Source organism: Allomuricauda sp. R78024, assembly GCF_044596045.1.
Classification (GTDB): domain Bacteria; phylum Bacteroidota; class Bacteroidia; order Flavobacteriales; family Flavobacteriaceae; genus Flagellimonas.
Window position 1 is genome coordinate 346,028 of sequence record NZ_CP138995.1, and the last position, 57,671, is coordinate 403,698.

Here is a 57,671-nt window from a genome sequence, read left to right on the forward strand (position 1 = left end):
GCCAAAGTAACACTGGATTTGAACAACGTCTCCATTGGACAATTGATAGATGAAATAGAAAGTAAAACCGAGTTTGAGTTTGTCTATAAAATCAAAGACGTAAACATAGATCGAATTGTCTCGATCAAAGTGGATCGGGAGCGTATCACAAATGTGCTCAACCGGGTTTTTCAAAATACCGAGACCACATTCAACCTAAACGATCGCCGAATTTATTTGGTGAAACGAACCGAACCTGAACGTACTTCCCAACCCGAAGAATCCAACTTGGGGGCCAAAGTCCAGTTTTCGGTAAATGGGGTGGTTACGGATGAGGATGGACAACCACTACCGGGCGCCAGCATCATTGAGCAAAGAACAACCAATGGGGTGAGTTCAGATTTTGACGGAAACTACACCATTGAGGTCTCGTCAGGTAATGCCATACTCGAGGTTTCCTATCTAGGGTATTCCACACAAGAAATCGCCGTTAGTGGACAGACCACCATAAACATTCAGCTACTGCCAGATGCAGGGAAATTGGAAGAAGTGGTCATCATCGGCTACGGTTCTACCACCAAGGAAAAGTTTAACGGAGCCGTTTCCAAAGTCGACGGCGAAGCGCTGAACAACTTCTCCTCCGCAAACTTTGAGCAGGCACTTTCCGGGAACGTATCCGGAATTCAGGTGCTTGGGAATGGAAAGAATCCCGGTGAGAATTCAGTGATTCAGATTCGGGGGCTCAACACATTGACCGCGGGAACCAATCCCCTGATCGTGATTGATGGCAACCCCTTGTCCGAAGGATCTTCCTTTAGTTCCATCAACACCCAAGACATCGAATCCGTCAACATCCTTAAAGATGCAGCTTCTGCCGCTATTTATGGTTCTCGGGCATCCAATGGTGTTATTTTGATCACCACTAAAAAAGGAAGACAGGGAAGTTTGAAAGTTACTTATGACACCTATTATGGATTTCAAGATCGTATTGACAATTTTGAACTGGTGGATGCTTATGACGCGGCCTTTTTTGATTCGGATTCCAGAAACTTTGGATACGTTTCGGGAGGTCCCGGAAGGAGCGCTGCCGATGACAATGCCACCCGTGATGCCAACGGTGGAGGTAAACGTAGCAGGATTCCAGGATATCTTCAAGGATATTTGGATGGACAAGTTGGTTTGACCAATACCAACTGGACAGATGCCGTATTCCGTACAGCTTCACAGCAAAATCACTATATCAACCTCAGTGGTGGAACAGAAAAAACAAATTACTCTGTTTCTTTTGGGTATTTGAATCAAGAAAACATCATAATGGATTCTGATTACAAGCGCTACACTGCCAATATGCAGTTGAATTCCCAAATAAACAAACGAATTCGCTTTGGAATCACATCCAATATTTCACTGGTCAATTCCAATCCAACCGGAGAGGCGGGTTGGTCCAATTACGGTCTGGGTAACCGTGCTCAACCAGACCCAAGTTTCTCCATTATATTAATGCAACCTTATTACCCAATCCGAAATGCTGATAGTACTTTTGCCATAGCAAATCAGTTACAAGACAATAACGACAATTGGGACGGGCCAATCTCTGAGAATACTGTTGCACAAACGGAGCTTACCGATTTTTTTGAACGACGTTTAAGACTGTTTGGAAATGCTTATGTAGAAATAGAACCTTGGGACGGCATAAAGTTCAAAACCTCATTGGGCGGTGATTTCAACACCATTTTTACAGAATTTTTTGCTCCTTCAAACATTGGCAACTATAGAACCCCAGTGGCAAACAACCTTACACAGGCTTTCGAGAACAACGCTAGAAGGGAAAATTTCATCACGGAGAACCTTCTGACCTACAACAAAATCCTCGACAAACATACCTTTGACGCTTTACTGGGTTTCAGTTATCAAGAAGAAAGCTTCTTCAATACAAGATTGCAGGGCAATAACTTTGCAGATGACAACCTTCGGAACATAGCCGGGGCCACCAATCCTTCTGCCATCGTTGGCAGGAGCAAATGGGCGCTTGAATCCTATTTTACCCGTTTGCAATACGACTATGATGGCAGATATTCTCTTTCTGGTTCTTTTAGAAGGGATGGTTCATCACGTTTTGGAGCGAATACAAAATATGGAAATTTTGCATCTGTCTCGGGCGGATGGACGTTGAGCAACGAAACCTTCTTTCCTGAAGATCGACTTTTAAGTTTTGCCAAACTAAGGGCAAGCTGGGGCCAAACCGGTAATAATCAAATTGGGGATTTTGGTTCCATCGCATTGATTGACCCTGATAATTATGTGGTAGATGGACAATTGGTTCCAGGTTCATACACGCAAACCTCTCCCAATCCCGACCTTTCATGGGAAACCAATACCGCACTGAATATGGGTTTAGACCTTGGTATATTGGATAACAAAATATTGTTCACGGCAGAATACTACAAATCCAAGACCTCCGACCTCCTATTGGAAGTTCCAGTACCACAACAATCAGGATTTTCCCAATCTTTGCAGAATATTGGCGAATTGGAAAACAAGGGGTTCGAGTTTGAAATCCGAGGAAACGACTTTGAGATTGGCGAACTAAAATTGGGCTTTAATGCCAATATCACCAGTAGCAGAAATGAGGTTTTGGCCTTGGGAGAAGGTCAGGAACAGATTATCCAGAGCAACGGAGGAATGGGCTTCCTTACCAAAGTTGGTGGAAGTATTGCGGAGTTCTATGCCTATGACATTCAAGGCGTATTTAGAACCCAAGCCGAAATAGATGCAGCAACAGTGACACCGCTAGCGGGCACCGAAGTTGGCGATTATGTGGTAAGAGATGCCGATGGTGATGGACAAATTACCCCTGATGACAGGGTTACCCTTGGGGACTACAATCCAGATTTTACCTATGGTTTTGGTTTTACCCTCAACTATAAAGGATTTGATTTTAATGCCCAATTCACTGGGATAGAAGGTAGAAAAGTCTCGGACCGTATGGTTTACTTTGCGGAAAGTGGAGAAGGCTTTTTTGTGCCAACCCAGCATTATTTTGATAACTACTATTCTGATAGAAATCCCGATGGTTTTTTCAGAAGACCAGATTTTTCCAGCTTTTCCTCTGCCGGAAGGTTAACAAGGTCTTCCAGTCTTTCTGTATACGATGCCGATTATTTCCGTTTGAGAAGTCTGCAAATCGGATATAACTTCCAAGAAAGTGTCACCAACTATTTGGGCATCGATTTTCTAAGAATTTACCTAACGGGGAACAATATTTTCAATAGTACGGATTTCCGGGGATACAATCCTGACGCATTGGATACAAGAGACAGCAATAACCAACAGACCCTCACAAGAGGTTGGATTCAATCCGCTAGTCCGTTAACACGCTTTATGGCACTGGGATTAAACGTTAAATTTTAAACCGAAAACAAAATGAACTTTAATAAATATACATTTTTAATGGTGGTTGTCTTCCTTGGACTGTTTTCATGCGAGGAAGAATTGGATATTGTTCCAATTACCGAAAAGTCTGCCAATAACTTCTATTCCAATGAACAAGAATTGGAAAGCGCTATAGCGGGAGTTTATGCACAATTGCAAAACGGAGGTCTTTATGGCCTAGATTTAATTGGTGTCGGTGAAATATCTGGGGAAGATTCCTTTGAAGAAATTGCGGCAAATGATGGTGGTCGTTTTGGGCAATTGGATGACTTTTCGACCAACGCAGGTAACGATTTGGTAGGAGATATATGGCGCGAATCATACAAAGGTATTCAGAGGGCCAATACCATTTTGAATCGAGTTACCGACATAGAATATGAAGATGACTCCCGTAAAACCAATAGAATTGGTGAGATGAAATTCATTCGAGCACTGTTGTATTTCAATTTGGTAAGATTATATGGCGATGTGCCCTTGGTCACCACCGAAACCGAGAGTCCTTTTGATTTCTTTGGTCAAGGCCGTACCCCAATGGCTCAGGTGTATACCCAAATAGAAACAGATTTAAATGATGCCATTCAAGACCTTCCAGAGGCAAAGGAATCTGGCAAACCTGCTAGAGGTGCGGCCCAAGCGCTTCTGGGTGATGTGCAACTAACCCAGGGTAATTTCAGTGACGCTTTGACCAGTTTGGAGGCAGTGGTGAATTCTAGTGAATACACCTTGGCGGCTACAACCGCTGAGATTTTTGGTGTGGCCAACGAGGGTAATTCCGAGATTTTGTTTGAAGTGCAGTTTGCAAGCGGGTTTAACGTTGATGGCAGTTTTGAAGGCAGTCCTGCGGGCTCCCAATTCCGCCCTTCCGGGACAACGGCAAATGCAAAAGGCCACAATCTGCCCACACAGGATTTCATAGATTCCTATGATGCTGGGGATACCAGGCTCAATGATTATGTGGCCGTAGATCCTGGAGCCAACCCTTTTTACTTTTCCACTAAGTATGAGGTATCGACCACAGGTGCCGATGATGGGGGAAGTGATCATCTAATCATTCGATACACCGATGTCATCCTCAAATATGCCGAAGCGCTAAATGAAAACAATCAGACCGCTGAGGCCACAACACAACTAAATGTGATAAGGACAAGAGCAGGTTTGGCGGCAACCACGGCGACCACTCAAGGAGAAGTTCGGGATGCGATTCGCCAAGAACGTCGTTTTGAATTTTTCGGAGAAGGACATCGGTGGTTCGATCTAAAGCGATACGGCACAGCAGTATCCGTAATGAATGCTTTCTTTAGCAATACTGGGTCCAATGTGGCCATAGATGATAACAAATTGATTCTTCCAATACCACAAAGTCAATTGGACACCGATTCGTCCATCACCCAAAATCCAGGTTATTAACCAGGATCGCAGCATAAGAACAGTACTAGTTAGTTTGAGTTAGTTTAGTTTATTTCAATCGGGGGGATTACGTCCCCCCTTTTATTTCTTTTTAAAGAATCACCAACAAACCTTTAAAAAACATAACATGAAACGCTTTTTATTTTTTACGGCCCTTCTGCTATGGGGAAGCTGTAAAGGACAACAAACCACTGAGATAACCCCTAAGGATGCAACAGACATCAAGGCATCCACAATCCAGGATAAAATCGCTAATCTCAACGATTCAGCAAACAAAGAAATCATTGTAGTAGCGCATCGCGGAGATTGGCGGAATGCACCTGAAAATTCGTTGCAAGCCATCCAAAATTGTATCGATATGGGTGTAGATATGGTAGAAATTGACATAAGGGAAACTAAAGACGGCCATTTAGTACTCATGCATGACGAAACTATTGACCGTACCACTACCGGAAAAGGATTTGTCAAAGATTGGACATTGGATTCGTTAAGGGCATTGCACTTAAAAGATGGATTGGGAGTCGCTACTCAGCATAAAATACCAACGCTCGAAGAAGCCTTAAAGACAACAAAGGACAAGATTTTGGTCAACTTGGATAAAAGCTACACCATCTTTGATAAATGTATCCAAATCGTACAACTTACGGAAACCTTGGATCAGGTGATTATCAAAGGGACAAAGACAAGAACGAAGGTAGAAGAAGAATTCGGAACATATCTGGACAACGTCAATTTTATGCCTGTAATCCGCTTGAAGCAAGGTAGCAGTGAAATCGTTGATGATTACATAAATTATCGAAAACCGGTCGCGTTCGAATTTATAATCCCGAACGACACCATCGGTTTAAGTTCTTATTTCAACGAAATACGTGAAAAAGGAGCAAGTGTTTGGGTCAACTCGTTATGGCCTCGTCTGAGTGGAGGCCATGATGATGAAAAAGCCGCAATGGATATCAATACCTATCAATGGTATATCGATAACAATGTTGATATTATTCAAACGGATCGTCCGAAATTGTTACTGGATTTTTTACGAAGCAAGAACCTACATAATTAGGGACAAACATGATTTTAGAATCCGAATTAATTGTAAATCCAGACGGGAGTATTTTCCATCTCCATTTAACCCCTGGGCAAATAGCTGATACCATTATTCTTGTGGGTGACCCCAAAAGGGTTGATGTAATCGAATCTTTGTTTTCGGAGGTAGAGTTTAAAATAGGCAACCGGGAATATGTGAGTATGACCGGAAAATTCAATGGGAAAAGAATCACCGTAGTTTCCACCGGTGTTGGCATTGGCAATATCGATATTGTAATGAACGAACTGGACGCGCTGGTCAATATCGATTTTGATACAAGGGAAATAAAGGAAGAGAAGAGAAAACTGGAATTTATTAGGATTGGGACCTCGGGCAGTCTTCAAAAAGATATTCCTGTGAATTCTTATGTGATCTCAGAAAAATCAGTTGGGTTTGACAATCTTTTGTATTTCTATGAAAACGAAGCTGATGTTGTTAATGAGGAGTTTCGCAGATTACTTCGGATTTTGGTCGGAGGGCATTCCATATTCCTAAATCCTTACGTGGTGGACGCTTCCGAAAAGCTATTGAACCAATTGAAGAGTAAAGACACCTTTACCGGAATCACCATTACTTCACCTGGTTTTTATGTTCCACAGGGCCGGGAATTACGTCTTTTTAAAAAACTGGATAATATTAACAACAAGCTCTCCGATTTTGAATATCACGGCTATAGAATCACCAATTATGAAATGGAAAGTTCTGCATTATACGGTCTGGCCAAAATGTTGGGACACGAAGCCATTGCAATCTGTTTGATTATCGCAAATAGGCTCAATAAAGAAGCCAATGAAAACTATCGGGACAAGGTAAAAGAACTCATAACATATGTTTTAGATAAAATCACAGCACATGAATCATAAAATTTTGGCAATCGTTACGGCTATCTTGCTGACGTTTCAGCTTGGCTGTAAGCCCAAACCTGAAAATATCAATATTGACCAGCAAAAAACGGAATCGGCCGAACCACTACAAAAACTACCCAAATGGCAAGAAGGTTATTTGGATATTCATCATATCAACACAGGAAGTGGGAATTCCACCTTTTTTGTTCTACCTGATGGCACTACCATGCTTTTTGATGCAGGAAGCATGGACAAGGAGGGGTTTGAAAAAAAATATGCCCCATTAAAGGCTACTTCTCCAGTTCCAGATGACAGTAAATCAACGGCAGAATGGATATCGGCCTACATTAAAAAGGTTACTCCAAAAGAACATCAAGATACAATCGACTATGCCTTGGTGTCACATTTTCATTCCGATCACTATGGAAGCTTGGTGGGATTGGGAAAAAAAATCCCCTTCGGAAAAATCATAGATCGGAACTCGCCGTACCTCAATTTTCCATTTGACCTTACCACCTATCTAAAAAATGACAGTATTTTTCAGGAATATCTTTCTTTCCTGGCAACAATGAAAATGCCTGCCGAGGCTTTGGAAGTAGGCAGTAAATCCCAAATACATCTGTTGAATAATCAAAACGAATACCCTAATTTTTCCATCAGAAATATTAAATCCAATGGGACCATTTGGACAGGAGTTGGCAATGACACCATGGACTATTTTACAGCAGAGGACATGACCTCTTTTTATAAAGGCGGTTACAATGAAAATCCGCTCAGTCTGGCCCTAAAACTATCTTATGGAAGTTTCGATTATTTCACTGGAGGTGACAATACAGGCTTGCAAGGCTATGGGCTCCCCAAATGGTTTGATGTGGAAACACCGATAGCAAAAGTTGTAGAGCAAGTGGAAGTGACAACCCTCAACCATCATGGAAACCGTGATGCCACCAATGCGTTTTTTGTAAAGACACTAAATCCCAATGTAGTGATTCAACAACTTTGGTGTTCCGACCATCCAGGACAGGAAGTGTACCAACGCTTGATTCATCATGATGAAGAAACCATGGAAAGGGATATTTTCTCCACTAATATGCATCTAGAGACATTGGTGACATATGGCCCTTGGTTCAGGGATAATTACAAAAGCCTACAAGGGCATATTGTAGTGCGTGTCGCTCACAATGGAACAACCTTTATGGTTTACGTTTTGGATGAAGCAACCTTAAATATCAAGAAGTATTATGGCCCTTATCAAAGTAATTAAAATTGCATTTATCTTAATAGCTGTAATATGTAGCCAACATAATTTTGCACGGCACAACGACAAACCCAAATTGGTTGTTGGAATCATTATTGATCAGATGCGCGTGGAATATTTATATCGATTTCAGAACAACTACACCGAAAACGGTTTCAAAAGACTGATGCGGGAGGGATTTAATGTCAGGAATATGCACTACAACTATGTTCCAACGACAGCCCTTTTGTCGGCACAAAGAATGCAAAACCAGAAATCTGGAGCCTTGGGCACAGAAACCCTCAAGGGCTAACATTACATCCCAAAACCAATGAACTCTGGTTGCATGAGCATGGACCAAAGGGAGGAGATGAACTAAACCTTATTAAACCAGGACTTAACTATGGATGGCCAATAATATGCCATGGTATAGACTATGATGATACTCCAATCGGAGAGGGAATTACCCATAAAGAAGGAATGGAACAACCCAATTATTATTACGCACCATCTATAGCACCAAGTGGTATGGAGTTTTATTCTGGAGACACCTTTAAAAAATGGAAAGGCAACTTATTTATTGGTGCAATGGCACTCACGCATTTAAACCGATTGGTCCTTGAAAATGGTAAGGTAGTTCATGAAGAACGATTGTTAGAAGACTTTGGAAGAAGAATACGAGTGGTTAAACAGGGGCCAGATGGTCTAATCTATATTGGTGTTGACGGCGGTATGATTCTGAGGTTAAGACCCATTTGAGTTTTTGGAAAGGTAGTTTGAACTAACCAAAATTCTTTTTGTAAAAAGAAAAAGCCACCTACTTTCGTAGATGGCTTTCTTTCATTAAGCTCCCCCTCTTGGGCTCGAACCAAGGACCCTCTGATTAACAGTCAGATGCTCTAACCAACTGAGCTAAGGAGGAATATTTTACCCTAAGCGGGTGCAAATATAGGAGTTTCTTTAAAATGCAACAAGCAAAAAAAGTGGTTTTCTACTTAAAAAGCCATTTATACAAATCGTTGCCATTTGCAAACAGCAATAATCCTATTAAAAGAAAGAAGCCAACCATTTGTGCATACTCCAAAAATTTATCACTAGGCTTTCTTCCCGTTACCATTTCATATAGCAAAAATGTTACATGGCCACCGTCTAAAGCTGGTATTGGCAAGATGTTCATAAAAGCAAGAATAATAGATATCAATGCCGTTGTGGACCAAAAAGCCGCCCAATCCCAAGTATCTGGAAACATACTGCCGATAGCCGCAAAACCACCAACACCTTTGTAAGCACCAGTAGAAGGATTGAATATTTTCTTGAGTTGTTTTACGTAGCTGGACAAAGTTGTAACGCCCTTGTCTATGCCAGCTGGTATAGCTTCTAGAAAAGTGTATTTCTCGGTTTGAATTCTGAAGTAGCCCCTATCCTCTAGGTCCTTCATGGTAAAGCCTCCAATCTCTATTCCCAGTTTTGCATCATCAGATACTTTGGCAACTAGATCTGCCTGTGTTCCATCACCCCTATTTACTTTTATGTTGATGTCTTTTCCTTTGTTTTCTTCCAAAAGCGCCATCACTTGGTCTCTATAAATAGCTTCTGAACCATTAACAGACAAAAATTCGTCCTTGGACATAAATCCTGTATCTGTGTTGTGCGAACCTTTAGAAACTTTATTTACAACAAAAGGTGCTCGTAAACTTAAAAACCTAACCTTCTCCTCATCTTCCAATAAGGTAGAGATAAAATCAATTGGGATTTCTTGCTCAATTTGTTGTCCATCTCTATTTAAGGTTATCGTATTTCCATTGATCAATTCAATAAAAACGCTATTAAAGGTTTTCAATTTTTCTCCATCAATAGCAATAATTTTATCACCAGTCTGTATGCCGACCTTATCTCCTATTTCCTTTTCGGTCACCCAAACACCGTCCCGCAAGCTTTCCATTGGAATGTATTGGTCGCCATAAGAGTATGCCATGCCAATGTAGATGATAACGGCAAGGATAAAATTAACGGTTACACCACCGAGCATAATGATAAGACGTTGCCATGCCGGCTTACTGCGGAATTCCCATGGTTTTGGTTCCTCTTTCATTGCTTCGGTATCCATGCTCTCATCGATCATTCCGGCAATCTTCACATACCCTCCTAAGGGCAGCCAACCAATTCCGTAAACGGTCTCCCCGATCTTTTTCTTAAAGAGGGAATACTTAACATCAAAAAAGAGATAGAATTTCTCAACCCTTGTCTTAAATATTTTTGCAGGGATAAAATGTCCAAGTTCATGAAGAACAATAAGTAAGGACAAACTAAGAAAGAATTGTATGGTCTTTATTATAATGGGGCTCATCAGCATTTATCTGTTAAAACGCACAAAAGTAAACTTTTAGCCAGTGATAAAAAAACGGCAAAACCAAGCACCGCTTCGTTTTAAGAAAGTTTTAGCACCAAAACTTAGGTTTTATCTTGAAGAATCCTTCTGTCAGTCGTAATTTTGTAACTGATGAGGTCTTTTTTTTCAAAATACAAATTCTTTGGAGTAACGCTTTTAGCACTTTCGACGGTAATTATCTATTTGTTTTACAACGCTTTACAACCAAAAAAAATACTCCCCATTTTTCAACCCTCTATGGTGAGTCAAGAGTTGGTGGACAGTACTTTACACTACAAAAAGAAGTATCATACCATTGCAGATTTTGAGTTGATCAATCAAAACGGGCAAAAGATTACCCAGAAGGATTACACGAATAAAATCTACGTAGCTGATTTCTTTTTTACTACCTGCCCAACCATCTGTCCTATCATGACCAAGAATATGGCAGAAATTCAAGGTTCAATTTTGGATGACCAGGATGTTTTGTTGCTTTCCCATTCGGTAACGCCAGTTATTGATTCCGTACCCCAACTAAAAAAATATGCATTGGAAAAAGGGGTTATGGATAGCAAATGGAATCTGGTTACAGGAGATAAAAAACAGATTTATGAGCTTGCAAGAAAATCATATTTAGCGGTAAAAAACGATGGTGATGGAGGTCCTTATGATATGATCCACACTGAAAACTTCATCCTTGTGGATAAGGAAAGAAGGATTCGGGGATTCTATGATGGCACCAACAAAGAAGAAATACAAAAACTTCTTGAAGACCTTGAAATTTTAAAGGCTGGTTACGCGGAATAATCCTTTGAAACTTTAAGAATCCTATGTGCTCATTTTTATTTACTTTTGCTCTTACTTAAAATCAATCTAAATAAGTTTGGTGGCGACTGTTGCAGATTTAGAACACGGACAAAAAGGAATCATAAAGGAATTTTCAGATAATGTTCTTCCCATAAAATTGATGGAGCTAGGATGTTTACCCGGAAATAGCGTAGAATTGGTTCAAATTGCACCTTTAAAAGATCCAATTTACATTAACGTAAATGGTAGCCACATAGCCATACGGCGCTCCTTGGCCAAGCAAATTGAGCTTGATATTATTGATGATACGATAGCCATATGAGCAAAAGCATAAATGTTGCACTAATCGGCAATCCCAATACTGGAAAAACCTCAGTTTTCAATCAACTTACAGGGCTTAAACAAAAAGTAGGGAACTACCCTGGCATTACTGTTGAAAAAAAAGAGGGTATCTGCAAATTACCGCGAGGAGTAAAAGCACATATTCTTGATCTTCCAGGCACTTACAGTCTTAATACCACCTCGTTGGACGAAAGTGTGGTCGTTGAACTATTATTGAACAAGAACGATAAAGATTATCCAGATGTTGCGGTAGTAATTAGCGATGTAGAAAACTTAAAAAGAAATCTACTCCTTTTTACACAGATCAAGGATCTTAGAATCCCTACTATTTTAGTCATCAACATGGCGGATAGAATGTCCAGAAAAGGGATTTCATTGGACATTGAAGCTCTAGAAGAAAAGTTGAATACCAAAATTGCTTTGGTAAGCACAAGAAAGGGAAACGGCATTGAACGTATTAAAGAATTAATTGCCGATTACAAAACCTTATCAACAGCACCCAATGTAAACACTTCTAGAATCTCCCCCGAATACTTTGGGCGTTTGCAAAAAGCTTTCCCCAAAGAAGACCTGTACAAACTATGGTTGGTGATCACACAGGATGTAAACTTTATGCCCATTGAAAAGAAGCGAATTCAGGATGCGACTTCTTTTTCCACCAAATCCAAAGATGAACTTAAAAAACTTCAACACAAGGAAACTGTTTTACGTTATCAGTTTATAAATAGCACCTTGAAAGAAACCTACAAAGTAGACTTTCAAGCGGCTAAAGGATTGCGCGCCTCTCTTGATAAAGTATTGACACATAAGGTATTTGGTTATGTCATTTTTCTTGTCATATTATTGACCATTTTTCAAGCCATTTTTGATTGGAGCAGTTATCCACAGGATTTTATTGACCAGCAATTTGCCATGGCTGGCGAATGGATTAAAAATACGTTGCCCCCGGGAGTATTTACGGACTTGTTGGCCGAGGGAATACTGGCAGGCATAGGCGGCATTGTAATCTTTATTCCCCAAATAGCCTTTTTGTTTCTGTTCATTTCACTGTTAGAAGAAACTGGATATATGAGCAGGGTTGTCTTTTTAATGGATAAGCTCATGCGCCCATTTGGTCTTAGTGGTAAAAGTGTGGTGCCCCTTATTTCGGGAACTGCCTGTGCAATTCCGGCAGTTATGGCAACAAGAACCATTGAAAATTGGAAAGAGCGCTTGATTACCATTTTGGTCACGCCTTTTACTACTTGTTCAGCAAGGTTGCCTATTTATTTAATCTTAATTGCCCTTGTTATCCCAAAAGGACGTTTTCTAGGATTGAGCTACCAAGCCTTGACCTTAATGTTGTTATATATTATTGGATTTGGAATGGCCATTTTTTCAGCAATGATTTTAAATAAAATCTTGAAAATTAAAAGTAGTTCCCTTTTTATGGTGGAAATGCCTACTTATAGACTTCCTCTTGTGAAAAATGTGGCCTACACCGTAATAGAAAAAACCAAAAGCTTTGTCTTTGGGGCCGGAAAAATCATTTTAGCTATTTCTATTGTCCTTTGGTTCCTGGGATCCAATGGATATTCTGAAGATTTTAAAAATGCGGAAAGTATCGTCAATAAAAGAATTGAAGATGAAGGCCTTTCCACGTATAGTAAAAACTACATTCAGAATAACATTGGCACCTATATGCAGAGCACCAAATTGAATATTGTAGATCAAACCAATGCCATTGGGTTAAAATCGCTCCAAGACTCTGTACAGATAATGACAAGCCAACTAAAAGAAAGAGCTAGAGCACAGGAAATTTCTAGTTATAAACTAGAACACTCTTATATAGGGTATGCAGGAAAAGCCATTGAACCCTTGGTTAGACCATTAGGCTACGATTGGAAAATTGGCATTGCAGTTTTAACATCATTCGCTGCGCGCGAAGTTTTTGTTGGAACCTTGGCAACCATATATAGTGTAGGTAATGACGAAGAGGAAACCATTAAAAGTAGAATGGCCGCAGAGTTACATCATTCAGGCAAAAAACCATTGTTCAACCTGGCATCTGGCATTTCATTAATGTTATTCTATGCTTTTGCCATGCAATGTATGAGTACGTTAGCTATTGTTAAAAAAGAGACTAACTCATGGAAATGGCCTTTGCTTCAACTAATATTTATGAGCGTTTTTGCTTATCTTGTTGCTTTGGCGGCATATCAAATCCTAAAATAAATGGAAATCGTTCAACACATTCTGGTATATTTAATTTTGACAATTGCCGTTGGGTATTTGGTATTAAAATTTATTCTTCCAAAGTCATTGATTCCCACTAGAAAAAAAACCACAAAATCTTGTGGGCAAGATGGTTGCGGTTGCAGCTAAGTATTCAGCTATATTTTTATTACCAACTTTCACTGCTTTCGGGAATTTAAATTGAAAAAATTTTATTCCTGCTGTAACCTTTTATAAATTCCTGATTATATAGGTTAGAACATCAACTAAAAACATCTCTTGAAAGAGCTCTCAGATGAAATAGTAATGCAAAAAGTTGCCACGGGCAATCTAGATTTACTCAAGGTACTTTTTGATAGGCACCATAGACATGTCTATAATTTTTTATACAAAATGTCCGGAGACAAAATGTTGAGTGAAGATTTAACGCAAGATGTTTTTTATAAACTGATCAAGTATAGAAACTCATACAAAAATGGCTCTTTTAAAGCATGGTTGTTTACTATAGCAAGAAATGACTTAAAAACACATTTTACCAGGAACCATAAAAATCATGACGATATAGATGTATTGGAATATAAGCAAGTGGAAAATGAAGACAACAGGAAAGAAGAATATTCCCATTTGCAAAATGCACTGAACAAACTGGATGCCACAGATCGCGAGTTAGTCATTTTAAACCGGTTTCAGGAAATCCGATACGAAGAATTGGCAGAAATAGTAGGAAGCACTCCAGGAGCAGTTAAAACAAGGGTGTGCAGAGTTTTAAAAAAATTAAAGAGTATTTATTTAGAAAATATATAAGCATGGAAAAAAATCATGTTACAAACTTGCTCCCAGAATATCTGGACAATGCATTGAGCAAGAAGGAAAAGGAAAAGGTAGAACAACACATTGCTGGTTGCATTCAATGCAAGTTGGAACTGGATGAAATGAAAATATTGTTCAAAGCTTTTGAAGATGAATCTATTTCAGTTCCAACAGAAAGCCTCAGTGCAAAATTTGATAAAGCCTTACAGGAAGAAAAAATGGAAACAAACAAAGTGATTCCTATTTCTTCGGAAAGAAGAAAAACAGGATGGGCTTCCAATATGCTCAAAGTAGCGGCAAGTATTGCGTTGTTGGTCGCTTCTTTTCAGATGGGAAGATTTCTCCAACAAGAAAAATCCAATGAAGATATCGCCGTTTTGCTAGATGAAAGTTTGCAGTTTAAACAAACAGCAATGCTTTCTTTAATGGAGAATCAATCTGCCAGCAAACGTATTCAAGGGGTCAATTATATTGAAGAATTTTCTAAGCCAGATGAGACCATTGTAATTGCATTGGCAAACAGATTGTTGAATGATGAAAATGATAATGTACGATTAAACGCATTTGAGGCTTTATCCAAGTTCACGGCATCAGAAACTGTAAAAACGGCATTTATAGAAGCGTTGAAAATTGAAAAAAATCCAAGTATACAAATTGCTATTATTCAATCTTTGGTGAAAATCCAAGAAAAGAAAGCGGCAGCACCCATGAAGAAATTATTGGAACAAGAGGACACACAGCCCTTTGTCAAAAATGAAATCAAACTAGGGTTACCTAAAATTATATAAACATCAAAAAACGAAAAATCATGAAACACGTAACAATTCTTTTAATAACATTTGCTTTTAGCACAATTACCACTGCCCAAAAAGAGTATACTAAATCATTAAGTGGAATAGAATGGGTGAAAATTGAATCCAAATCGGATATCACCTTAAAATCATATAGTACCAATGAGTTATTGATTAAAGGCAGCAGAAGTTCCAAAACATCTGAAAAAGCTAAAGGACTCAGATTAGTTGGTGAGGGAGGCACTGACAATACAGACGTTGGTTTCTATGTAGTACAGGACGGCAATACATTGATAGTTAAAAATTTAAGAAAGTCTGAAGGCGCTGAAATATATCTCCCAAAAAACCAAAATGTATCGGTTGTAAGTACTTGGGCCGGTGACATAGAAATTGATGGCTTTTCAGGAGAAATTGAAGCAGATGCCCAGCTAAATGGTAGTATTGAAATTACTGATGTGAACGGGCCGGTGACCGCAAATGCCCTGAACGGTGAGGTTACGGTAACGTTTGGAACGGTAAAACAAGATTCCCCTATTTCAATCTACACCACAAACGGAGAGGTTGATGTTACTATGCCTTCAAGTACTCCAGCAGATTTAGCCTTGAGCACAAGAAACGGAGACATTTATACGAACTTTGAGTTTAAGAGAGAAGAAAAAGATGGTTTAAAGTCAATATCTGGAAGAAAAGTGAAAGCAACCATCAATAGTGGCGGTGTCAACATTTCGCTAAAGTCCACGAATGGGAATATTTATTTAAGGAAACAATAATCAAATAATCGATCAGTCATGAAAAATGTAGCAATCATCATAGCATTAGGTTTCATCAACCTATCCTTAAATGCACAAAAAATTATTGAAAAAAGGATCAATTATAACAATCATGTTATAGATCTTGACGTAAAATTTGCCTCGGATATTGTAGTCAAAACTTGGGATAAATCCACAGTTTATTTTAAGGCAACATTAATGACCAGAAATGACAAATACTTGGATCTGTACAAATTAAATGTGGAAGAGAACAATGGTTATATCAATATTAGTTCGGTATCAAAACCAATTATTAAGGCTTTTTATGACGAATGGAAAAAAAATAGCTCAAACAGAGAAACCACGTACTACAATACCAGCGATATGTATGAATTTAATTATGTTCTCTATGTACCCAAAAATGCAAGCTTCAGTGTGAGCAGCATAAATGGTGATCTTAAATCAGATATTATTGAAGCTGATTTTACAGCGGACTTGATCAACGGTAATATTGACATTAAAAAATACAATGGCAATCTTGACCTTAAAACCATAAATGGGGAAATAGACCTGGTTATAGCAAATTCAAGGCTTACCGCTGAAACGGTTAACGGCCAAATTTACGCAGATGAAAAAATGGATTTAAAAGTTACCGATCGTCATGTTGGCCAAAAGGTGGAGGGGAGTTTTAATAGCACAACCTACCGTCTGGAATTAAATACCATAAATGGCAATATGTATTTGCGGCTTTAGGTTATGAAAAGGCTATTTAAAGCGATTCTTATTCTAGGGCTATGCATCTGTTCTTGTAAAAAACCTTTGAAAAGTTCCAATCAAGATTTTGTTGCAAAAGATTCATTGCAATTGGTTCAATTAATCATAGATCGTGAACGGGCCATGATCGAAAAAGATATTGATTTGGCCATGTCTCAATTCTCAAATGATGCAACTTGGATAAATTCTCAGGGTTATTTTTTTCAGGGAAAGACCGAGCTTAAAAAGTTCCATAGAATGCTATCGGGAAATGATTCCTTGGATTATTATTATGAAGCTGGAGAGCCAAGAATACGAATTCTGGGCGCTAAAAATGCAATTGCCTATTATTCATGGAAAATGTTTTGGTATCGAAAGGAAAATCCAAGGGATACCACTTTTAAGGAAATTGGTCTAATGACTTTAAATGCCCAAAAAGAAAATGAAAAATGGCAGTGGACAGCAGTTACAAATCAACATACTCCTTGGTTTTACAATGAGATAAAACCAGTACAAATAGAGTGATTTTTAAAGTATTGGTGCAATAAAAGAATATAGCAACAAGCCCCAGCCAATAACAAGTATTAAACCTCCGACAGGTGTTATGGGTCCAAGAAATCTTAGTTTTTTCCCTTTTGATGCGCTTAAACAAAGACCATAGATACTAAAGGAAAATAATAAAGTACCCATAACAAAACAATTGACAATGTATTTATCAATGGGTTGGTCAAACCCAAGGTTAAAGCTAAGCACCACTAACAATATGGCGTGGTACATTTGGTATTTGACACCGGTTTCAAAACTATGAAGTTGTTCTGGGGTCAGTTTCTTTTTTAGCGCATGGGCTCCAAATGCTCCAAAAACAATAGCCAAAAGGCCATAAAAGCTACCCATAACTTGAGCAAGTAGAATTGTTTCCATATGTATTAGAAGTATAACATACTATTAGAAAATAACATTGATTTCGGTATCTCTAGTTACTCTAAAGCAGCATTCTTTATATTTTGGAGGACCAAAAGTTTTCATTTTTGCTTTAGAAAAAGCTACTTTTTCCTTCGGAATTCCCAACCAATTTGTATCAAGTACATCATTGCCATTTTGATCATGAAAAACAGCTACAGCATATTCCCCCGCAGGCAAATCTTCTATATCTAGCATAACTATTCCTTCTTTCGCCGGTTTGGTTCCTGTTTTAACCACTCCTTCAAAAGTTAGAAAGGTATCACCAGAATCATAAATTGCCACATTTACGTTCCCTTCTGTGGATGGAACATTGTGGATATGTACAGAAATAGTATTCTGTGAAAACATCAAGAAAGGCACCAAAAAAATGGTGTAGAAAACAATCTTCATAGGTAAAATCTGGACAAAATTATCATTGCTTGAATACATACGTTTTCAAAATCAATTTTGGCTTTTAAGGTTCGCCATTAATTTGGTGTTCAGTAAATTATAAATTTCCTGAGTTTGTATACTATCATTAAAATTGAGAAAAATTTTGAGTGAATCATGGTGAACCAGTCTTATTTTTTCCTGTCTTAAGTCATCCACAAAAACGTACACTTTAGTTTGAGTCAGTGAATCCTTGAAAACACCTTTTTCTTTAGCCATCCAAGAAAATCCATTGAAGCGCTCCATTTCTGGAAGCTTTTTTACAAGCTCAATACTATCAATTTCTGAAATAGGAATTTTCTGGTAGTACACTCCTGAAAGAACTCTAAACTTTCCCTCTTCAATTTTGTGCCAATTCTTATAATGAAGTATAAAAGCAAAAGCACAGGTTATAAGTGTGAGAACAATCAACACATTCCATAACCAGTGCCTTTTCTTTTTAGTCATTTTCTTTATCTGTTCTATACTTATCAAACCATGCAACGGTATGTGCAATTTTGGTTATCAAATTGCTTGGTTTATTTGCAATTCCGTGGCTTGCACCAGGAATTTCAACCAATACGGTCTCAATTTTACGCAGTTTAAGGGCGTGATACAGTTGTTTGGCTTCACTGGGCGGTGTACGTAAATCGTTCATGCCCACCATTACCATAGTTGGGGTCTCTATATTACCAACGAGCGAAAGAGGGGAAAATTTCCAATACCCTTCAAAATTTTCCCAAGGCTGTCCAGGATATCTAGAATTGGCATAGCCAAAATAGTTGTCGGCCACCAAGGTTTTACTGATCCAGTTCATTACAGGCTTAGCTACTACTGCTGCTTCAAAACGCTTGTTTTTTCCAATCATCCATGCCGACATGATTCCTCCAGCACTTCCGCCAGTTACAAACAATTGGTCTTCATGAGCAATCCCCATTTTTATACAATAATCCACACCATCCATAGTATCATCATAATCTTGGCCTGGATAATTATTTAAAAGCAAATTTCCAAATTCTTCGCCATAACTGGTACTCCCCCTAGCATTAGGGTAAAAAACAATATATCCAGCTGATGCATATAATTGCATTTCAATTGAAAAACGATCTCCGTAATTTGCAATAGGGCCACCGTGATTTTCTACCATAAATGGATATTTTTTAGTAGCATCATAATTTGGCGGATAGACCACCCAACCTTGAATATCACGACCATCAAATGAAGATTTGTACCAAACCTCTTCTACTTTCCCTAAGGTTCGATAATCTAAAAGTGCCTTGTTCAAAGCTGTTATTTTCTTTGGGGTTTTTGCCTTCAGATTTAAAATTGCCAAATCTGATGGATAATCAGGTCGTGAATATGTATAGGCAATTGCACCGTTTTTGGAAACACTGTGTGAACCACTACCATAAGGTCTTCCAAGTATTGTTCCTCCCCTATTATCAGCTAGTTTTGAAATCTCTCCTGAAAGGGAAACATAGCCAATCTTGCCATTACCTTTATCGTCATAATCAAAGTAAAGCCCGTTGCTTTTACCATCCCAATGGATATTGGAAACGGTTCTGTCCAAGGCATCTGTTATACTTCTTTTGTTACTTCCATCTACATTCATAATGTGCAACTTGCGAACTTGATAGGCTTCCCTTTTATCCTCAATACCTATATAAGCAATGTATCTGCCATTTGGAGAAATCTGTGGACTGTAATCCGGGCCGTTTCTATCTGTTAACGCACTAATTTTCCCGTTTTGAACTTCAACGTAATAGATTTCACTATTGCGAAAATCGTATTCCCAATCTTCATTTCGGTTTGCAGAAAAGTAGATTTTACTACTGTCAGTGCTCCAAGATAATGTTCCTCTATGATGCCAATCTCCAGAAGTTATTTGACGTGGCGCCCCTCCTTCTGAAGGAATTGTAAAAATATGATTGAATCCTGGTTTTATATATCCTCTACCATCAGCCTCATGATAGACACGGTCTGTAATTCTTGGAGTCTCTGCCCATTTTGCTCCTTTAGGTTTTTTAGGGGCTTTAGCAATAACCGGTGGAGCCTTGGGGACGTTCATTGAAAACGCCAAATTTTTCCCGTTTGGGGACCAAGTCAAGGAGCTTGGACTAAAAGGCAGTTGCGTCAATTTTGCGATTTTACCAGAAGCTACCCAATACATGAAAATTTCGGAACCTTCATCCGTGCTGCTGGAGAACACAATGCGATCTCCGGAAGGAGACCATACCGGGCTATTTTCATTAACCTCCCTTGATGTCATTTTTTGATGTTGGCTTCCATCTGTTTTAACCAACCATAAGTTTCCAGCGGAGCGATCTTTCATAATATCATAATCCATTCTACGATATACTACCCACTCCCCATTTGGTGAAATCTGTGGGTCAGAAACATATTGTAAATCAAAAATGTCCAGATAGGAAAAATTTTGTTTTTGTGCTGTTGAAAATTGCAGGGCACCGGCTGCAAGAAATAAAAGAAGAAGTCTCCGCATAGTTTTGAAATTTGTAGTTTTAAAGGTAGCGGAAAACGAAGAAGCTTCAAAAAGAAATTGTGGATGCAACTCAATATTTCCATCATTCAACTTATTACTATTTGTGCGGTTGCCAATGGATTTATTTTTGGGTTTCTGTTATTGGAAAAAAAGGAAAACAGATTCGCCAATCGTTTTCTATTCCTTTCGTTAATCTGCATATGCCTGACCTTTACTCCCTATATGCTGGACCCTTCAATTTGGAACACCTATAGATGGCTGGCATGGATGCCTTTTTCATTGTCATATTGGATAGGTCCCTCTTTTTACTTTTATGTTCGTACGTTAACCAATTCAAGTTTTCGATTTACAAAAAAACATCTTTGGCACTTTTCCCCTATTGTCCTAAATTATGTCCATAGTATCTACCATGCTATTTTTCCAGGAAGCAGAACGCCATGGCATTGGTTTCATTTTGTAGCTGAACTTTTTGAATCGGCAGCAATCCTCTCCATTTTAATCTATATGATTCTGTCTTTCAAAGAGGTCAAGAAATATCAAAAACAACTTCTGAACAACGTCTCTACCATAACCGAAATCGACCTTCAATGGGTTAAAAAAACGATTATCGTCATTGTTGTTTCTTTTGTATCCATTTTAATTTTTCTATGCATTAGCAGTGGTATCAGTGGAAAGGAATTATTCCATCAATGGAATCAGTATAGATCTGCCGTATTATTGCTCTATTCATGTATGCTCTATTGGCTTAGCATTCGGGGATATCAGCAAGCACAAACCATAAAAATTAGTAAGCCATCGGATTCCGATATTAATCTGCTCGACAAAGAATCAGTCAAAATAATTGATCAACTTCATAACGCTATGGTCAATGAAAAACTGTTCAGAAATCCTGAGTTGAATCTTGCAGGTCTGAGCAAATCAATTTCAGTTTCCGAAAGAACTATTTCTGAAGTTTTAAACGGCAACCTCAACAAAAACTTTTATCAATTTGTAAATGAATACAGAGTGAAGGATGTTCAGGAAAAATTGAAAGACTCAAAAAATTCTAATCTAAAGATTCTAAGTCTGGCGTTTGATGCAGGGTTTAATTCCAAAGCAACATTTAATAGGTTGTTCAAAGCATATACCGGACAAACCCCAAAAGAATTTAAATTTCAAAACTTGCGTTAAAAAACGTTTTTTGATACGTACAATCCGCTATAGAGACTTTTTTAAAAAGCTTCCTGACTAGATTGAGACAAAATTAATATCTCATGCAAAAGTCATTTTTCATTCTATCGTTTATTTTAATCTCACATTCATCATTTTCTCAATCCATAAAGGATTTGGGTTTTTTAATAGGGAATTGGAAGGTTGTGGAAACCATATACCCGGGTACCGATAAGGAGTACCAAGAAATTGGGACCAGAAGTTGTGAATACTACCTTAATGGGAGTTTTATTAAATGCGAATCACTAACCGTTGATCAAAGAAACGAACGGGAACGTGCCTATGCCTACATTATTAACTATCATAAAAAGGAAGATGTTTTTTTGGTTACCTCCCTGTCACATGACTTTCCATTGCACGGCCAACATAAATGGTTTTTAGATAAAGAGAAACAACGCCTTAATGCCATCTCACCCAAAAATGTAATTGAGGACCGCTTTTTTAGGGCAACAATTTCTTATGCAGACAAAAATAGATTGGTGTGGAACGGCTGGTCCAGTAAATTTTTAAATGACAAAGAGTGGGTACAAATTTTCAATGATGTTACTACGAAAACTGAGTGATTTGAATTATGAACAGCAAACTATCACTTATTGTTCTACTACTCGTCTTAGGATGTCAAACTCCTAAAGATGAGAAATTAGAAGAGCCTTTTTCCAATTTTTTAGAGTATGGGGAACATTCCGTAGGATTCCAGACCTTATTCAAATCTGACCTTTCCAGAGAAAATGTTCCGTACTCTGATTGGAGTGGTAAGCTCTATCCACAGAATGCACAATCAGAAGGTAGAAATCTGCCCATTCATATTTGGTATCCGGCTTCAGAAAAATCCAAATTACTTCCTTACCGCCACTTTGTAAATTTAATTACTAAGCAAACTGAAGAAGAATTCAAAAAGGAGTCTGATTCTTTGGCAAAGAGAATCTTTACTTATCAGGTTAATCAATTAAAAGGAGATCATAGTTTTACCACAGATCAATTGGATACCCTTTTGACATTAAAGACAAATACTTCGCTTAATACCAATCCTGTTCAGCAAAAATTTCCATTGGTCATTTTCCCGAATGGTACAAGTCCTGCAATACAAAGTGTGATGTGCGAATATTTGGCAAGCCATGGATACATAGTGGTGGCCTTGGCTCTTAAGGGTGAATTCGCTCACGTAGTTGACACCTCTACAAAAGGACTGGAAGTGGCGGTAGATGATTTGGAATTCGCGCTTCAACAACTACTAGAGTTGCCAAACGTGGATAGAACTCAAATTGCTCTAATGGCCAATGCCATTCAATCTTCTTTCTGTGTTGGTTTGGCTTCAAGAAACAAAAAAATAAAAGCGTTGATTAGTTTGGAGGGCGGATTTCTTACCCAATTTGAACAAACCATTTTAAATAGAACAAGCTTTTATGAACCTCAAAATATTACTATTCCCATTCTGGCCATCTATGCTCCGCACCCCGTGGTTTCTCCACACCATATCTACCACTTAAAACACAGCGACCTCTATTTTGCCCATTTTCCAGAAATGAGCGAGTTTCATTTTTTAAACTATGGTGTTTTTGAAGAATATGTTCCCAACATAATCGGCAAGCCAAAAGGAAACACCAAAATAGGTTTCAAAACTGCATCTGAACTTTCACTTTTATTTTTAAACGCTACACTACAAGGAGAGTCAAAAATGTTGAATCAATTTTATTCTAAAAAGATGCAGGAAAATTATGAAAAGGCCATTGATACATTGTTCAAAATGGATGGGATTCCTCCACCTCCAAACATGGCTGTATTAAAAAACTTATTTATTTCTAATGGTATAGAAGTAATAGATAGTATATATCAATCACAAATATCTCAAGGAAACTCAACACCTTTCCCTATGTCTTTTTACAACGATTTTAAAAACTGGTTGGCCTGGAAGAAAGACCCAGAATATACAAATAGACTTCGCTTGTATGAGATGGCTGTTGAAAGCTATCCCAAATCCGCATTGAACAACTACCGCCTTGCTTTTTATTTAAGTAAAAACAATCTTGACAAAGCTTCACTAGAACATTATCAAAAAGCAAGACAACTATTAGATAAAGACAATACTTTAACCCATCTACAGAAGGCAGACTTAACAACTGCCATAGCTAAAGCTTTAGAATAATCCCATTCTCCAGAAATCGAACAAAAGCGTTTTTTTATGGTATAACTTGTTATATTTAGGGTAAATAGTCAACCGTGTCAAACTTCTTCTCAACCTGTGAAATGAATAAAGGCATTGGAACCATCTTAGAACTGAGCAGGACTATTTCTTAAATAACAATTGAAACATGAGAAATAAGATTTATTCGCTGTTATTCTTCCTAACTATATCATTAAGTCAATCTTTAAGCGCCCAACAAAAGACGAACAATAAAAAATTGGATGCCATGATTGTTCAGGGCATAAAAGATTGGAAAGTCCCAGGACTGGCTGCAATAGTGGTCAAAGATGGTGAAGTGGTTTTTAGAAAAACCTATGGGGTAAAAAATTTGGAGACCAAAGAAAAGGTAGATGAGAACACGCTATTCAATATGGCCTCCACTACCAAAGCAGTTGTGGCAATTGCAATGGGTATGTTGGTAGATGAAGGTAAATTGAATTGGGATGATAAGGTTGTTGACCACCTACCATATTTCAAATTGTCCGATCCCTATAGTACAGCCGATGCCCGCATAAAAGATTTATTCACCCATAATTTGGGTGTGGGCAATGCAGATGCTTTATGGATTATTGATAGTACTTCTGTTCGAGAAACCGTACGAAAGTTTCAGTTCGCAAAAAAAACCTATCCACTCCGCGGAGGGTTCACCTACCAGAACATTATGTATGCTGTTGCTGGTGAAGTTATTGCAGCAGTAAGTGGAAAGCCTTGGAACGAATTTGTAAAGGAACGCATATTCAATCCTTTAGGTATGACCCGGACCCAAGCCATAGCCAAAGATATTTTTAGCGCAGGAAATTATGTAACTCCTTATTTAAATGACGCTGAAGATGGCCTGGTAGAAGTGGATTACGGTTTTTCGGATCAAATAGGTCCAGCTGGGATGATCTGTTCTACCCCACATGATATTTCAAATTACTTGACATTTTTGGTAAATGATGGTATTTACAAATCCGACACATTGGTAAAACCCAAGACCTTCAAGTACTTATTTGAACCCCATTCTTTTTTAGGCTCAAGTGGAATTTACCCCACAAATGCCCTGACCAAACCAAATTGGAATACCTATGGTCTAGGCTGGTTTCAACAAGATTACAAAGGTCATAAACTAGATTTTCATACCGGAAGTCTATTTGGGCTGGTCGCCATTGCTGGGATAATGCATGACAAGAACGTAGCGGTTTATGTATTTGCAAACTTAGATCACGCTGAGCTACGACATGCTATTATGTACAAGGCGATGGATTTGTATGGTTTTAACGATGATAGCCGTGATTGGCATACCGAAGTTTTTACACTATACGAGGGCTTTAAAAAAGAGAATAATGAAGTATTGAAAAAGAAGGTCGAAGAACGTGCAGAAAACACAAAACCAAGTTTACCATTAGAAGCTTATGAAGGGTCTTATGTCAATGAAATGTTGGGGACAGTAGTAGTTACCGCCCAAGATGATGCATTGCAAACCAATTTTAACGATTTTATCACTTATGATGCCGAACATTGGCATTATGACACTTTTATTACCAACAAGGACCCTCGGTTTCGCGAAAAGCTATTAATCCGTTTTGAACTCAACACCGACGGAAAAATCAATCAGCTTGATTTCATGGGGGAAGTGTTTACCAAAATCACTCAAGAAGATGATTAAGTTCTTTCGATAACTTCCTTAAAAATGAATAAAAATCTAAATTAAATAATGCAATATCATGAAACAACTTCTACTACTAAGCACGCTTTTTGGAGTTCTTGTTCTTTCTGCACAGACCGATGTAGAAAAAGCAGAAGAGACCGTTAAAAAATCAAGCATTGAAGGACATATATACTTTCTGGCAGATGACCTATTAAAGGGTAGGAACACCGGAACACCAGAAAATAAAATTGCCGCTAGCTATTTGGCAAATACCCTGCGGAGTTATGGTGTAAAGCCCAATCCTGTAAGTGGCGACTATTATCAAAAAATGGATTTATTTCAATTTTCTTTGCAAGAAAAAATTAAACTATCCCTAAATGGAGTAAATTTTCCTCAAGTTGTTGCTTTTGATATTGATTCTGTGAAAAGCAAAGAAAATGCAATATACCTTAACCATGGTCTTGAATCAGACTATAAAAACAAAGACGTAAAAGGTAAAATAATTATTGCTAGAGCAGGTACTCCCGGCTCGTCCGATATGAGGTCGGCTTTTGGTAACAGAGTTACCAAACGTGACCTAGCCATTAAACACGGAGCAAAAGGTTTAATAGAAATAGGCTCTTTTGACCCTAAACAATGGCCTCGTTTTAAACACTCGTTTGAAGAACGTATTAGTTTTTCGGAAGGTGAAAAAGAACCATTGCCTATGTATTTATGGGTTCAGGCCAATCCAGAACAATTAATGAAATTTAATACCGAAGTTGTAAAAATTGAGATAGAGAGCAATGGAATCCAAAAAGAAACAATAAAAACCCAAAACGTGGTCGGAGTTTTGGAAGGAACCGATCCTGATTTAAAAAACGAATTTATCATTTATTCGGCGCACTACGACCATATCGGTATTGGAAAACCAGATGCGGAAGGTGATAGTATTTACAATGGTGCTCGTGATAATGCCATTGGTGCAACTGCTGTTTTAACGATTGCCGAAAACTTAGCGAAATACCCAACCAAACGCTCTGCGCTGTTCATCTTATTTACAGGAGAAGAAAAAGGGCTTTTAGGAAGTCAGTACTATGTTCAGAACCCCGTTTTACCATTAAATAAAATGATATATTGTTTTAATACCGATGGCGGAGGTTATAACAATACAGGTTTAGCTACCATTGCCGGTTTAAAACGTACAACTGCGCAAAGGCATATGGTCAAAGGAGCCAAAACTTTTGGCTTAGAAGCACTGGACATTGATGATGTGGCACCTGAACAAGGATTGTTTGACCGCAGTGACAATGTAAGTTTTGCCTCAGCGGGGATACCCGCTCCAACTTACTCGACTGGTTTTGATGCTTTTGACGAAGAAATAAATAAGTATTACCATCAGGCAGCTGACGAAGCGGAAAGTTTGGATTACGATTATTTGGTAAAGTTCTACCAGGGATATGTTTTATCTGGTAGACTTATAGCAAATGACCCTGAAAAACCTTTTTGGATTAAAGGCGATAAATATGAAGCAGCTGGTAACCAATTATATAATCGAACTCCTGATCTTCCTATAAAAGATTAACTTGAGGGTAATTAAATTCTTTATACATATTCAATTGTGAATTTCAAAAATAAAAACGTGCTCATTACAGGAGCTTCGCGCGGTATTGGCAAAGCTACGGCCATGGCCTTTGCTGAAAAAGGTGCCAATGTGGGCATAAATTTCAGAAGTAATCAAGAGGAGGCTAAAAAAACCTTAGCAGAGTTAACCGGTGAAGGTCATTTTTTGTTTCAACAAGATATTTCAGAAAAAGATGGCCCAGAATCCCTGATAAAAAGTTTTGTTGACCACTATGGCCAACTGGATGTTTTGGTCAATAATGCAGGAATCTCCATTTTTCATAAAATTGATGAAGTGGATTTTGAACATTGGGCCAATGCATGGGAGGGTACTTTTAAAACTAACTTGTTTGCAGTGTCCAATCTGTGTTATTGGGGAGCAAAAGCCATGATGAAAACAGGAGGTGGTCGTATAGTAAATGTATCTTCTAGAGGTGCATTTAGAGGTGAGCCCACCAAACCAGCCTACGGTGCTAGCAAGGCTGCATTAAATTCCATGAGTCAATCCTTGGCAAAAGCGTTGGCACCCCATAAAATATACATAGGAGTAGTAGCTCCTGGTTTTACAGAAACCGAAATGGCGGCCATCACCCTTACTCCTGCTGAAAGGGAAAATCTGCTTCGTGAGTCTCCATTTCAGCGTATGGCCCAACCAAAAGAGGTGGCACATGCCATTCTGTTTTTAGCTTCTGAGGGCGCGGAATATTCTTCGGGCACCATAATCGATGTAAATGGCGCTTCATATTTAAGGAGTTAACTTTGTTGTATGAAAGCAGCCACTGTAGTCCAAATAAAAAAAGAATTGCAACATTGTTCTCCTGAAGAACTATTGCAACTCTGTCTTCGACTTTCAAAGTTTAAAAAAGAAAACAAAGAACTGCTTACCTATCTACTTTTTGAGGCTGGCAATGAAGCTGGCTACATTGAAACTGTAATGGCTGAGGTTGATGAGCTATTTTTAGACATCAATACCAACAGTTTCTTCTATATTAAAAAAAGTGTGCGAAAGATTTTACGGAATCTTAAAAAGTACATTCGTTACTCAGGAAATAAAGAAACGGAGGTTGAGCTTTTGCTCTATTTCTGCAAAAAATTAAAAGAGTTTAGACCCTCAATGAACAACAACACTACCCTACGTAATTTGTATGATAGGCAGTTGACATTTATTGAGAAAAAAGTAGATGCCCTTCATGAGGACCTTCAATATGATTATGGTTTGGTTCTAGAAGAATTAAAGTAGCTGCCAGGCAACCTTTTCTAAAAAAGAAGCGTCTTTCTTTTTACAAACCATATCAATCACTAAACCAATGGGCGCAAACAAAAAAACAGCACGTTTAGCTGGCTTACTCTATTTCTTAGTTGTTATAACCGGTATTTTCAGTCTACTATATGTTCCATCTCAACTTATTGTTTGGAAAGACCCGGCCACAACAATTGCAAATATTAAATCCTCGGAATCCTTATTTCGGTTAGAAATTTTAAGCGGCCTTCTGTGCTACATATTCTTTTTACTGTTGCCTTGGGTATTGTATCAATTGTTCAAGGGGATAAATAAAAACTATGCCGTTCTGATGGTTGTTTTGGCTGTCATTAGCGTTCCTATTTCATTTGTCAATCTAACGCACAAACTGGATATTCTTTCTTTGCTCAGTGAAGCCGACTACCTAAGTATATATTCTGCTGGACAGATTCAGGCGCAGGTAATGCTAGCCCTAGAGTCTTACCATCATGGAAATTTAGTTGCGCAAGCATTTTGGGGACTTTGGCTCTTTCCTTTTGGTTATTTGGTTTTCAAATCGGGGTTTTTGCCTAAGTTTTTAGGTCTATTTTTAATGATAGGCAGTTGTGGTTATTTTCTGGATTTTGTTGGGCGCATCGTATGCTCAAATTATGGTGATCTATGGATTTCTGATTATATCACCATTCCGGCCAGTATTGGAGAAATTGGTACGTGTTTGTGGTTGTTGATTATGGGAATAAAGACCATTACTCCTTCAGAAGAGAGTAAAGCCACAACCTAAAATGTTTCCTATAAGAAGTGAGTTATACTAGAACTTCAAAATGCTGTTCTTTGCAAAATCTGCTTCCGTAATAGGGTTTCCGTTGATAGTCGCAGTATCCCAATCTTGGGTTATTTTCCATTGACCCTCAATTTTTTTAAGGACTATATGAAACTGCCCATAACTATAATTGGTCTCATCATTCTTATCCGTAAATCCAATTCTGTAAAAGCCTACTTCGTAAGATGTCGTTTCATTGGTACGTCGACTATCAAACCAAAAATCCAATGAGATAGATATTCCATCTGCTTTATTCTTCTTAAAGCGTTCAAGGTTTCCAGATTTAAAGGTATTCTCAGTATCAATTCCTTGTGGAGTTACTCTAAGTACTTCTTCAGCGTAAGTAGCATTAAGTGCCTCACCGTCTAAAGTTTCAAATGCTTTTTGAAAAGATTTCCAGAGGTTCTTGTCAATTTCATTTTGAATTTGTTCAACATCTACCTGTGCATAACCAAAATAGGACAAGCATAAAACGCATAGCAACACTAATTTTCTCATAATTTGTTCTTTTATTTTTTTTATACGATTATCCTAGACCCACATCTAAGGTCATCATAATAATAAAACCGCCAATAAAGCCCATAGTGGCCACATCAGTGTATTTGTCTCGTTGGGTTTCTGGAATCACTTCTTCCACCACTACAAAAATCATGGCGCCAGCAGCAAACGATAATGCGTATGGTAAAATAGGTTCGAAAGTAAGTACTGCCCAAGCTCCCAAAACCGCTGCAATGGGTTCCACTATGGCCGAAGCTTGACCGTACATGAAACTCTTGGTTCTGCTCAATCCTTGTCTACGTAATGGCATGGCCACTGCAAAACCTTCAGGGAAGTTTTGAAGTCCAATCCCCAATGCTAAAGCAACTGCTCCTCCAATGGTAGCACCATCAAAACCTGCTGCAACACCTCCAAAAAGTACTCCAACAGCCAATCCTTCAGGAATATTGTGCATTGTAATGGCCAAGGTCAATAGCGTAGTTCTGTGCCAAGGTGTTTTTACCCCTTCAGCTTCACTATCCTTAAAATTGATATGTAAATGCGGTAGAATCTTATCCAATCCAAAAATAAAAGCGGCTCCTAACAAAAAACCAACTGCAGCTGGAATTACCTTTTCAAAACCTTCTCCTGGACTCATTTCAATTCCGGGTGCCAACAAACTCCAAAAACTGGCTGCAACCATTACTCCTCCAGTAAAGCCCAGCATGCCATCCAAAAGAGCACGATTCATTGTTTTGAACAAAAAAACCAAAGCTGCTCCAGCAGCTGTCAACCCCCAAGTAAACAGAGTGGCATAAAATGCTGCCAAAATAGGATTGATGCTTTCAAAATATTCAATTATCTGTTCCATTACTCATTCATTTTTATGTAAAGGTTCGACGCTATTTGATGAGAAATATGAAGTTCTTTGCCTTCCATTTTAATATGAAGTGACTGGTCAAAATCTTCTTTCTCCAATACTTTGATCGTATTCCCCAAGGCAATACTATTCTTATCCAAGAATTTGAGAAAAGCAGCTGATGTATCTTTGACACCAACACACACACCTTCTGTTTGAAGTCGTATTTCGCTTAACAATTGTTTGTCACGCTCCATGAACTTTCCATCCTTACTGGGAATAGGGTCTCCATGGGGGTCATATTTTGGAAAATCTAAAAGTGCATCTATACTATCGATCAATTTCTCACTTTTAATATGCTCCAATTGCTCAGCCACCTCATGAACCTCATCCCAGGAAAAATCCAACTTTTCTACTAAAAATACCTCCCACAAACGATGCTTTCTAATAATTGAAAGTGCAGTCTTAATTCCAAAGTCGGTTAAAGAAACTCCTTGATATTTCTTGTAGTTCACAAACCCTTTATCTGCCAATTTTTTGGCCATATCCGTTACAGAAGATGGTTTTGTCTCCATCTGTTCTGCAATAGCATTTGTGGAAATAAGCGCAGAAGAATTTCCTCCTAAATGAAAAATTGTCTTGATATAGTTTTCTTCTGAACGAGTCACAAAAAATAATTTTTCCAAAAATACATTTTTATTTATAAAAACAAATTTTTAGTTTTGTCTAAATTTTAATTTAAACAACCAAAAATTGAAACGATTTCTACTGATATTTACTTTGTTAAGCTCTCTTGCTGGATGGTCTCAAAACAGTACTGTTCAAGGAACCGTTTCTGAAAATGGACAAAACCTGCCTTTTATCAATATCTATTTAAAAGGCACTCAAAATGGAACAGCAACAGATGGAGATGGAAATTATTTCATCACAGATCTGTCTCCTGGGAACTATGTGCTGATTGCTTCTGCTATTGGATATGAACCTTTTAGGAAATCTTTTTTAATTGGAAAAGATGAATCAGTAACAGTGAACATTCAATTGACCCAATCTGCTGAAGCTCTGGATGAAATGGTTGTTACCGGCACTCTAAAAGCGGTAAGCCGCCTAGAAAGTGCGGTCCCGGTTGAAGTATATAAACCTAGTTTTCTAAAGCAAAATCCAACTCCAAGTATTTTTGAAGCCCTACAGAATGTAAACGGAGTTCGCCCACAAATCAATTGCAATGTTTGTAATACTGGTGATATTCACATTAATGGACTGGAAGGCCCTTATACACTGGTGCTGATTGATGGAATGCCTATTGTAAGTGGTTTAGGCACGGTCTATGGCCTATCTGGAATACCAAATTCCCTAATTGAACAAATTGAAATTGTAAAAGGTCCAGCCTCCACGCTATATGGAAGCGAGGCTGTTGGTGGATTGATCAATATCATTACAAAACATGCCCCAAATGCTCCAGAATTTTTTGCCGATGCATATTTAACCGGTTGGGGAGAATATAATTTGGATGTGGGATCAAAAATTGAAGTAGGAAAGAAAACCAATCTGTTGCTCGGTGTCAATTACTTTAATTATGATGAAATTATTGATAACAATGGCGACAATTTTACGGATTTGACCTTACAAGATCGTATCTCCATCTTTCAAAAATGGAACTTTAAACGAGAGGATGCCAAAGTGTTTTCTCTTGCCGGTCGTTTCTTTTATGAAGACAGATGGGGCGGCGAATTACAATGGACTCCAGAATTTAGAGGTGGAGATGAAATTTACGGGGAAAGCATCTATACCCGTAGATGGGAAGTTTTAGGTAAATACCAATTGCCCATTGATGAAAAAGTAATGCTTTCCATGTCCTACAATGACCACAATCAAAACTCGGTTTATGGAGATGTGCTCTATTTGGCCGATCAGCGTATTGGTTTTGGACAAATGACATGGGATAAAACTTCTGGGAACCATGATTTGCTTTTTGGAAGTGCTATTCGCTATAATTACTATGATGACAACACACCAGCCACCCAAAGTGCAGATGAAGTCTGGATTCCGAGTTTGTTCATCCAAGATGAGCTGAAACTTGCTCAAAAACATTCCATCTTAGGAGGAGTTCGTTATGATTATGACCAAAGACATGGCAATATTTTTACCCCTAGGGCAGCTTATAAATGGAAGGTTTCAGATAATGATATTTTTAGGGTGAATGCCGGAACCGGATTTAGAGTGGTGAACCTATTTACGGAAGATCACGCTGCTTTAACGGGTTCTCGAGATGTAATTATTGCTGAGGAGTTAAAACCAGAGCGCTCCGTAAACGTCAACCTCAACTATCTGAAAAAAATATACGCGGACAACGGTACGTTTGTTGGTATAGATGCTTCTGCATTTTACACCCATTTCTCCAACATCATTTTACCGGATTATGATACCAACCCCAATCAAATTACCTATGATAACCTAGATGGTAAATCGGTTTCAAAAGGGCTGAGTGCTAATATTGATTTAGTACTTCCCAACGGTCTCAAATTTTTGGTAGGTGCTACCTGGCAAGATGTGAGCAATACAGAAAATGGAATTACCTCACGCCAAATACTAACCGAAAGCATTACCGGAACATGGAATGTCTCCTATACCTTTAGAAGTTTAGATCTTACCTTGGATTATACCGGTAACCTCTACGGCCCGATGCGATTGCCAACCCTTGGTGAGTTGGACCCTCGACAAGATTTTTCGCCCACTTGGAGTATTCAGAATATACAGTTCACCTATAAAGGTTTAGACAAGTTTGAGTTCTATGGCGGTATTAAAAACCTCTTGGATTGGACTCCCAATCGAGGAAATCCCTTTATTATAGCGCGAGCAAATGACCCTTTTGATCAAAACGTTCAGTTTGATTCGCAGGGCAATGCTGTGGCCACCGCAAACAATCCATTTGCCCTCACTTTTGATCCCAGCTATGTCTATGGCCCTAACCAGGGCATTCGTGGTTTTTTTGGACTACGGTATACTATTTTTTAAGACCGGTCTTCTTTATTATCTTAGACATATAATTAATATTATGATTAACGATTATATATAATTGTTACCTACAATTTGAAAAACCACGTAAATATTCTAGACTCCCTTTTTAATGATGGAGCCAAAGCTTTGGCTGGAATTTTTATGATTTTTCTATTTTTTGGCTCTCTTGGTATTTTCAATAGTCCACTTTTTATCCAGGACTTAATAATTGCACTATTTTGTTTATTCGGACTGATTCTATTGGGTATATTGCTTTTTTCAAAGAAAGTTTTGTTTAGAGAAAATGGGCTGACATTCCAAGGACTAATAATAAGAGATCATGTTTTTTTCAAAAAACAAATTGACCTGCAAAACGTAAAAGCAATAAAAATTTACGAAAACAAAAGTCCCTTACTCATTCCCTGGTGGATGGGTATCACGGCAAGCTTATTGGCGAACGAAAACCTCTATAAATTCAAATTGGAGACTACGGCAGGAAAAGAAAAATATTTAATTTCTTTTAAAAATAAGGAATCTAAGCACAAAGCAATTAGATTTTTTGAGAGTAATACGGATTTAGAAATAAAAAACTGTGGGCAATAATGGCTATAATTTATTCCAGTTTTATCTCTCACTAAAAACATCAAATTAACATATGACATACACCCCTGAGAACGGCTTCCCATATTATTTTGACTTGGTAAAAGATATGGATTGTCCATCACTCTTTTCTGATTCATCTACTAGTACACTTTTAAATTCTATTAGCGAGGAAAAAGCCGTTTATAGCTATGCGCCCGATAAGTGGAGCATTAAACAAGTAGTAGGGCATATTACCGATCATGAAAGAATAAAGATGTTTCGAGCATTTTTACTGAGCAGGAACGAACAATTGGAACTCTGGGGCTATGACCAAAACTCATTGGTAGACAACAGTCGTTTTGATGAGCTATCATTTAAACAATTATTAACTGACTTCGTAAACGTAAGGAAGGCATCAATTGGTTTTATAGATACATTATCTGAGAAACAATTAAGACTAAAAGGTATGGCTCGGCAATATGAAATTACCCTTGAAGATTTTCTAAAGTCTATCATTGGTCATGAAAGACACCACATAGGCATAATCAAAGAAAGATACATTTAGTTACCTTTTTGAATCTGCTAAAAAACCTCTTTCCATGAGAAACTCATCCGTCAGCTCATTTGCTTTTTCCCGTGCTTCTTTGTCTCTAAAAAAATGCCCGATTTTTTCAAAAATTTGAAATTGAAAATCGTTGTTATGCTCTTCCATGACACCTTTAAAGTGGAAGAATTCATAGATTGGGGCTAAATGATCTTCGGTGGTGTGAAACGAAAGAAATGGCGGTAAGCCACTTTTCACATTTTGGACTAATGAGATCGCTTGCGCTTGACCTCTTGAAACACCATCAAACCAACCATCCCCTTTGGTTAAATCATAGCTTGAGGATTTTGTGATGACAAGGTTGGGAATAGAACTAAAACTCTTATTGTCTTCAGACACAAAGTCGTCCATAATAGCCGCTGAAGCTGCCAAATGTGCCCCGGCCGAAAAGCCAGTAGCCACAATTTTGTTAGGGTCAATTCCTAATTCAGAAGCATGTGCTCTTACCCATCTTATTGCAGATTTTGCATCTTCCAAGCTCTTCTGAATAACATTACCATGTACATCAATCAATCTATATTCGAACGAGATTGCCACCATTCCTTGTGCCGACATTCTTTTGCAAGCATCATAGCCCGCTTCTGGCATGCCCAGGCTCCATCCCCCTCCGTGAAAATAGAGATATGCTGATTTTTCGTCTTCTTGATTATGTCCTTTGGGGTAAAAAATATGGGCATCCAACTCGGTTTCGTTACTCGTTTTATATATCCTAATTTCATCTGGTTCTTCTCTTACTGCCAGTGCTTTTTGAAAATCGTTTTTGACCTTGGCAAGCAGCTTTTCATTGCTGGTTTCTTTCTCAAATTGATTAAAAATACCTGCCCAAGCTTTCGTACTATAATTGGTGCTACAAATTTTGAAATGTTGTTCAAATAGATAGTCCTTGATTTCCTGATCTACCGAAAGATTTTTAATGGCCAAATATCTAGCGTTGATTTTTTCCAATGGATAATTATCATAGCGCTGATTTTTAAATTTTCCAGAAGACATTATCTCCACATACTTATCAAGATAGGCAATGTATTTTTTGTCATTTAAGAGCTGAGGCTTATTTAATCCCAAAGCCATTTCCTCAAGGTAATTTGCAGGTAGCTCCGCTTTTTGACCCGTTATAATCTCATGACCGGATGGGTAAAGCAATTGATAATACTTGTAGTGGTTGTCCAGTGTAACCATGCAATGTTTTTCAAACATTGGAGGAATATTCTCAACACTATTACTAAATGTATTGTAGTGTACTAGATTAGCATTTTTCAAAGAATCCATTTGCTTTCTAAAACCGGTCTCATCCAATGCATATAGGCTGGCCAGGTTCCTATAAATATAACCCTCTGACTTTCCTATTTCTTCTTTTTGATTTTGTAAATAGGTGTTCAAATGAGCATTTGCGCCTGCTATGCCAACGATAGAACCTAAAGTAACAGCTAAGCTATCATTTGGCGTTAGATATAATGATACTTTCTGATTACCAAGATTTATTCTGTAGAAGCTGGGGTTTTCAATTTCTATTTCAAACCTAAAGTGCCCTTCACCATCTATGGTTGTTGCTACCCCAGTAGCATCCGTAACAGTAGACCATTCGTTTTCTAAAGGAATTGGTTCATTTGATAAGCGAACCTCTCCCTCATGTGGCGACATTACAATGCCACTAACAACAACTTTGCTTTGCTTTTTGGTTGAATCTCCACAACTAAAAAAGAAAAGTAGTATTCCAAAAGTCAATAATTGAAGTATGCCTTTTTTTACCATAATGATTGTTTTATACATCTGGTCTTGAACCAGACATGACGCCCATTTTCAAGACGTACAATTTTACAGGATGGTTGCCTGACCAAGAAAATCCATAAGTAGTAACGCTCCAGGTTTAAACATTTGAAATTCCTATAATTACCTATCTTAGGCACCAATTGTCACATAACAATATAAACCAGCTAAATCCAACAGATGTAATGTACATAGCACCTTATTGAAATGCTTTGTGAACAACATTTGAAATGCCTATGAAAAACATTACTATAATTACTTGCTTTCTTCTTTTAACCTCCAATTTCACCAATGCGCAATGGAAAAATAGATATCCTATGGTAGATGGTTATCGCCACCATGTCTATTTAGAAGGGTACGATCTTCCTGTACTAAATTCAGGACCTATGGATCCTGCCCCTTCGCCATTAAAAGACCAAGTGGTGTTTTCAGCCAAAGGATGGTTATGGCTTATGGATATGGAGAGTTTGGAAGCCACACGAATCACTTCTTCCGCGGGAATTGATTCAAGACCCAATTGGTCCCCTGACGGAAAACAATTGGTTTTTGTTAGGGATAACAGTATGGATACCCAAATAGTGTTGTTAAATCTTGATTCTAAGGAAGAAACCATATTAATCGATACAGAGGCTCTGGATTTAGACCCTGTTTTTTCAAAAGATGGTAGGCTTGTTTACTATTCCTCTGCAAAAAATGGCTCATTTGACCTTTGGCAGGTAAATCTTAGCACCAATGAACATAGCATTATTACGGAGAGCAAAAGTTTGGAGCGACTGCCTGTTCCAACACTCCAAGGCAACAAAATTGTTTATCTAAAAAAATATGGGTTTTCATATGACTCTATAGAATTATGGGATATGGAAAAGGGCACCTCCACTCCTTTAGTTGAAGAAAACTTTGCCTCCCAAACGGCCTTTTCCCTTTCACCGGATAATCAAACCCTAACATACACTTGGCCCAACGGGGATGACTATGAACTTCGCGTATTGAATATTTCAATTCCTAAAAGCAATATGTTGCTCACCAAAAGTGAGGGACTTCCTTTGGCTCCTAAATTTAGTTCTGATGGCCAATGGATTTATTTTGCCGAATACAATAAAAGTGAGGTTTCCAAACTAAAAAGAATCTCCATAAATGGAGGAACAACCGAGAAACTACCAGTAAAAAAATGGAATTGGGTAGATCCAACAGGAAAACTAAAGATTACGAGCAAGGTTGACGGAAAAATGGATGCGGTCAGAATGAGTATCACAGATGAAAACGGGCATCCTATTATTCCAGATAGTGGTGTTGTGCATTCTGAAGGGCAGCATGGTATTGTCTTTTTCTATTCCCCAGGAGAGATTGAAGTTGAAGCTCCGCTTGGCTCTTTGACAATAACCACTGTACATGGGTTTTCGACCACGAAAAACATTCAAGAAGTTGAAGTACAAGAAGGCACATCAACAACCGAAATTAATCTAAGTAAAATTTGGGATGCCAGTGCAAACGGGTGGTATTCCGGAGACAATCATTTTCACTTAAACTATGGCGGAACAAATAGATTAGATCCAGAAGACATTATGTTAGATCTTAAAGCAGAAGGCTTAGATATTGGTTTTCCGTTGGTGGCCAATCTGGGGAATCGATTTCTTGGGCAGGACCTTTGGGGTTGGAAAAATGAGGGAACACCAATTATTAGTATTGGACAAGAAGTGCGCTCTCATTTTTTAGGGCATCTAGGCCTAATCGGAACCGATGAATTATACTGGCCATGGGTATGGGGTCCCTTTTACGATATTTATGGGAATGATGATAGACTAAATGCGGAACCTCTTCGTTTTGCCAGAAAAAATGAAGGCTTAGGAGGTTATGTTCATCCCGTTGCCGTAAAAGACCCCTTTGCAGTAGATGGAGCTGGAAGTATTCCAATAACATTGATAGCCGATGCTGTACTGGAAGAAGTGGATATTTTAGAATTAGGATGTCTTTGGACTGATGAAATAGGTACTGCTGCATTGTGGCATGAGTTTCTGAATATGGGCATTCCTATGGGGCAATCTGCAGGTAGTGATGTAATGAATAACCTCTACAGAACCATGGCCATTGGTGCAACCAGAGTCTATGCAAAACCCAAAGGAGAATTAACTACCAAGAGTTACTTAGAAGCGCTAAAGGATGGGAGAAGTTTTGTGAGTAATGGTCCCCAGCTCATATTCAAGGTAGATGGAAAAGAAGTTGGCGATGTCATCCAATCAAAAAACAAAAAGGCAAAATGGACATTAAACGTGTATTCTCCTATTTCTTACGAAACTGTTGAAGTATTTGTAAACGGAGCAGCAGTATGGACGAAAAAAAGTAAGGGTGGCACAAAAGAATCTTATAGCGGTTCTATTGAAATTCCTCAAGGAGGATGGGTAACAGCAAGGGTCTCCGGTGGCCCATCTGAATGGCCAATGATGGACAGCTACCCATTTGCTGAAAGTGCTCCTATATGGTTTAAAGAGGTGGGAAGTACCAACACCGCTTCTAAAGTTGAGGCTGCCAAAAAATTGCTGAAAACCTTAAATATTTCAGAAGAACGAATGAAACAAGGCTATGGCCAGGCTCCAATTCCCAACCTTATTGCACATTTTTCAAAAGCAAGACAAAAACTATTAAAAATTATTGAAGAACAGCGGTAGAATTGGATTGATTTAACTATTTGGATTAGATTTGAATTGGCTTAATACATAAACTTAGTACGGCTTACGCAAATTCTAATTTGTATTACTTCATCTAACTATTTTCCATTCCGTATTTTTGATCAATGTCCAACTACGACTATATCATAATTGGAGCGGGAGCTGCAGGGCTCTTATTGGCTGATGCCCTTACGAATGACGATTTCTTCACTTCCAAATCTATCTTGATTCTTGATAAAGACGATAAGACCAAAAACGATCGGACTTGGTGCTTTTGGGAGAAGGGCAATGGTAAATTTGATGGTATTCTGCATAGAAGTTGGCCCAACATTTATTTTGCTGGAAAGGAGTTAAGCCTCTCCACTTCCATTAATCCTTATCATTATAAAATGCTCAGGGGGATTGATTTTTACAACCATTATTTAACTAGAATAAAAAGTAGTTCAAATATTACTTGGGTACAGGAAGAAGTGACCAATATTCAAGAAAATGAGAACCCAGTGTTAGTGTCCACGCAAACCAATAAGTTTACTGGGGCAAAAGTTTTCAATAGTACTTTTGATTATCAGCTTGTCAAAAACCAGAAAAAATACCCTGTACTGCAGCAACACTTTTTAGGATGGTTTGTAAAAACCAAGCAAGCGATTTTCAATAAAGAAGAGGCTACTTTTATGGACTTTTCCATCCCGCAAATGGGGAATACCCGTTTCATGTATGTTTTGCCTTTTTCTGAAACAGAGGCCCTTGTGGAATACACTTTATTCTCAGAGGATACCTTAGAAAAAGCTGAATATGAAAATGCCATTGTGGATTACCTAGAGCAAAAATTGGGGTGCACTGATTATGAAATCTTAGAAAAGGAAACAGGTAATATTCCTATGACTTCTTACGGATTTAATAAGCACAATTCTGATAGAATCATGAACATTGGCATAGCTGGTGGATGGGCGAAAGCAAGCACGGGATTCACATTCTATAATACAAGCAAGCAAGTAAACGCCCTAATGGGATTCCTTAAAAAGGAAAAACCATTATCCAAGTTTTACAAAAGAGACAAATATTGGTATTATGATTTGTTGCTACTGGATATCCTTTATAACAACAATCATTTAGGGCAATCCATATTTGAATCCTTATTTAAGAAAAGAAAACCTCAATTAATATTAAAATTTCTGGATGAAGACACTTCACTCTGGGAAGACCTCTTGATAATTAGTGCTTGCCCAAAATGGCCTTTTTTAAAAGCATTATGGCGTCGAATATTTTAGTAACTAATCCTCTCTAACAAACAAGTATGCTCCCCCGTCCCAAGGGCGTGCATCGGAAATAAGCTGGTTTCCACATATTTGGATAGATCCATCAAGATAAGCTGGTCTGGGGTCAAAAGAAACATAAAATATCGACTCCGATTCATCTATGCTCCAAACGCCTTCTGAAATGATTTTTGAATCTTCCATCAATGAATAGGTCATATCTAATTTGAATTGAGCCATTACCAATTTATCAGCCTTTGTGGGTCTTGGATCTAAACAAAAAGAGCAATTGCTTTCTATCCATTTCCATTTCCCTGTTAATTCACTCTCTAACAAAGAAGCATCCTCAATCAGCCCTTCCTCACAGTTGTAAAAAGAATTAATTTCAAATATTTCATCTTTCTCATTATCACTAGAACAAGCCAATCCAAATAAAACCAAGAATAAAACCGAAAGCCTCATATCCAAAACGTATCACGGGTTCATCCTATAGATGGGCACATACATATTAGGTTGCTTTTGAAAATCTTCCTAAACAGTTCGTTTCATCAAGTTTTCCCCAAACTGTTTTAAAATGGCTTTATTAGCATCAGGAATAGAGATAGTGGTTAAAGCATCAAATGCTTTTTGAGTATACCCATTGATTTCCTTTTTAGCTTCTTCCACCGCCCCACTTTCCACAAAAATAGACTTTACCGTTTCCACCTTTGTTCCAGAATCTTCAGGTTTTAACGAATATAGATGCAAAAGACCTTCTCGTTGCTCCTTTTCAGCATATTCCAAAGACTTTAGAAAAAGAAATGTTTTCTTGTTTTCAATAATATCTCCACCTACCTGTTTTCCAAAAGTTTCTGGATCTCCAAAAACATCTAAATAATCGTCCTGTAACTGAAAGGCTATGCCCAAATTTTTCCCGAACTCGTAAATCGCTTCAGTATCATCCTGTGAAGCATTTGCAATGATTGCCCCCATCTTCATGGCTGCTGCTACTAAAACAGCAGTTTTATATTCAATCATTTTTAAATACTCAGGGATAGTAACATCGTCCCTAGATTCAAAATCCACATCATACTGCTGACCTTCACAAACTTCAATTGCAGTTTTGCTGAAAAGCGAAGTGAGTTTTTTAAAAATTTCTGGTGAATAGCTTTCAAAAAACTGATATGAATTGATCAACATGGCATCTCCGGACAAAATACCAGTATTTACATCCCATTTTTCGTGAACTGTGGTTTTTCCTCTTCGCAGTGGAGCGTCATCCATTATATCATCATGCACCAAGGAAAAATTATGGAAAACCTCTATGGCCATAGCGGAGTCCAGGGCATCTTTAAAGTTTCCACCAAACAAGTCAGCAGTCATAAGTGTGAGGATAGGTCTTAATCTTTTGCCTCCTAGTCCAAGGATATAATTTATAGGTTCATAAAGATTCTTTGGTTCTTTTGTTTTGATTTTGCTCTCTAAATGAGAAATAAATGCAGCCCCATACTGCTCAATGGTATTCGAATTCGTCATAAATCAAAAATACTGTCAATAAATTAAATTGTTTGGTAATTCCACAAGAGTTTACCTATCCCTTTTGCATTTAAAAAATCAAGATTAGCAAGATTCGAAAAAAGTTTATGCAAAAAACGCAATAGATTTGAAAAGCTTCGTCTTTATAGTTGAAGACAGCAAACAGCCCTTTTTGAATGGTTTCCAATAAAGAGAACTATAAAAATCTGACAACTTTTTTTGATGATGAGTATCATTCTCTAAAGGCATATGTGCGTTCAAAAGTGGATGATACAACAGAAAGAGATGCAGAGGATATTATTCAAGATGTGGCTTTACGAATATTCTCAAGGTCAGATGATTCTTCTCCTATAAACAATATTGCAGGCTTTGTCTACAACTCCATCAAAAACAGAATAATTGATGTGATGAGAACCAAAAAGAATCAAGTACATGAGGCTGATGATATTGATAAACAATGGGCGGGGTTTGCAGAACTATTTTACGGTACAGCGGACAATGCGTACCCAGAAGATTCAATGCAAGCCCTTAAAAAAGCAATAACCCAGCTAAAACCTTCTTATCAAGACATTATTATAGCTATTGATTTTGAAGGTTATACGTATAGAGAAATTGCCGAACAAACAGGCATTTCCCTTGGAACATTAATGTCAAGAAGACACAGGGCTTTGTCCCTTTTATCAAAAAATCTAGAAATCGAAAAAATAAGAATTAACAAAAATTAAAGAGTATGGAACATTCAGGTAGATACGAAAGAAAAGTGGAGAGGTACGTAACCAAAGGATTCAAAATTTTGTTCATGGTCATCTTTGGTATTCTCATGATCTTTTTAATGGGCTTTGTGTTCATGTGGTTGTGGAATTGGTTAATGCCAGACGTTTTTGGCCTTACCACGCTTACGTACTGGCAATCTTTTGGTTTATTGGCACTGGCCAAAATAATTTTTGGTTTTGGCAACCATTCCTCAAAAGGTGGGGGTCATAAAAAGTCCAAAAGACATGATAGGTTTAAAAATTATTGCAATTCCAAAAATGGCAATTCTGATTGGAAGCACTATGATCAATTTTGGAAAGAAGAAGGAGAAGAGGCCTTTAACGCTTATATCAATCGAATTAAAAAAGAAGATTATGATGACCGAGGATAAAAAAAATAATCCGATACAAAGAAGACAAGGCTACCGATACAAGACTTTTTTTTGGGGTTCAAGTTCTAAAACAACAGTCCAGTCCAATAAAAGTTTCTTCTTTCGTCTTTTTATGGGTAGTTGAACCATTATTTCCAAAGATTTAAGCATTTGTTAAAAAAATGTAAAACTTTGGAAACTTTTTTTGTTTTTAAAGTTTCCGCATCTATTTTTGCTCCCGATTATGCGAGAAAAGATTTTACATAGAGCTACGGAGCTATTCTTAAATCTAGGGTTTAAGAGTGTAACAATGGATGATTTGGCCAATGAAATGGGAATTTCAAAAAAGACCATTTATTCCCATTTTGAGAACAAAACAAAGTTGGTAGAGGAAAGTACATTGGATTTGTTTTGGTTTATTTCAAACGGTATTGATGAAATTGTTGCATTGCAAAAAAACCCAATTGAAGAATTGTACGAAATAAAGCGATTTGTAATGCATCATTTAAAAGATGAAAAATCATCGCCACAATACCAATTACAGAAATACTATCCAAGAATTCATGATACGCTCAAGAAAAAACAATTCGATGTCATGCAGGATTGCGTGGTAGATAATATTAAAAGAGGTGTGGATTTAGGTATTTATAGAGACAATCTCAACATTCAATTTGTTTCCAGAATATACTTTTCTGGAGTAATAAGTATAAAAGACAATGGTCTTTTTCCAATGACTATTTTTTCAAACAAACAATTGGAAGATGACTATTTAGAATATCATATAAGGGGTATTGTAACTCCAAAAGGAAGAAAAGTATTAAACTCAATCATCAATTCAAACCAAGAATAAATGCGAACAACCTTAATTAGTTTACTGTTAATAATACCATTGTTTTCCCAAGCACAGGAAGACAAAAGTAGCTTTAGCCTGGATGAAGCAATAGCCTATGCATTGCAGCACAACTATTCTGTTATTAATGCAGATAGGGATATTGTAGACGCACAAAAGCAAAAATGGGAAACCATTGCCGGCGGGCTTCCTCAAATCGATGGAGCTATAAGCTACCAAAATCAGCTTAAACAGCCAGTGTCCCAAATCCCAGCCGAGTTTTTTGGCGGTGAGCCAGGGACTTTTCAAGAGGTAGTTTTTGGACAGCCTCAATCTGCAACCGCAACTGCAACATTAAAACAACAAATTTTTGATGGATCATATATAGTTGGTGTTCAAGCAACAAAAGCCTTCTTAAGCTATAGCCAGAATAACAAGGAAAAAACTGATTTAGATGTTAGAAAAGCCGTTGTAGAGGCTTATGGAAATGTATTGTTGGCGCAAGAAAGTGTATTAATCTCCGAAAACAACAAAGCCACTTTAGAGAAAAACCTATATGAAACCAAGCGAATTTATGAGAATGGGCTTGGTGACGAAGAAAGCGTAGATCAACTGCAAATAACCCTATCATCCATAGAAAGTCAACTTAAAAATGCGAGGCGATTGGAGAAAATAACACTTCAAATGCTCAACTTGATGATGGGTTTACCTATTACATCCCCCACAGAACTTACGGAGAGTCTTGATGATTTAGCTCAAAAGCAAATTGATTTGGGCTTATTGGATTCTGAATTCAATATAGAGAACAATGTAGACTATAGGTTGGCACTCAACTTAAATGAACAACGTTATTATGAGCATAAGTTAGAAAAAAGCAGGGCCCTTCCTTCTTTGAATGCTTTTGTTAATTATGGAGGCAATTCTTTTAGTGATAGTTTTAATTTTTTAAGTAGTGGACAAAAATGGTTTGGCCAATCTATTTTAGGGTTTGACCTTAATATCCCTATTTTCAGCTCTTTAAAGAGAAGTGCAAGTACGCAACGTGCCAAAATAGCTCTAGAAAAGGCTAAAACGCAATTCACAGAAGCTCAGGAACAGATTCGATTACAGTTGGAAAGCGCAAAGAGTGATTACATTCTTTCTATAGAGGAATATGATACCTCCAAGCAAAATTTAAAACTTGCCGAGCGTATCGAAAATAAAAATCAAATTAAATATTCTGAAGGATTGGCAACCAGTTTTGAACTTAGACAAGCACAGACACAACTATATTCAACACAGCAAGAATATTTGCAATCCATGGTTGACGTAATCAACCGCAAAACCCAATTGGAAATCATATTAAATCAATAGTCAAAAAAGAAAACCATATCAACATGAAAAATTTAATATATCTAGTACTTACAGCACTTGTTTTATCTTCTTGCGGAGGAGGAAACAATGGTTCGGTAGAAAGTGTTATCGCTGGGAACGATTTAGAAGCAATTCGAGCAAAGCGAACAGAAATTACTAATCAACAAAAGGGATTGGAGATGGAAATTCAATCCTTGGATTCTGTAATTGCGTTGTTGGATGATAATGCAAAATTACCACTGGTAACAACTATAGAAGCAAAAACTGAAAAGTTTGATCACTATTTAGAACTTCAAGGTAACGTAACCACAAAACAGAATGTGCTTGTTTATCCAGAAATATCGGGCACATTAAACCGTGTTTATGTTAAGGAAGGTCAAAAAGTGAAAAAGGGACAATTGTTGGCTTTAATTGATGATGGAGGTTTGTCAAGCCAGTTGGCACAAATGAAAACACAAGCTGCATTGGAAAAAACCACTTTTGAGCGTCAAAAAAGTCTATGGGAACAAAATATTGGTTCAGAAATTCAGTATCTACAGGCTAAAACAGCCTATGAAGCTCAGGAAAGTGCCGTAAAGCAGATGCAGAGTCAAGTTTCTAAATCTACTATTAGAGCTCCATTTTCAGGAATCATTGATGATGTTATAAAAGATCAAGGTACTGTTGTTAGTCCGGGTCCAGGTTCTGAGGTTTTCCGTATTGTGAACCTAACCAATATGTACATTAAAGTAGAAGTTCCAGAAAGTCATTTACCCAATGTTACGCCAGGGAAAAATGTTAATGTCTATTTCCCAGTACTTGGCGATAGCGTTACCACCAAAGTAAGACAGACGGGCAATTTTATAAATCCAAGCAACAGATCTTTTACAGCTGAAATTCCTGTTCCAAGTAATGGCGGCAACATAAAGCCAAACCTTACCGCGAAGGTTATGATCAATGATTATACCAATGAGAATGCTATTCTAATTCCTCAAAGTATCGTTTCTGAAAATGCAGAAGGAGAGCAGTATGTTTATTTAGTAAATGCTGATTCTATTTCTTCTGATGCCATAGCGCAAAAAGTAATTATCACTACCGGGAAAACTCAGGGAGATTATGTAGAAGTGCTTTCTGGGGTCAATAATGGCGATGGTATTATTGATGAAGGCGCAAGAAGCGTTAAAGAAGGGCAGAAAGTAAAAATCAAGAATGGCCAATAGCCAAAAGACATAGATTATGAGTAAGCAAAAGAAAAAAGTAGATAAAGAATTTGGGCTGGCATCATGGGCTATTGACAATAAAACAACTATGTATGTTTTAATTGCGGTCATCCTATTTTTAGGAGCATCCGCCTATTTTAGCATGCCCCGAGAGAACTTTCCAGAGATAAAAGAGACCAAGATTTATATTAGCTCGGTCTACCCAGGAAATACAGCAGAGGATATTGAAAAACTGATTACCGACCCGCTCGAAGACGAGCTTAAAACGGTTAGTAATGTGGTGGAGATAACCTCAACATCTCAAGAAGATTATTCCATAATCATTGTGGAGTTTGATGAAAGCATAACAGTAGACGCGGCCAAGCAAAAAATAAAAGACGAAGTCGATACCGAAACAGCTAGTGAAGACTGGCCCACTTTTAATGGTGCTAAAGTTGAACCCAATGTTTTCGACTTGAGCATGTCCGAAGAGATTCCTATTCTAAACATCAATATCTCTGGAGATTATCCAATTGATAAACTAAAAGAATATGGCGAGTATTTGGAGGATGAGATTGAGAGTCTACAAGAAATAAAACAAGTTGATATACGTGGTGCTCAAGAAAAGGAAGTAGAAGTTGCGGTGGACATTTACAAAATGATGGCTGCCCAAGTTAGTTTCGACGATATTATCAATACTATTGGTAATGGAAACACAACAATTTCTGCTGGAAACTTAATTACAAGCGGACAACGCAGAACTATAAGAATTGTTGGTGAAATCGATGACCCCAATGAGCTTGAAAACTTTGTAGTAAAGTCTGAAAACGACAATCCTATTTATTTAAAGGACATTGCTGTAGTTACATTTAAAGAAGAGGACAAAACAACCTACGCAAGAGAATTTGGACACCCAGTTGTAATGTTGGATGTTAAAAAACGTGCCGGTAAAAACATGGTTGCCGCCGCAGAACAAATTCAGGTAATTGTCGAGGATGCTATTAAAAATGTATTTCCCCAAGATTTAGAAGTAAGTATTGCCAATGATCAATCATCAAAAACTATAGGTCAGGTTGATGACCTGGTAAACAATATCATTTTTGGGATTATACTGGTTGTTACTGTATTAATGTTCTTCTTAGGATTTAAAAACGCTCTTTTTGTAGGGTTTGCAATTCCTATGTCAATGTTCATGTCCTTGATGATTTTGAGTCTTTTAGGGTACACAATGAATACCATGATTCTTTTTGGTTTGATTATGGGTCTTGGTATGCTGGTGGATAATGGTATCGTGGTTGTAGAAAACGTATATCGTTTAATGGATGAAGAAGGTATGTCCCGCATACAAGCAGCTAAAAAAGGAATTGGAGAAATTGCTTTCCCAATTATTATTTCCACATTAACTACGGTTGCTGCCTTTGTACCGCTTGGACTTTGGCCAGGAGTAATGGGACAGTTTATGATTTATTTCCCAGTGACTTTATCCGTTGTTCTTGGATCGTCATTGTTTGTGGCCATCTTCTTTAACTCGGTATTGGTGTCACAATTTATGACCACTGAAGACAAAGACATGCCAATAAAGCAAATCATTAAAATAACAGCAATCATGGCAGGAATTGGATTGCTGATCTTGATTTTTGGTGGAAGCTATAGAGCCTTAGGTACCTTAATGATAGTGACTTCTATTTTGCTTTGGATCTATAGACTCTTTTTAAGAAATTGGGCCAATGGTTTTCAGAATAAAATCTTACCTAGATGGGAAAGATTCTATGAAAAAACACTTAGAAAAGCACTAACTGGAAGAAAACCTATTTTCATTGCCATAGGCACATTTGTATTACTCTTTCTTGCTTTTATGGGCTTTGGGGCTTCCGTTGGAAGTCAACGTACTAAGGTGGAATTCTTTCCAGACAATACGCCAAATCAGATTATTGTTTATATAGAATATCCTGAAGGAACGGACATTAAGAAAACCAACGAGATTACCAATGAGGTTGAGCAAAGGGTGTATGATATTATTAATGAAGATGCCTATTTGCACGGAGATTACAATTTCCTAACAGAAAGTGCAGTTTCCCAAGTAGGTGAAGGTGCTGGAAATCCACAAACAGATGGTGGTTCTGCAGCAGAAATGCCTCACCGTGGAAAAATTACTGCAACCATGCGAGAATATAAATTCCGCGAAGGAGCTGATAGTAATGACCTGCTAAAAATGGTACAAGAAGCTTTGAAAGATGTGTATCCCGGGGTTGCCATTTCTGTAGAGAAAGATGCCGTTGGCCCGCCAGCAGGATATCCTATCAATATTGAATTGGAAGGAGATGATTATTCTGAATTGATTGCTACTGCGGAAAGAATGCGTAACTATATCAACGCAAAAAACATCCCGGGAATTGATGAGCTTAAAATTGATGTAAATAAATCTAAACCCGCCATGCTGGTTGCTGTGGATAGAAAGAAAGCTGGAGAGCTTGGTGTAGCAACCGGTCAAGTTGGACAACAACTCCGTAATTCAATATTTGGTGCTAAAGCTGGAATCTATAAAGAAGATGGTGAGGATTATGATATTTATGTTCGCTTTAATGAGGAAAATAGATACAATACAAGTGCAATTTTTAACCAAAAAATCACTTTTAGAGATCAATCTTCAGGTCAAATAAAGGAAGTACCTGTTTCCGCTGTTGCAAAGCAGGTAAATAGCTCTGGTTTTAGTGCGATTAAACATCGTGATGTAAAACGTGTTGTTACAGTTTATTCAGCCCTTGCGCCAGGATTTACGGATGCAGGTGCAATTGTAAGCAAGGTTCAGGACGAAATGGAAAGTTTCAATGACCTTCCCGCTGGAATACATATTGATTACACCGGTCAGATAGAAGAGCAAAACAAACAAATGGCGTTTTTGATGGGAGCATTCTTTACGGGTCTCGGATTAATTTTCTTCATTTTAATTTTCCAGTTCAACTCTGTTTCAAAACCGGGAATCATCATGTTGGCCATTTTCTTGAGTTTGATAGGGGTATTTGGTGGTATTGTTGCTACAGGAAGCGCATTTGTTATAATGATGACCATGATGGGGATTATTTCCCTTGCTGGTATTGTTGTAAACAACGGGGTGGTTCTATTAGATTATACTCAACTGCTTATTGATAGGAAGACTGTGGAACTTGAGTTGGAAGATGATGAATTGTTAAGTTCTGAAGACTTTACGGAAGCTGTTGTTAAAGGTGGTAAGGCAAGGTTACGCCCTGTACTGCTTACAGCAATTACCACAATATTAGGATTGATCCCATTGGCAACAGGATTCAATATTAATTTCTTTACTCTCTTTAGTGAGTTTAATCCAAATATCTACTTGGGAGGTGATAACGTAATTTTCTGGGGGCCTTTGGCCTGGACGGTAATTTACGGATTGTTGATTGCTACCTTTTTAACTCTAATTGTGGTTCCTATTCTATTTAGCCTTGTCTATAGGGTTAAAGTAAGAGTTAGAAAAAACAGAATTAGAAAAGAAGAGAATAAAAAAGAGGCTCTTGATATTGCTGCTTAGCAAAGAAAGTGCCTTATAAATAAAAAAGCCCTGGCAAATTGCCAGGGCTTTTTTATTTATAAATTTATCTAACTTAATTGTCTACCGAAACAACTTCAGATTGGTTCCAGTTTTTTACATTAACAATTCTGTTATTTGCAAAATCAACTTCTTTTAAAATCTGAGCTTCCCAAAAGAACCACTTGCCAGACTTCTTTCCTTCATTGTATTTTCCAGAGGCTATTTTTTTGCCATCTACATTGTACATAAACCATTGTCCATGTAACTTTCCTTTTAACAGATACCCTGTTTGGGCTATTTCGCCGTTTTCGTGAAAATATGTAGCTTTTACCATTTTCCCCACTTTTTCAAAAGTCGGTTCTGTATCCTGTGGATACATACAAACCGAAAACATCACTGCTAAAAAAAATATTGCTTTCTTCATATTAAATGGGATTATAAATTCTTTTATCTAACGTAATAAAGTTACAATTATTTTACATTAATTACACATTTAAATAACAATTAATTTACATTAAACTTGTAAATATCTATTTATCAGCTATTTGATATTTTTATAAATGATATTATTTAAGTTATTTACCGATAAATTGAAGCAGAAAAACTCTTGAACTGACTTTAATGTAAATTTTAAATTGCCAAAAAACTTACTAAATATTGTTAAGATAAAATCAGAAAAATGCTATTCGATTTTGGATAAAGTTTATACTCCATCAGAAAATCTAGATATCTAGCGGTATATATTCACATTCCTCTTAAATTTGCCGCTCAGATAGAAATCATGTATAGAAGTAACACCTGTGGTGACTTAAGAACATCACATATAAATAAAGAAGTAGTCTTAAGTGGTTGGGTTCATAAAGTAAGGGACAAAGGCTTTGTGATCTGGATAGACCTTCGTGACCGTTATGGCATTACGCAATTGGTACTTGACCAAGACCGTACTTCTACTGAGCTTTTGGAAAAGGTCAAGGAGCTTGGGCGTGAAACTGTTATTCAAATTAAAGGTCTGGTAATTGAACGAGCCTCTAAAAACCCAAACATTCCAACAGGAGATATAGAAGTCCTTGTAACCGAACTTCAAATATTAAATGAATCTATTTTGCCACCTTTTACCATTGAAGATGATACAGATGGTGGTGAAGATATTCGTATGAAATATCGCTATCTGGATATTCGAAGAAATCCCGTTAAAAATAATCTTATGTTTAGGCATAAGGTGAGCATGGAAGTACGTAAATACCTTTCCGACCAGGGATTCATTGAAGTTGAAACTCCCTATTTAATAAAGTCCACACCGGAAGGTGCTAGAGATTTTGTTGTTCCCAGTAGGATGAATGAAGGGCAGTTTTATGCCCTCCCCCAATCCCCACAAACTTTTAAGCAATTGCTTATGGTTGGTGGAATGGACAAGTATTTTCAGATTGTAAAGTGTTTTAGGGATGAAGATCTAAGAGCTGACAGGCAACCTGAATTTACGCAGATAGATTGTGAAATGGCATTTGTGGAACAAGAGGATATTTTAAATGCTTTCGAGGGATTAACCAAGCATTTGCTAAAAGAAGTTCACGGCATAGATTCACAAGATTTTCCGAGAATGACGTATGATGATGCAATGCGTTTGTATGGTAATGACAAACCTGACATTCGTTTTGGAATGGAGTTCGGAGAACTTAACACCGTTGCCCAACACAAAGATTTTAATGTATTCAACTCAGCAGAGTTGGTGGTTGGTATTGCGGTTCCGGGTGGGGCTTCCTATACCCGAAAAGAAATTGACAAACTTATTGATTGGGTTAGAAGGCCACAGGTAGGCGCCAAAGGCATGGTCTATGTAAAATGTAATGAAGATGGCACTTACAAATCTTCCGTTGATAAATTTTATAACCAAAAGGATTTGGCCAAATGGGCAGAAGTGACCAAAGCCAAGACGGGAGACCTTATGTGTGTGCTTTCAGGAAACACCAATGAAACAAGGGCTCAATTAAGTGCACTGCGTATGGAATTGGCAGAACGTTTAGGTCTTAGAAAACCAGATGAATTTGCGCCTTTATGGGTCGTTGATTTTCCATTATTGGAATTAGATGAAGAAACTGGCCATTACCATGCCATGCATCATCCGTTTACCTCCCCCAAACCCGGACAGTTAGAATTACTGGAAACCAATCCTGGTGAAGTAAAGGCAAACGCTTATGATTTGGTATTGAACGGGAACGAAATTGGTGGTGGATCCATCCGTATTCATGATAAAGAAATTCAGGCTACCATGTTCAAGCATCTAGGTTTTACCTCAGAGCAAGCAAAAGCACAATTCGGATTCTTAATGGATGCTTTCCAATACGGAGCACCCCCACATGGAGGAATTGCCTTTGGCTTAGACAGATTGGTCGCTATTTTAGGTGGACAGGAAACCATTAGAGATTTTATTGCCTTCCCTAAAAACAACAGTGGTAGAGATGTCATGATAGATGCTCCTGCTATAATTGATGATGAGCAACTCAAGGAATTAGGCCTGAAACTAATGTAACAATCAAATCTTATCAAATACACTATGGTTACCAAAACTACCATTTTCAATTTCCTTTTCGCATTGGTATTTGGAACTTTTATCTCCTCATGTTCAAGTGATGGGGACAAAGAGGTTCCCGATGATGATTCATCAACCGTTGAAGACATCACCCCTCCTTCAATAGATCTTCAAGGGCTTCTTAATGATCAAGTTTTGAGCGAAAAAGTTCAAATAACGGTGAACTTATCTGATGACAATACCCAAAACATCAATTTGAAAATCCTTCTAGATGGAGAGGAAATCTATGATAGTAGCTCCGAATATTCCCTAGAATTTGACCCCGATCTATATACTGTTGGGGAAAAAATGCTTCGATTTGTTGCCACGGACGATGCTAACAATTCTGACGTGGTAGAAATTAATGTCAAAATCCAACGAATCCTGCTGAGATTGTTTATAGAAGAAAATTATATTCGTAACCCAATAGAGCAAGCTTATGCCTTTTTATCCGATGTCCAGGGCAACCCACTGGATAGTTTGGAAATTAGCAACCAACAAAGTCACCTGTTCCTTGCTCCTTTAAGCTTCGATGCACAGAAAGATTTTGTTTTGACGGTGGTTACAAAGGAAAGAAATGATTTAGTCAATATTGAATCAACTCCAGGTTTAAACAGAGAAAAATTGTCGGAATTTTACTTGAAGAATAAAGGAAGGTTTGACTTTGAGACCATTGACATTAATTATGCCTCCACAGGTTTTCCTCATCTTGAAGGACTTGGGTACACATATTTAGTGTTTACTCCAAACCAGAATGAGGGAACATTAGATTTACTCGACAGGGAAAACCCTACCGATTACATCTACATATTGTCACCAGGTGGTCCTGTAAACGGCACTCATTTTGTTGCTAAACTTAAAAGAGATACTATTTCCAATCCGTTGATATTGGACATTGATGATTTTAATTCCGATAATATCTCCGTTGGAAACTTTCCATACGCGGACAATTCTGACATTAATCTAATAGGTTTCGAAAACTTGGACGATTTCCAGAATTACCGATTTCACAACGCCCTGTTTGGAATTGGTCAGATAATAAGTCCAGATAAAATCTTACACCCATATATTGATAACTTCGCTTTTTATCGACATTCTTATACAGATCTTTATGGAAGTAATCTAGATGGTTACAGATATCTTGGCGAAGGACTCCCGCTTAATGAATATAACCCAATTGAAACTGACCTTTCTACCGTTGTGGAGAATGGTACCATACAAATTACATACAGCCCAATCAATGATTATTTTAGTGGTAAGGTTCATCTAAAGTCCGAAAATCAAAAATCAAATTGGGTAATAACTTTCAATCCTTCTATGGACAAAGAGTTGATTTTGCCAAAAATGCCTGTTATTGGAGGCTTAGAGTCACTTGACCTTTTGGACTATGCAATTAAGTCTTCACGAATTTCAAGATATTCCGATGTGGGTTCGTATGATGAATATCTTTTAAAGGTAAAAAGCAAAGCATTCAACTATTATAGTCATTCTTCTTTTACAGAGCATATAACCATTTGGCCCAGTCAAGATAATCGAGAGCAATACCTAGATCCACTTCGTTAGACAAGGTACATTTTTTGCTATTTAGCCAATCTATCCTAAATTTTTGCGAATTTTGGTGCTTACAGAAATATTCAATAAATCATCAAATAGTGGTTTTTGCCAAAAAAGCTCTTAAAAAATTTCTAAAATGGCGATATAAAAATATCTCCAATAGGACTTTTGTTCATATCATGAGCTTAGCGGTTGGTTTTTTGGCAGGATTGGTCGCGGTTACTTTAAAAAACACTACCTATTTTATCCAATCCCTATTAGAAAAAGGAATAGTTTTTTCTGAAAATCAGCTATACTTTATTTTGCCTATCGTTGGTCTGGCATTGGTCTTTCTATATGTGAAATTCGTTCATAAAAAGCCTATACAACATGCGGTGTCCTCTATAATTTTCTCGCTCTCTAAAAAAGGAGGGTTGTTGTCAGTAAAAGATATTTATACCCCTTTAATTGCTGCACCATTAACTGTTGGTTTTGGGGGATCTGTGGGATTACTCGGGCCAGCTGTTAAATCAGGGTCGGCACTAGGTTCAAATCTTAGTAGATTGTTTCATATAGATGCCAAAACACGTTCCTTGTTAGTGGCTTGTGCATCTGCTGGTGCAATATCATCCATTTTTCAGTCACCCATTGCTGCCATTATTTTTGCTGTTGAAGTATTTACTTTGGATTTGACCATGCTCTCCATGCTTCCATTGCTTTTGGCTTCAATTTCTGGTGTACTTACTTCCTATTTCTTTTTAGGCAACGAAGTACTTTTTAGCTTTTCACTATCTGAAGGATTTCAACTCAAGGACACTTTTTTCTATATTCTGTTGGGAGTGGGAACAGCATTTGCTTCCATATATTTCACCAAGATGTATTTTGGAATTTTTGATTTATTCAAGCGCTTTAAAAGTCCAAAATACAAGCTTCTCGTTGGTGGTATTGCCATAGGGATTATGCTGTATGCTATTCCCCCTTTATATGGTGAAGGCTTTGGTTTTATAAACAATCTGTTGGAAGGAGACCATTTAAAAGCTTTGGGCAAAACCCCTTTTGATGCCTACACCTCCAATATATGGGTAGTGATTGCCCTTTTATTTGGCATTATCATTTTTAAGGCAATTGCTATGACCACAACTTTCGCTGCTGGTGGTGCTGGCGGAATTTTTATTCCTACCATGGTTATGGGCAGTGCTTTGGGCAATGTGGTTGCAAAAATCATCAATAACCTTGGACTTGGTTTTGAGGTTTCTGAAAGTAATTTCACGCTCATTGGTATGGCAGGATTAATTGCAGGGGTAATCCATGCCCCCCTAACCGCCATTTTCTTGATTGCTGAAATTACTGGAGGCTATCAACTTTTTGTCCCATTAATGATTACAGCTTCCATATCCTATTTAATAACCAAAAATGCATTGGATTATACCATTTACACTAAAGAGCTAGCAAAAATAGGAGCTGTTTTAACCCATAATAAAGATCAGATGGTTTTGGGATTAATGGAAATGGATGATGTCATAGAAAAAAACTTTAAGTCAGTTCGTCCAGAAATGTCTCTTGGTGAAATGCTACACGAATCAGTTTCAAAATCAAAAAGAAATATTTTTCCAGTTTTAAATGAGGAAGAAAAATTAATGGGCATTATAGTTCTGGATGATATCCGTGAATTCATGTTCGATAACGACCTTTACAATTCCGTTTATGTGAAAAATTTAATGCATGCCCCGCCAGAACACATTTTCTATGATACCGATAGCATGAAAGTTGTTATGCGAAAATTTCAGGATAGCGGTGCTTGGAACCTACCGGTCATCAAAAAAGGAAAATATATCGGCTTTATTTCCAAATCAAAATTGCTAACAGCGTACCGCAGAAAACTAATTAATTACACCCGATGAAGTTCAAGCTTAAATACATAATCGTTTTAATCGTGTTGCTTTCTTTCTCCTCAATTATCTATGGTTTTACAATCAAAGAAGATGATCTTGCTACAGCAAACAAATATATTGGATTTGGAACTGTAGGGCTTTTCCTTATAGCAATGCCTCTTTTTTTGATAAAAGAAAGCAAAGGGAAAAGCATGAAAGATTATATGTTAACCAACGAGAACGTTAAAAAAATGCAAGGTAAAGAGCAGAAAAATGCTGAAAATCAATAATTTTCACAAGATTTAAAGCTTATTTCACCTAGGTATATTTAAAATACCCTACTTTAGTATTTTAACAATTACTTATTTTAATGACTGGCACAGTAAAATTTTTTAATGGATCCAAAGGTTTTGGGTTTATTACCAACGACGACACAGGAAAAGACATTTTTGTTCATGTTACGGCATTGAACGGAGTGGAATTGAACGAAGGCGACAAAGTAGAATACCAAGAAGAAGAAGGAAGAAAAGGAGTGGTTGCTGCACAAGTGCAGGTAATCTAACAACAATATTTTATTTTGATTTGATTAGACCCTGATGAATTCATCAGGGTTTTTTATTTAATTCAAATTTCTTCTTTGTATAAAAAATCGCTTCAATAATTCTGCAGCTTCTTTTTCCAGAACACCCCCAACTAGCTCTGTTTTTGGATGCAATTGTCCCCCAATCACATTAAACCCCCTTTCTAAATCTGGAGCTCCATAAACAATTCTTGAAATTTGGCTCCAATACAATGCCCCTGCACACATTTGGCAAGGCTCCAGCGTAACATACAAGGTGCATTCATGAAGATATTTGCCTCCTAAAAAATTAGAGGCTGAAGTAATTGCTTGCATCTCTGCATGTGCTGTCACATCTTTTAATCGTTCCGTTAAATTATGCGCTCTTCCAATAATTCTGTCCTTGACCACTACAACCGCGCCCACGGGAACTTCTCCATTTTCAAAAGCTATTTCAGCCTCTTGCAAGGCTTTTTTCATAAAGTAGTTGTCGTCAAAAGGGTTTTCCATAGTAATATTTAAACTTAATGCACAATAGTACTTATTACAGACATTTTAAACAAAAAACCCTTTGCAAAAGCAAAGGGTTTTTAACCAATCTTTCAGTTTAATTTATTTTTTCTCGAAATACGCTTTAAAAACTTCTTCGAATATACCATCACCGTCATCATCAAATGATTCTGTAATGATCAAAGAATTTCCGTCTAGTTCTATAAAACCATCATAAAGTAATTCCCCGTCACCTGGTTGATATGTTTGTTCACCTTCCCCATCGGTACCCGCGTCATTATATGAATACTCCACTATAGTCAATCGTTTTTCATCAGCCACGTAAGCCCAATTACCAAAACTTGTATAATGGTACACATATTCAATATAACTTGCCTCACAGCTTTCTATTGATGTATTGTAATCTAGATAATCCTCTCCACCTTTGTATTCATATTCATAGGTTCCGTCTTCTTTAAAAGTAATGCTTCCAAATTCTACCAAATAGCACTCTTCAAATTCCAAAGTCATTTCATTTGAACA

The 57,671-nt window shown here is 37.7% G+C and carries 53 protein-coding genes and 1 tRNA gene (2 of these 54 running past the window's edge); 39 read left to right on the forward strand and 15 right to left on the reverse strand.

Annotated features, from left to right (window positions below):
• The 7 genes from SJY44_RS01475 to SJY44_RS01505 form a co-directional block, all read left to right on the forward strand.
• Nucleotides 1–3,390 carry the 3' portion of a TonB-dependent receptor gene (locus SJY44_RS01475; protein WP_396590984.1) on the forward strand. The gene continues 132 nt to the left of window position 1, outside the view, so 3,390 of the gene's 3,522 nt are visible here — the last part of the coding sequence; the start codon falls outside the window, past its left edge; the stop codon is at nt 3,388–3,390.
• Nucleotides 3,391–3,402: 12 nt separating this feature from the next.
• Complete coding sequence (locus tag SJY44_RS01480; RefSeq protein ID WP_396590985.1) at nt 3,403–4,818, forward strand: RagB/SusD family nutrient uptake outer membrane protein; 1,416 nt, start codon at nt 3,403–3,405, stop codon at nt 4,816–4,818.
• 127 nt (nt 4,819–4,945) lie between these two features.
• Entirely contained in the window at nt 4,946–5,875 is a 930-nt protein-coding gene (locus SJY44_RS01485; RefSeq protein ID WP_396590986.1) for a glycerophosphodiester phosphodiesterase family protein, read from the forward strand.
• A gap of 8 nt (nt 5,876–5,883) precedes the next feature.
• A complete protein-coding gene (locus SJY44_RS01490) occupies nt 5,884–6,762 on the forward strand; it encodes a nucleoside phosphorylase (protein ID WP_396590987.1) in 879 nt (292 codons plus the stop codon).
• A complete protein-coding gene (locus SJY44_RS01495; RefSeq protein WP_396590988.1) occupies nt 6,752–8,008 on the forward strand; it encodes a ComEC/Rec2 family competence protein in 1,257 nt (418 codons plus the stop codon). The genes SJY44_RS01490 and SJY44_RS01495 overlap by 11 nt, the downstream gene beginning before the upstream one ends.
• Nucleotides 7,986–8,294 (forward strand): alkaline phosphatase family protein, encoded by a 309-nt coding sequence (locus SJY44_RS01500; protein WP_396590989.1) that lies wholly within the window; start codon nt 7,986–7,988, stop codon nt 8,292–8,294. Before SJY44_RS01495 ends, SJY44_RS01500 begins: the two co-directional genes overlap by 23 nt.
• The gene (locus SJY44_RS01505; RefSeq protein WP_396592109.1) at nt 8,258–8,740 is read left to right on the forward strand and encodes a PQQ-dependent sugar dehydrogenase; all 483 of its coding nucleotides are present in this window, start codon (nt 8,258–8,260) and stop codon (nt 8,738–8,740) included. The genes SJY44_RS01500 and SJY44_RS01505 overlap by 37 nt, the downstream gene beginning before the upstream one ends.
• An 89-nt stretch (nt 8,741–8,829) precedes the next feature.
• Here SJY44_RS01505 and SJY44_RS01510 read toward each other — a convergent pair.
• Nucleotides 8,830–8,903 (reverse strand) — tRNA-Asn (locus tag SJY44_RS01510).
• Between the two features lie 69 nt (nt 8,904–8,972).
• Entirely contained in the window at nt 8,973–10,328 is a 1,356-nt protein-coding gene (gene rseP / locus SJY44_RS01515) for an RIP metalloprotease RseP (RefSeq protein ID WP_396590990.1), read from the reverse strand.
• Nucleotides 10,329–10,481: 153 nt separating this feature from the next.
• Here rseP and SJY44_RS01520 point away from each other — a divergent pair, with 153 nt between their 5' ends.
• The 8 genes from SJY44_RS01520 to SJY44_RS01555 all read left to right on the forward strand — a co-directional run bounded on the left by SJY44_RS01520 (nt 10,482) and on the right by SJY44_RS01555 (nt 17,340).
• Complete coding sequence (locus SJY44_RS01520) at nt 10,482–11,156, forward strand: SCO family protein (protein WP_396590991.1); 675 nt, start codon at nt 10,482–10,484, stop codon at nt 11,154–11,156.
• Between the two features lie 76 nt (nt 11,157–11,232).
• On the forward strand, nt 11,233–11,478 hold the full coding sequence (locus SJY44_RS01525) for a ferrous iron transport protein A (RefSeq protein ID WP_396590992.1): 246 nt from the start codon (nt 11,233–11,235) through the stop codon (nt 11,476–11,478).
• On the forward strand, nt 11,475–13,712 hold the full coding sequence (gene feoB / locus SJY44_RS01530) for a ferrous iron transport protein B (protein ID WP_396590993.1): 2,238 nt from the start codon (nt 11,475–11,477) through the stop codon (nt 13,710–13,712). Before SJY44_RS01525 ends, feoB begins: the two co-directional genes overlap by 4 nt.
• A 279-nt stretch (nt 13,713–13,991) precedes the next feature.
• On the forward strand, nt 13,992–14,516 hold the full coding sequence (locus SJY44_RS01535; RefSeq protein ID WP_298922994.1) for an RNA polymerase sigma factor: 525 nt from the start codon (nt 13,992–13,994) through the stop codon (nt 14,514–14,516).
• Between the two features lie 2 nt (nt 14,517–14,518).
• Nucleotides 14,519–15,310: a HEAT repeat domain-containing protein gene (locus tag SJY44_RS01540; RefSeq protein WP_396590994.1), complete on the forward strand. Its 792-nt coding sequence runs from the start codon at nt 14,519–14,521 to the stop codon at nt 15,308–15,310.
• 20 nt (nt 15,311–15,330) lie between these two features.
• The gene (locus SJY44_RS01545; RefSeq protein ID WP_298922996.1) at nt 15,331–16,083 is read left to right on the forward strand and encodes a DUF4097 family beta strand repeat-containing protein; all 753 of its coding nucleotides are present in this window, start codon (nt 15,331–15,333) and stop codon (nt 16,081–16,083) included.
• Nucleotides 16,084–16,101: 18 nt separating this feature from the next.
• On the forward strand, nt 16,102–16,815 hold the full coding sequence (locus SJY44_RS01550) for a hypothetical protein (protein WP_396590995.1): 714 nt from the start codon (nt 16,102–16,104) through the stop codon (nt 16,813–16,815).
• Between the two features lie 66 nt (nt 16,816–16,881).
• Nucleotides 16,882–17,340, forward strand: coding sequence for a nuclear transport factor 2 family protein (locus SJY44_RS01555; RefSeq protein WP_396590996.1), 459 nt, complete (start codon nt 16,882–16,884; stop codon nt 17,338–17,340).
• 3 nt (nt 17,341–17,343) lie between these two features.
• On the opposite strand, the gene SJY44_RS01560 is transcribed toward SJY44_RS01555, so the two are convergent.
• Genes SJY44_RS01560 through SJY44_RS01575 form a run of 4 tightly spaced genes read right to left on the reverse strand, consistent with a single transcriptional unit; the run spans nt 17,344 to nt 20,686 of the window.
• Entirely contained in the window at nt 17,344–17,736 is a 393-nt protein-coding gene (locus tag SJY44_RS01560; RefSeq protein ID WP_298922999.1) for a DUF423 domain-containing protein, read from the reverse strand.
• Nucleotides 17,737–17,760: 24 nt separating this feature from the next.
• Nucleotides 17,761–18,168, reverse strand: coding sequence for a DUF2141 domain-containing protein (locus SJY44_RS01565; RefSeq protein WP_396590997.1), 408 nt, complete (start codon nt 18,166–18,168; stop codon nt 17,761–17,763).
• Between the two features lie 51 nt (nt 18,169–18,219).
• Nucleotides 18,220–18,654 carry a hypothetical protein gene (locus SJY44_RS01570; protein WP_396590998.1) on the reverse strand — a complete coding sequence of 145 codons (435 nt, stop codon included), beginning with the start codon at nt 18,652–18,654 and terminating at the stop codon, nt 18,220–18,222.
• Nucleotides 18,647–20,686 (reverse strand): S9 family peptidase, encoded by a 2,040-nt coding sequence (locus SJY44_RS01575; protein WP_396590999.1) that lies wholly within the window; start codon nt 20,684–20,686, stop codon nt 18,647–18,649. The genes SJY44_RS01570 and SJY44_RS01575 overlap by 8 nt, the downstream gene beginning before the upstream one ends.
• Before the next feature lie 63 nt (nt 20,687–20,749).
• Here SJY44_RS01575 and SJY44_RS01580 point away from each other — a divergent pair, with 63 nt between their 5' ends.
• From SJY44_RS01580 to SJY44_RS01615, 8 genes are all read left to right on the forward strand, one after another.
• Nucleotides 20,750–21,856, forward strand: coding sequence for a helix-turn-helix domain-containing protein (locus tag SJY44_RS01580; protein WP_298923003.1), 1,107 nt, complete (start codon nt 20,750–20,752; stop codon nt 21,854–21,856).
• Nucleotides 21,857–21,939: 83 nt separating this feature from the next.
• Nucleotides 21,940–22,458, forward strand: a complete 519-nt coding sequence (locus SJY44_RS01585; protein WP_298923004.1) for a hypothetical protein — start codon at nt 21,940–21,942, stop codon at nt 22,456–22,458.
• An 8-nt stretch (nt 22,459–22,466) separates the two neighbouring features.
• A complete protein-coding gene (locus SJY44_RS01590) occupies nt 22,467–24,038 on the forward strand; it encodes a dienelactone hydrolase family protein (protein WP_396591000.1) in 1,572 nt (523 codons plus the stop codon).
• A gap of 166 nt (nt 24,039–24,204) precedes the next feature.
• Entirely contained in the window at nt 24,205–25,725 is a 1,521-nt protein-coding gene (locus tag SJY44_RS01595) for a serine hydrolase (protein WP_396591001.1), read from the forward strand.
• A 58-nt stretch (nt 25,726–25,783) separates the two neighbouring features.
• On the forward strand, nt 25,784–27,271 hold the full coding sequence (locus tag SJY44_RS01600; protein WP_396591002.1) for a M28 family peptidase: 1,488 nt from the start codon (nt 25,784–25,786) through the stop codon (nt 27,269–27,271).
• Nucleotides 27,272–27,307: 36 nt separating this feature from the next.
• Nucleotides 27,308–28,066, forward strand: a complete 759-nt coding sequence (locus SJY44_RS01605; protein ID WP_396591003.1) for an SDR family NAD(P)-dependent oxidoreductase — start codon at nt 27,308–27,310, stop codon at nt 28,064–28,066.
• Nucleotides 28,067–28,075: 9 nt separating this feature from the next.
• Complete coding sequence (locus SJY44_RS01610; protein ID WP_396591004.1) at nt 28,076–28,549, forward strand: hypothetical protein; 474 nt, start codon at nt 28,076–28,078, stop codon at nt 28,547–28,549.
• Between the two features lie 67 nt (nt 28,550–28,616).
• Nucleotides 28,617–29,330: a DUF4386 domain-containing protein gene (locus tag SJY44_RS01615; RefSeq protein ID WP_396591005.1), complete on the forward strand. Its 714-nt coding sequence runs from the start codon at nt 28,617–28,619 to the stop codon at nt 29,328–29,330.
• 27 nt (nt 29,331–29,357) lie between these two features.
• Here SJY44_RS01615 and SJY44_RS01620 read toward each other — a convergent pair whose 3' ends face one another.
• From SJY44_RS01620 to SJY44_RS01630, 3 genes are read right to left on the reverse strand one after another with little or no spacing between them, the layout of a single operon-like run.
• On the reverse strand, nt 29,358–29,867 hold the full coding sequence (locus tag SJY44_RS01620; RefSeq protein ID WP_396591006.1) for a DUF4440 domain-containing protein: 510 nt from the start codon (nt 29,865–29,867) through the stop codon (nt 29,358–29,360).
• Between the two features lie 28 nt (nt 29,868–29,895).
• Nucleotides 29,896–30,717 carry a ZIP family metal transporter gene (locus tag SJY44_RS01625; protein ID WP_396591007.1) on the reverse strand — a complete coding sequence of 274 codons (822 nt, stop codon included), beginning with the start codon at nt 30,715–30,717 and terminating at the stop codon, nt 29,896–29,898.
• Entirely contained in the window at nt 30,717–31,373 is a 657-nt protein-coding gene (locus SJY44_RS01630) for a metal-dependent transcriptional regulator (protein WP_396592110.1), read from the reverse strand. Before SJY44_RS01630 ends, SJY44_RS01625 begins: the two co-directional genes overlap by 1 nt.
• An 85-nt stretch (nt 31,374–31,458) precedes the next feature.
• Between SJY44_RS01630 and SJY44_RS01635 the strand changes: the two genes are divergently transcribed.
• From SJY44_RS01635 to SJY44_RS01645, 3 genes are all read left to right on the forward strand, one after another.
• Nucleotides 31,459–33,717: a TonB-dependent receptor domain-containing protein gene (locus SJY44_RS01635; protein ID WP_396591008.1), complete on the forward strand. Its 2,259-nt coding sequence runs from the start codon at nt 31,459–31,461 to the stop codon at nt 33,715–33,717.
• A 75-nt stretch (nt 33,718–33,792) separates the two neighbouring features.
• The gene (locus SJY44_RS01640; protein ID WP_396591009.1) at nt 33,793–34,302 is read left to right on the forward strand and encodes a hypothetical protein; all 510 of its coding nucleotides are present in this window, start codon (nt 33,793–33,795) and stop codon (nt 34,300–34,302) included.
• Between the two features lie 52 nt (nt 34,303–34,354).
• Nucleotides 34,355–34,846 carry a DinB family protein gene (locus SJY44_RS01645; protein ID WP_396591010.1) on the forward strand — a complete coding sequence of 164 codons (492 nt, stop codon included), beginning with the start codon at nt 34,355–34,357 and terminating at the stop codon, nt 34,844–34,846.
• Here the strand turns inward: SJY44_RS01645 and SJY44_RS01650 are convergent, their stop codons facing one another.
• The gene (locus SJY44_RS01650) at nt 34,847–36,634 is read right to left on the reverse strand and encodes an alpha/beta hydrolase (RefSeq protein ID WP_396591011.1); all 1,788 of its coding nucleotides are present in this window, start codon (nt 36,632–36,634) and stop codon (nt 34,847–34,849) included.
• 251 nt (nt 36,635–36,885) lie between these two features.
• Here SJY44_RS01650 and SJY44_RS01655 point away from each other — a divergent pair, with 251 nt between their 5' ends.
• Both SJY44_RS01655 and SJY44_RS01660 read left to right on the forward strand, forming a co-directional pair.
• A complete protein-coding gene (locus tag SJY44_RS01655; RefSeq protein ID WP_396591012.1) occupies nt 36,886–39,312 on the forward strand; it encodes a CehA/McbA family metallohydrolase in 2,427 nt (808 codons plus the stop codon).
• A 125-nt stretch (nt 39,313–39,437) separates the two neighbouring features.
• Nucleotides 39,438–40,580, forward strand: coding sequence for a lycopene cyclase family protein (locus SJY44_RS01660; protein ID WP_396591013.1), 1,143 nt, complete (start codon nt 39,438–39,440; stop codon nt 40,578–40,580).
• A 3-nt stretch (nt 40,581–40,583) separates the two neighbouring features.
• Here the strand turns inward: SJY44_RS01660 and SJY44_RS01665 are convergent, their stop codons facing one another.
• On the reverse strand, nt 40,584–41,027 hold the full coding sequence (locus SJY44_RS01665) for a hypothetical protein (RefSeq protein ID WP_396591014.1): 444 nt from the start codon (nt 41,025–41,027) through the stop codon (nt 40,584–40,586).
• Nucleotides 41,028–41,096: 69 nt separating this feature from the next.
• A complete protein-coding gene (locus tag SJY44_RS01670; RefSeq protein WP_396591015.1) occupies nt 41,097–42,080 on the reverse strand; it encodes a polyprenyl synthetase family protein in 984 nt (327 codons plus the stop codon).
• A gap of 176 nt (nt 42,081–42,256) precedes the next feature.
• On the opposite strand from SJY44_RS01670, the gene SJY44_RS01675 reads away from it, so the two are divergent.
• The 6 genes from SJY44_RS01675 to SJY44_RS01700 all read left to right on the forward strand — a co-directional run bounded on the left by SJY44_RS01675 (nt 42,257) and on the right by SJY44_RS01700 (nt 50,110).
• Nucleotides 42,257–42,805 carry an RNA polymerase sigma factor gene (locus SJY44_RS01675; RefSeq protein WP_298923022.1) on the forward strand — a complete coding sequence of 183 codons (549 nt, stop codon included), beginning with the start codon at nt 42,257–42,259 and terminating at the stop codon, nt 42,803–42,805.
• Between the two features lie 5 nt (nt 42,806–42,810).
• Nucleotides 42,811–43,224 carry a hypothetical protein gene (locus SJY44_RS01680; protein WP_396591016.1) on the forward strand — a complete coding sequence of 138 codons (414 nt, stop codon included), beginning with the start codon at nt 42,811–42,813 and terminating at the stop codon, nt 43,222–43,224.
• A 223-nt stretch (nt 43,225–43,447) separates the two neighbouring features.
• A complete protein-coding gene (locus tag SJY44_RS01685; RefSeq protein WP_298923024.1) occupies nt 43,448–44,053 on the forward strand; it encodes a TetR/AcrR family transcriptional regulator in 606 nt (201 codons plus the stop codon).
• Nucleotides 44,054–45,385: a TolC family protein gene (locus tag SJY44_RS01690; RefSeq protein WP_396591017.1), complete on the forward strand. Its 1,332-nt coding sequence runs from the start codon at nt 44,054–44,056 to the stop codon at nt 45,383–45,385.
• A gap of 23 nt (nt 45,386–45,408) precedes the next feature.
• On the forward strand, nt 45,409–46,584 hold the full coding sequence (locus SJY44_RS01695; RefSeq protein ID WP_396591018.1) for an efflux RND transporter periplasmic adaptor subunit: 1,176 nt from the start codon (nt 45,409–45,411) through the stop codon (nt 46,582–46,584).
• 16 nt (nt 46,585–46,600) lie between these two features.
• Nucleotides 46,601–50,110 carry an efflux RND transporter permease subunit gene (locus SJY44_RS01700; RefSeq protein ID WP_396591019.1) on the forward strand — a complete coding sequence of 1,170 codons (3,510 nt, stop codon included), beginning with the start codon at nt 46,601–46,603 and terminating at the stop codon, nt 50,108–50,110.
• 73 nt (nt 50,111–50,183) lie between these two features.
• Here the strand turns inward: SJY44_RS01700 and SJY44_RS01705 are convergent, their stop codons facing one another.
• Entirely contained in the window at nt 50,184–50,534 is a 351-nt protein-coding gene (locus tag SJY44_RS01705; RefSeq protein ID WP_298923028.1) for a nicotinic acid mononucleotide adenyltransferase, read from the reverse strand.
• A 357-nt stretch (nt 50,535–50,891) separates the two neighbouring features.
• Between SJY44_RS01705 and aspS the strand changes: the two genes are divergently transcribed.
• From aspS to SJY44_RS01730, 5 genes are all read left to right on the forward strand, one after another.
• Nucleotides 50,892–52,637, forward strand: coding sequence for an aspartate--tRNA ligase (aspS, locus tag SJY44_RS01710; RefSeq protein ID WP_396591020.1), 1,746 nt, complete (start codon nt 50,892–50,894; stop codon nt 52,635–52,637).
• A 24-nt stretch (nt 52,638–52,661) separates the two neighbouring features.
• On the forward strand, nt 52,662–54,239 hold the full coding sequence (locus SJY44_RS01715; RefSeq protein ID WP_396591021.1) for a hypothetical protein: 1,578 nt from the start codon (nt 52,662–52,664) through the stop codon (nt 54,237–54,239).
• Between the two features lie 170 nt (nt 54,240–54,409).
• A complete protein-coding gene (locus SJY44_RS01720) occupies nt 54,410–56,110 on the forward strand; it encodes a chloride channel protein (protein WP_396591022.1) in 1,701 nt (566 codons plus the stop codon).
• Nucleotides 56,107–56,370: a hypothetical protein gene (locus tag SJY44_RS01725; protein WP_396591023.1), complete on the forward strand. Its 264-nt coding sequence runs from the start codon at nt 56,107–56,109 to the stop codon at nt 56,368–56,370. Before SJY44_RS01720 ends, SJY44_RS01725 begins: the two co-directional genes overlap by 4 nt.
• Nucleotides 56,371–56,450: 80 nt before the next feature.
• Nucleotides 56,451–56,642, forward strand: a complete 192-nt coding sequence (locus SJY44_RS01730) for a cold-shock protein (RefSeq protein WP_163420978.1) — start codon at nt 56,451–56,453, stop codon at nt 56,640–56,642.
• Nucleotides 56,643–56,699: 57 nt separating this feature from the next.
• On the opposite strand, the gene SJY44_RS01735 is transcribed toward SJY44_RS01730, so the two are convergent.
• Both SJY44_RS01735 and SJY44_RS01740 read right to left on the reverse strand, forming a co-directional pair.
• The gene (locus SJY44_RS01735) at nt 56,700–57,149 is read right to left on the reverse strand and encodes a nucleoside deaminase (RefSeq protein WP_396591024.1); all 450 of its coding nucleotides are present in this window, start codon (nt 57,147–57,149) and stop codon (nt 56,700–56,702) included.
• Nucleotides 57,150–57,251: 102 nt separating this feature from the next.
• Nucleotides 57,252–57,671: the 3' portion of a hypothetical protein gene (locus tag SJY44_RS01740; protein ID WP_396591025.1), read on the reverse strand. 696 nt of this gene lie beyond the right edge of the window; 420 of the gene's 1,116 nt are visible here — the last part of the coding sequence; the start codon falls outside the window, past its right edge; the stop codon is at nt 57,252–57,254.

Bases quoted from the DNA above. Each gene is read 5' to 3' on its own strand.
- SJY44_RS01550 (WP_396590995.1), top strand. From the start codon at position 16,102: ATGAAAAATGTAGCAATCATCATAGCATTAGGTTTCATCAACCTATCC.
- SJY44_RS01645 (WP_396591010.1), top strand. From the start codon at position 34,355: ATGACATACACCCCTGAGAACGGCTTCCCATATTATTTTGACTTGGTA.
- SJY44_RS01560 (WP_298922999.1), bottom strand. From the start codon at position 17,736: ATGGAAACAATTCTACTTGCTCAAGTTATGGGTAGCTTTTATGGCCTT.
- SJY44_RS01730 (WP_163420978.1), top strand. From the start codon at position 56,451: ATGACTGGCACAGTAAAATTTTTTAATGGATCCAAAGGTTTTGGGTTT.
- SJY44_RS01685 (WP_298923024.1), top strand. From the start codon at position 43,448: ATGCGAGAAAAGATTTTACATAGAGCTACGGAGCTATTCTTAAATCTA.
- SJY44_RS01615 (WP_396591005.1), top strand. From the start codon at position 28,617: ATGGGCGCAAACAAAAAAACAGCACGTTTAGCTGGCTTACTCTATTTC.
- SJY44_RS01610 (WP_396591004.1), top strand. From the start codon at position 28,076: ATGAAAGCAGCCACTGTAGTCCAAATAAAAAAAGAATTGCAACATTGT.
- SJY44_RS01655 (WP_396591012.1), top strand. From the start codon at position 36,886: ATGAAAAACATTACTATAATTACTTGCTTTCTTCTTTTAACCTCCAAT.
- SJY44_RS01625 (WP_396591007.1), bottom strand. From the start codon at position 30,717: ATGGAACAGATAATTGAATATTTTGAAAGCATCAATCCTATTTTGGCA.
- SJY44_RS01700 (WP_396591019.1), top strand. From the start codon at position 46,601: ATGAGTAAGCAAAAGAAAAAAGTAGATAAAGAATTTGGGCTGGCATCA.
- SJY44_RS01495 (WP_396590988.1), top strand. From the start codon at position 6,752: ATGAATCATAAAATTTTGGCAATCGTTACGGCTATCTTGCTGACGTTT.
- SJY44_RS01545 (WP_298922996.1), top strand. From the start codon at position 15,331: ATGAAACACGTAACAATTCTTTTAATAACATTTGCTTTTAGCACAATT.
- rseP (WP_396590990.1), bottom strand. From the start codon at position 10,328: ATGAGCCCCATTATAATAAAGACCATACAATTCTTTCTTAGTTTGTCC.
- SJY44_RS01580 (WP_298923003.1), top strand. From the start codon at position 20,750: ATGCAACTCAATATTTCCATCATTCAACTTATTACTATTTGTGCGGTT.
- SJY44_RS01665 (WP_396591014.1), bottom strand. From the start codon at position 41,027: ATGAGGCTTTCGGTTTTATTCTTGGTTTTATTTGGATTGGCTTGTTCT.
- SJY44_RS01575 (WP_396590999.1), bottom strand. From the start codon at position 20,686: ATGCGGAGACTTCTTCTTTTATTTCTTGCAGCCGGTGCCCTGCAATTT.
- SJY44_RS01520 (WP_396590991.1), top strand. From the start codon at position 10,482: ATGAGGTCTTTTTTTTCAAAATACAAATTCTTTGGAGTAACGCTTTTA.
- SJY44_RS01590 (WP_396591000.1), top strand. From the start codon at position 22,467: ATGAACAGCAAACTATCACTTATTGTTCTACTACTCGTCTTAGGATGT.
- SJY44_RS01715 (WP_396591021.1), top strand. From the start codon at position 52,662: ATGGTTACCAAAACTACCATTTTCAATTTCCTTTTCGCATTGGTATTT.
- SJY44_RS01540 (WP_396590994.1), top strand. From the start codon at position 14,519: ATGGAAAAAAATCATGTTACAAACTTGCTCCCAGAATATCTGGACAAT.
- SJY44_RS01695 (WP_396591018.1), top strand. From the start codon at position 45,409: ATGAAAAATTTAATATATCTAGTACTTACAGCACTTGTTTTATCTTCT.
- SJY44_RS01650 (WP_396591011.1), bottom strand. From the start codon at position 36,634: ATGGTAAAAAAAGGCATACTTCAATTATTGACTTTTGGAATACTACTT.
- SJY44_RS01690 (WP_396591017.1), top strand. From the start codon at position 44,054: ATGCGAACAACCTTAATTAGTTTACTGTTAATAATACCATTGTTTTCC.
- SJY44_RS01600 (WP_396591002.1), top strand. From the start codon at position 25,784: ATGAAACAACTTCTACTACTAAGCACGCTTTTTGGAGTTCTTGTTCTT.
- SJY44_RS01680 (WP_396591016.1), top strand. From the start codon at position 42,811: ATGGAACATTCAGGTAGATACGAAAGAAAAGTGGAGAGGTACGTAACC.
- SJY44_RS01485 (WP_396590986.1), top strand. From the start codon at position 4,946: ATGAAACGCTTTTTATTTTTTACGGCCCTTCTGCTATGGGGAAGCTGT.
- SJY44_RS01660 (WP_396591013.1), top strand. From the start codon at position 39,438: ATGTCCAACTACGACTATATCATAATTGGAGCGGGAGCTGCAGGGCTC.
- feoB (WP_396590993.1), top strand. From the start codon at position 11,475: ATGAGCAAAAGCATAAATGTTGCACTAATCGGCAATCCCAATACTGGA.
- SJY44_RS01595 (WP_396591001.1), top strand. From the start codon at position 24,205: ATGAGAAATAAGATTTATTCGCTGTTATTCTTCCTAACTATATCATTA.
- SJY44_RS01490 (WP_396590987.1), top strand. From the start codon at position 5,884: ATGATTTTAGAATCCGAATTAATTGTAAATCCAGACGGGAGTATTTTC.
- SJY44_RS01720 (WP_396591022.1), top strand. From the start codon at position 54,410: ATGAGCTTAGCGGTTGGTTTTTTGGCAGGATTGGTCGCGGTTACTTTA.
- SJY44_RS01735 (WP_396591024.1), bottom strand. From the start codon at position 57,149: ATGGAAAACCCTTTTGACGACAACTACTTTATGAAAAAAGCCTTGCAA.
- aspS (WP_396591020.1), top strand. From the start codon at position 50,892: ATGTATAGAAGTAACACCTGTGGTGACTTAAGAACATCACATATAAAT.
- SJY44_RS01585 (WP_298923004.1), top strand. From the start codon at position 21,940: ATGCAAAAGTCATTTTTCATTCTATCGTTTATTTTAATCTCACATTCA.
- SJY44_RS01725 (WP_396591023.1), top strand. From the start codon at position 56,107: ATGAAGTTCAAGCTTAAATACATAATCGTTTTAATCGTGTTGCTTTCT.
- SJY44_RS01480 (WP_396590985.1), top strand. From the start codon at position 3,403: ATGAACTTTAATAAATATACATTTTTAATGGTGGTTGTCTTCCTTGGA.
- SJY44_RS01500 (WP_396590989.1), top strand. From the start codon at position 7,986: ATGGCCCTTATCAAAGTAATTAAAATTGCATTTATCTTAATAGCTGTA.
- SJY44_RS01675 (WP_298923022.1), top strand. From the start codon at position 42,257: ATGGTTTCCAATAAAGAGAACTATAAAAATCTGACAACTTTTTTTGAT.
- SJY44_RS01670 (WP_396591015.1), bottom strand. From the start codon at position 42,080: ATGACGAATTCGAATACCATTGAGCAGTATGGGGCTGCATTTATTTCT.
- SJY44_RS01565 (WP_396590997.1), bottom strand. From the start codon at position 18,168: ATGAAGATTGTTTTCTACACCATTTTTTTGGTGCCTTTCTTGATGTTT.
- SJY44_RS01705 (WP_298923028.1), bottom strand. From the start codon at position 50,534: ATGAAGAAAGCAATATTTTTTTTAGCAGTGATGTTTTCGGTTTGTATG.
- SJY44_RS01620 (WP_396591006.1), bottom strand. From the start codon at position 29,867: ATGAGAAAATTAGTGTTGCTATGCGTTTTATGCTTGTCCTATTTTGGT.
- SJY44_RS01570 (WP_396590998.1), bottom strand. From the start codon at position 18,654: ATGACTAAAAAGAAAAGGCACTGGTTATGGAATGTGTTGATTGTTCTC.